Origin of the sequence: Streptomyces megasporus (assembly GCF_000718985.1) — a bacterium.
Lineage (GTDB): Bacteria > Actinomycetota > Actinomycetes > Streptomycetales > Streptomycetaceae > Streptomyces > Streptomyces megasporus.
This window is the reverse complement of the sequence record NZ_JODL01000016.1, coordinates 114,319-170,933: the sequence shown is the minus strand read 5'-3', so window position 1 is coordinate 170,933 and position 56,615 is coordinate 114,319. Positions and strand designations below refer to the sequence as shown.

The window sequence follows — 56,615 nt, the reverse complement described above, 5'->3', positions numbered from 1 at the left end:
CGCGGTCACCGCCAGGAGCACCGCGGCGACGACCGTCGCGCCCCGCCGGCCGAACCGTCCGAACCGGCCCATCGATTCCGCCCCCACCCGTGCCTCCCCGTGTGCCGCCCGCGTCGGACCCTCCCGGACCGTTCCGGACCGTCCGGGACGGAGCCATGGTGGTGGACGGGGGAGCGGTTGTCGACGGGGTGCGCGACGTTCAGTCGGCCTCGATGCCGTCCGTGCCGCCGCTCGCTTCCCCGCCGTTCGCCCCGCCGCCCGCGCCGGACCGGCGGGCGAGGAACGTCTCCAGTCCGTCGAGCAGCCGTTCCAGGCCGAACTCGAAGAGTCTCTCGCCGGGGACGGCGAAGGTGTCCTCGGCGAGGGCCGCGACGTGCGGGTAGGCGCCGCTGAGCATCGCCTTCTCCAGCATGGGCCCGTGCGCGGCCCAGAATTCCTCGTCGCTGATGCCGGTCTGCCGGGCGGCCTGGGCGGCGTTGACATGGGTGCGGGCGCAGCCGGCGACGTAGCCGTCGACGGCGGCGACGAACCCGATCCGCTCGTGGTCGGTGATGTCCAGGTCGGCCAGGCCGGAGAGGGCGTAGTCGAAGCCGGCCACGGCGGCGGGTCCGAGCACGGGCCGGGCCAGGTTCACCTGGAGCAGCCAGGGGTGGTCCAGGTACATCCGCCACGTGCCGAGGGCGACGTACCGCAGGACCGTGCGCCAGTTGGCTCCCTCGGGCGCGTCGGTGCCGTCCGTCATGCCGTAGGCGCGGTCGATCATCAGCTCCAGCAGTTCGGCCTTGCCCGGCACGTAGCGGTAGAGCGACATCGTGCCGACCCTCAGTTCGGCGGCGACGCGGCGCATGGACAACGCCTCGATCCCCTCGGCGTCGGCGATCCGGACGCCCGCGGCGACGATGCGCTCCAGCGTCAGGGCCGGCTTGGGGCCGCGGGTGGGGCGCTCGCGTCGCCCCCACAGGAGTTCGAGGCTGCGCCGCAGGTAGTCGCCGCTTCTTTCGGTGCTCATCGCACCCGATCCTACGGGTGGGCGAAAAAACCGGGTACACCGTACGCGCAATCGAGTACGGTGTACCCGGTTCGGAGGGAGGCACCATGACGACACCCCACGGCGCCGGAAGCGCCGAGTACGCCGTGCTGGCGGAAGGGCTGGTCAAGCGGTACGGCGACAAGCACGCCCTGGACGGCTTCGACCTCGCCGTCCGGCGGGGCACCGTGCACGGCCTGCTCGGCCCCAACGGCGCGGGCAAGACCACCGCCGTGCGCATCCTGGCCACGCTCGTCCGCCTCGACGGCGGGCGCGCCACCGTGGCCGGTCACGACGTGGTCCGCGAGCCCGGCCGGGTGCGCCGCGGGATCGGGCTGGTCGGCCAGTACGCGGCGGTCGACGAGATCCTCACCGGCCGGCAGAACCTGGAGATGTTCGGCCGACTGTTCCACCTCGGCACCCGCCGCGCCCGCCGGCGCGCCGACGAACTGCTGGAGCGCTTCGGCCTGACGGACGCCGGCGACAAGCAGCTCAAGACCTACAGCGGCGGCATGCGGCGGCGGCTCGACCTGGCCGCGGGCATGATCCTCGCACCCGACGTGCTCTTCCTGGACGAGCCCACCACCGGCCTGGACCCGCGCAGCCGCAACGAGGTGTGGGAGGCGGTGCGCTCCCTGGTCGCGGGCGGCACCACGGTGCTGCTCACCACGCAGTACCTGGACGAGGCCGACAAGCTCGCCGACCGCATCACCGTCCTCGACCGGGGCGTGCGCATCGCCGACGACACCCCGGCCGGGCTGAAGGGCTCCATCGGCGGCGACCGCGTCGAGGTCGTGCTCCGCGACGCGGCCGACATCCCCACCGCCGTCCGCGTCCTCGCCACGGTCGCGGACGGCGCCGAACCCCACACCGACCCCGAGGAGCGCCGGGTGCACGCGCCGGTCACCGACCGGGTGGCCGCGCTCACCGAGGTGGCCCGGACCCTCCAGGACGAGGGCGTCGGGGTGGAGGACATCGGGCTGCGCCGCCCCACCCTGGACGAGGTCTTCCTGCACCTGACCGGCCACCGCGCGGACCGGGACGGGACGGAGGGCGCGACCGGGGGGAACGAGAGGAACGGGCGGACCGGAGAACACGAGAAGACGGAGAAGAAGGAGACCGCAGCGTGAGCGCCGCACCCGACACCACCCCCGCCCCCGTCCTCCCCGACGGGGACGGACGGCGCCTGTACTGGGCGGTCGCGGACTGCTGGACGATCGTCCGCCGCGACCTCCTCCACCTCGTCAAGCAGCCGTCCATCGTCGCCTGGCAGCTCGGCTTCCCGATCGTCTCGGTGCTGCTGTTCGTCTACGTCTTCGGCAGCGCCATGGACGTGGGCACGGCGGACTACGAGGCGTACGCGCTGCCCGGCATGTTCACCATGACGATGGCCTTCGGCTTCATGAACACCGCCATGGCCGTCGTCATCGACAAGGACCGCGGGGTCACCGACCGGTTCCGGTCCATGCCGATGTCCCCCTCCGCGGTGGTCACCGGCCGCGGCGTCTCCGACGTGCTCCACGCCGCGCTGGACCTGGTGGTGCTGGTCCTGATCGCCCTGGCCGTCGGCTGGCGCTCGGACGGCGGGGTGCTCGCGACCCTCTGGGCCTTCGTGCTGCTGCTCCTGCTGCGCTCCGCGCTGATCTGGGTCGGGGTGTTCCTCGGGCTGCTCGTCCCCAACCAGGAGGCGGCGGGGAACCTGTTCGCCGTGGCCTTCCCCTTCGGGATGATCTCCAGCGTCTTCACGCCGCCCTCGATGATGCCGGACTGGCTGGGCGCCATCGCGATGTGGAACCCGGTCTCCTCCACCGCCGACGCGATCCGGGAGCTGTTCGGCAACCCGGTGGCGAGCGGCGGGAGTTGGATCGAGGAGAACGCGGCGCTGATGGCGGTGGTCTGGCCGCTGGTCATCACGGCCGTCTTCCTGCCCCTGGCGGTGCGCCGCTTCCAGCGGCTGTCGCGCTGAGCCGGCGGCGGTCACGCGCGGTGGTGTGCTCAGAGCCGCTCGACGACGTAGTCCACGCACGCCGTCAGCGCCTCGACGTCCGCCGGCTCGACGGCCGGGAACATCGCGACCCGGAGCTGGTTGCGGCCCAGCTTGCGGTACGGCTCGGTGTCCACGATGCCGTTGGCGCGCAGCGTCTTGGCGATCGCGGCGGCGTCCACGCCGTCGGCGAAGTCGATCGTGCCGACGACCTGCGAGCGCTTCTCGGGGTCGGTCACGAAGGGGGTGGCGAACTCGGACTTCTCCGCCCAGCCGTACAGCCGCGAGGAGGAGTCGGCGGTGCGGGCGGCGGCCCACTCCAGACCGCCCTGGCCGTTGATCCACTCCAACTGGTCGGCCAGGAGGAAGAGCGTGGCCAGGGCCGGGGTGTTGTACGTCTGGTTCTTGCGGGAGTTGTCGATCGCGGTCGGCAGGTCGAAGAACGCCGGGATGTGCCGGTCGCTCGCGGCGATCCGCTCGGCCCGCTCCAGCGCGGCCGGGGAGAACACGCCGATCCACAGGCCGCCGTCCGCGGCGAACGACTTCTGCGGGGCGAAGTAGTAGACGTCCGTCTCGGCGATGTCCACCGGCAGGCCGCCCGCGCCCGAGGTGGCGTCCACCACGACCAGGGCGCCCTCGTCGGCGCCCGCGACCCGCCTGAGCGGCATGGCGACACCGGTGGAGGTCTCGTTGTGGGTGAGGGCGTACACGTCCACCCCGGCCTCGGCGTTCGGCAGCGGGTGCGTGCCGGGGTCGGAGGAGATCACGGACGGCTCGGCCAGCCACGGCGCGAGCTTGGCGGCCTTGGCGAACTTCGAGGAGAACTCGCCGAAGGACAGGTGCTGGGACTTGGACTCGATCAGGCCGTGGGTGGCGATGTCCCAGAAGGCGGTGGAACCACCGTTGCCCAGGACCACCTCGTAGCCCTCCGGGAGACCGAAGAGGTCCTTCACGCCCTCGCGCACCCGGCCGACCAGGTTCTTCACCGGAGCCTGGCGGTGTGAGGTGCCCATCAGGGACGTACCGGTGGCGGCCAGGGCGCTCAGCGCCTCGGGGCGCACCTTGGACGGGCCCGAACCGAATCGTCCGTCGGCGGGCTTGATGTCTGCGGGAATCTGGAGATCGGCCACGGAAACGAGAGTAGACCGTCGCCGCCGCCCGTTCCGGCCGGCGTCCACCCCGCGAGACACGCCGGCGAAGGGGCAGGCTGGTGCCATGGGTGACATGACGGAGGAGACGGTGGGGAAGGCGGTCGGGGCGGCCGAGGCGCGCGAGGTGGCGCGGGCGCTGCGGGCCGTCGTGCGCGGAGACGTCGCCGACGACCCCGCGAGCCGTGCCCTGATGACGATGGACGCCTCCAACTACCGGCGGGTTCCGCCGGCCGTCGTCGCGCCGCGCGACGCGGACGACGTGGCGGCGGCGCTGGCGGTGTGCCGGGAGGCGGGGGTGCCGGTGGTGCCGCGCGGCGGGGGCACCTCGATCGCCGGGCAGGCGACGGGCACGGGGGTGGTGCTGGACTTCACCCGCCACATGGCCGCGATCGAGTCGATCGACCCCACCACCCGTACGGCCGTCGTCCAGCCGGGGGTGGTCCTGGACGACCTGTGCCGGGCGGCCGGCGTCCACGGGCTGACGTTCGGCCCCGACCCCTCCACCCACAGCCGCTGCACGCTCGGCGGGATGATCGGCAACAACTCCTGCGGTTCCCACTCGGTGGCCTGGGGCACCACCGCCGACAACGTCCTCGCCTTGGACGTGCTCACTTACGGCGGGGAGCGCGCCCGGCTCGCGCCCGGTGGGGACGGCGTGCCCGAGCGGCTGCGCGCCGGGGCGCGGGCGCTGGTGGCGGGGGAGCTCGCCCGGCTGCGCACCGGCTTCCCCGAACTGCCGCGCCGCATCTCCGGCTACGCCCTGGACGCGCTGCTGCCGGAGCGCGGGGAGGACTGGGCGCGGGCCTTCACCGGCAGCGAGGGCACGCTCGGGGTGGTCACGTCCGCCACCGTGAGGCTGGTCGAGCGGCCCGGCGCGCGGGTGCTGGCGGTGCTCGGCTACGCGGACGAGAGCGCCGCCGCCGACGCCGCCGCCACCCTCCTGCCCCACCACCCGCTGACCGTGGAGGGCATGGCGAGCGACCTGGTCCCCGAGGCCGAGCGCGCCGCGCTGCCCCGAGGCGAGGCGTGGCTGTTCGTCGAGGTCGGCGGCGCGAATCGGGCCGAGGCGCGGGGAGCCGCCGAACGGCTGTGCCGGGCGGCGGCCGGCGACGCCACGGGCCACGTCCTGGTCACCGACCCCGACGGGGTGCGCGCCCTGTGGCGGGTGCGCGAGGACGCCGCCGGCACCGCCACCCGCCTGCCCGACGGCAGCGAGGCGTGGCCGGGCTGGGAGGACTGTGCCGTGCCGCCCGTCAACCTCGGCGCCTACCTGCGGGACTTCCGCGCCCTGCTGACCGAGCACGGGCTGCGCGGACTGCCCTACGGCCACTTCGGCGACGGCTGTGTCCACGTCCGTATCGACTTCGACCTGATCCACGAGGAGGGCATCGCCCGCTTCCGCCGCTTCTCCACCGACCTCGCCGACCTGGTGGTGGCGCACGGCGGATCGCTGTCGGGCGAGCACGGCGACGGGCAGGCGCGCGCCGAGCTGCTGCCGAGGATGTACGGGCCCGAGCTGGTGGGGCTGTTCGCCCGCTTCAAGGACCTGTGGGACCCCACAGGCGGCCTCAACCCCGGCATGCTCGTCCGCCCCCACCGCCTGGACGAGAATCTGCGCTTCGCGCCGCTGCCCCGCGAGCCGCTCCCCGTCGTCTTCGGCTACCCCGACGACGGCGGGGACTTCTCGGCGGCGGTGCGGCGGTGCGTGGGCGTCGCCAAGTGCCGCAACCCGTCGGGGAGCGCGGGCGTGATGTGCCCCTCGTACCGGGCGACGGGGGAGGAGATGCACTCCACCCGCGGCCGGGCGCGGCTGCTCCACGAGATGCTGGCGGGCGAGGTGGTCACCGACGGGTGGCGCTCGAAGGAGGTGCTCCAGGCGCTGGACCTGTGCCTGTCCTGCAAGGGGTGCCGCCGGGACTGCCCGGTCGGGGTGGACATGGCCACCTACAAGGCCGAGTTCCTCCACCACCACTACGCGGGCCGCCGCCGGCCGGCGGCCCACTACTCGATGGGCCTGCTGCCGCTGTGGCTGCGCGTGGTGGCCGCCACCCGCACCGCCCCGCTGGTCAACGCCCTGGCCCGCACCCCGCTCGCGGCCCTGGGCAAGCGACTGGGCGGCATCGCGCCGGAGCGGGACGTCCCGCCGCTGCCGCGCACTCCGTTCGTCCGCTGGTGGCGTCGGCACCGACGGGGACGGGCGGGCGCGGGCCGGCGGCGCGTCGTGCTGTGGCCGGACACCTTCACCAACCACCTCTCGCCCGAGGCGGGCACCGCCGCCGTCCGCGTCCTGGAGGCCGCCGGACTGGAGGTCGTCCTCCCGCCGGGCGCGGGCCGGGTCTGCTGCGGCCTGACCTGGATCTCCACCGGGCAGCTCGACGGCGCCCGCCGCGTGCTGCGCCGCACCCTGGACCGGCTGGAGCCGGTCCTGGACGCGGGCCTGCCGGTGGTCGTCCTGGAGCCGCCGTGCGCGGCGGCGCTGCGCACCGACGCGGTCGAGCTGCTGCCGGACGACCCGCGCGCGAGGCGACTGGCGGCGTCCGTCCGCACCTTCGCGCAGGTGTTGGAGGAGTGCGCCCCCGACTGGACCCCGCCGCGTGTCGACCGTCCGGTGGCCGGCCAGACCCACTGCCACCAGCACGCCGTCCTGGGCGACGCGGCGGAACGGCGACTGCGGGAGAAGACCGGGCTGACGGGCGGGTTGAGCGACGGGTGCTGCGGGCTGGCGGGCAACTTCGGCTTCGAGAAGGGGCACTACGAGGTCTCCGTCGCCTGCGCCGAGGAGAAGCTGCTGCCCTCGGTCCGCGCCGCCGCCCCCGGAACCGTGCTGCTGGCCGACGGCTACTCCTGCCGCACCCAGCTCGCCCAGCTCGGCGGCGTGCGCGCCCGTCACCTGGCGGAGGTCCTGGCGGAGGCGTTGGAGGACGCCGCCGAGTGAGGGCGGTCGAGGAGACGAGTGGTGCCTGGGACAAAAGTTACGGATGCGTAACCCCTTGAGGGGTTACCGCTGGTAATCAATACTCCTACTCTCGGGTCACTTTCCCCCACACGCCGGTTTCCCCAGGCCGGCGACCCACAGAGGAGAGAGGGCCCATGGGACACCCTCACAGGCACCTGCGCACGTCCGCCGCCTTCGTCGCCTCGGCCGCGGTGGTGGCCGGGACCGTCGTCGGCCCGGCCACCACCGCCCACGCCGCGTCCGGCTCGACGACCGTCCGGTTCGTCGACATCCCCGGCGACGGCGGCACGAAGCTCGCCGCCAACGTCGTCGCCCCCGCCGACGTCCCGGCGGACGGGAGTCGCTATCCGCTCGTCGTCCTCCCCACCAGTTGGTCCATGCCGCAGATCGAGTACCTCGCCCAGGCGAAGAAGCTCGCCGCGTCCGGTTACGTCGTGCTCGGCTACAACTCGCGCGGCTTCTGGCAGTCCGGCGGCGAGATCGAGGTCGCTGGCCCGCCCGACATCGCCGACGCGTCGAGGGTCATCGACTGGGCGCTGGCCAACACCCCCGCCGACCCCGAGCGCGTCGGCATGGCCGGCGTCTCCTACGGCGCCGGCATCAGCCTGCTGGCCTCCGCGTTCGACGACCGGATCAAGGCCGTGGTCGCGATGAGCGGCTGGGCGGACCTCGTCGACTCCATCTACAGCGGTCGCACCCAGCACACCCAGGCAGCCGCGTTCCTCACCGGCGCCGGCTACCTCACCGGCCGCCCCGGCGACGAGTTCGAGGAGATCATCACCGGCTTCCTCGGCTCCGACCTGGAGAAGGAACAGAACATGATCGACTGGGGGAAGAAGCGCTCCGCCTCCGTCCACGTCGATCGGATCAACGCGAACGGCGCCGCGATCATGCTGGGCAACGCCTGGGGCGACTCCATCTTCCCGCCCAACCAGTACGTCGACTTCTACGAGAAGCTGACCGGCCCCAAGCGGCTGGAGTTCCGGGCCGGCGACCACGCCACCCCGGAGATCGGCGGCCTGCTGGGGCTGCCCAACGACGTGTGGAACAACGCCGAACGCTGGCTCGACCACCACCTCAAGGGCGAGGACAACGGCATCGACGAGGAGGACCCCGTCGTGTTCGGCGTCCGCGGCGGGGGCGAGGAGAGCCACGCGAGCTGGAAGGACGCGACGTCCGGCACGGAGCGGATCGCCCTGAACGACACCGAGCGCGTCCTGACGGGCGTCGACTCGGGAGCCAACGGCGGAATCGTCATGCTCTCCGGCCTCCTCGACCAACTCGTCGAACTCCCGCCGACGGTGTCCGTCCCGCTGCTGCCCGACTGGTACTCCGCCGTCTGGACGTCGGAGCGGTACACCGAGAAACGGCGGATACGCGGCACCGTGAAGCTGCGCACCACGGTGACGAGCAACCGCTCCAGCGGCACCTTCGTCGCCCACCTGTACGACGTGAACGCGCTGGGCGTCGGCAGGTTGGTCACCCACGCGCCGTTCAGCTTCCACGACAGGACGCCGGGCGAGGCGTTCGACGTGGACCTGGAGCTGTTCTCCACGGCCTACGACGTGCCGGCCGGGCACCGGCTCGCCCTGGTGATCGACACCGTCGACCCCCTCTACGCCGAGCACAACCCGTTCGGCGCGAAGCTCACCTTCTCCTCACCCGGCGGGAAGTCCTCCCACGTCGAGATCCCGGTGCGCGACTGACCCGCCGGCCGACCCGGCGTCACCGACGGCCGGCCGCGCCCCGTCCCCGACGGAGCGCGGCCGGCCGCGACCGTGCGCGGCCTGCGACTACGCTCCCGTGCCACGGGCGCCGCCGAGCCGGCCCCGAAGCGGCGCCCGCGCCGCCCGCGTGCCTCGCGCACCCGACCGACGACCGCCCGACAGGAGCGACAGGAGACCGACCATGGCCCGTGTCACCGTCACCGACGACACCCTCACCGTCGAGATGGAGGGGCTCGACAAGCTCTGGGCGTTCAAGGGCCGCCTGCGGATACCTCTCGCCAACGTCCGCGGAGCCGCCCGCGACCCCGGCATCGTCCACGAGTACAAGGGCATACGCGCACCCGGCACCCACATACCCGGCGTCATCGTCGCGGGCACCTACCACCGCGGCGGCGAGCGCGTCTTCTGGGACGTGAAGAACCCCGACAAGGCCGTCGTCATCGAGCTCGCCGACGAGCGGTACGCCCGCCTCGTGGTGGAGGTCGACGACCCCCGCGCCACCGTCGACCTCATCCGGCGCGCCGGACGGCCGAGGTGACGGTCGGAGTGACGGGGCGCCCTGTCGGGCTCCGGTGACGGACGCGGAACGCCACGGCCCCGGCGCGGTGAACCCCGCGCCGGGGCCGTGGCGTCGTCCGAGGGGGCTCAGCGGCGGGCTATCTCGTCGTAGCCCTCGATCTCACGCGGGTCGCGCGAGCCGGGGCCGACGTAGCGGGCGGAGGGACGCACCAGCCGCCCGGTGCGCTTCTGCTCCAGGATGTGCGCCGACCAGCCGGCGGTGCGGGCACAGGTGAACATCGAGGTGAACATGTGCGCCGGGACCTCGGCGAAGTCCAGCACGATGGCCGCCCAGAACTCCACGTTGGTGGCCAACACCCGGTCCGGACGACGGTTGTGGAGCTCCTCCAGCGCCGCCTTCTCCAGCGCCTCGGCGACCTCGTAGCGCGGCGCGCCCAACTCCTTGGCGGTACGGCGCAGCACGCGCGCCCGCGGGTCCTCGGCGCGGTAGACGCGGTGACCGAAGCCCATCAGGCGCTCGCCCCTGTCCAAGGTCCGCTTGACGTACGCCTCGGCGTCCCCGGTCCGCTCGATCTCCTCGATCATGCCCAGCACGCGGGAGGGCGCGCCACCGTGCAGCGGTCCGGACATCGCGCCGACCGCGCCCGACAGCGCCGCCGCCACGTCCGCGCCGGTGGAGGCGATGACGCGGGCGGTGAAGGTGGAGGCGTTCATGCCGTGCTCGGCGGCCGACGTCCAGTAGGCGTCCACGGCCGCGACGTGCTTGGGATCGGGCTCGCCCCGCCAGCGGCGCATGAAGCGCTCCACGACGGTCTCGGCCTTGTCGATCTCCTTCTGCGGGACCATCGGCAGGCCCTGCCCGCGCGCCGACTGGGCCACGTAGGACAGCGCCATCACCGCGGCCCGCGCCAGGTCCTCGCGGGCCTGCTCCTCGTCGATGTCGAGCAGCGGTTTCAGGCCCCACACGGGCGCGAGCATCGCCAGCGCGGACTGCACGTCCACCCGGACGTCGCCGGAGTGCACCGGGATGGGGAAGGGCTCGGCCGGGGGCAGGCCGGGGTTGAAGCTGCCGTCCACCAGCAGACCCCACACGTTGCCGAAGGAGACGTGGCCCACCAGGTCCTCGATGTCCACGCCCCGGTAGCGAAGGGCGCCGCCCTCCTTGTCCGGTTCGGCGATCTCCGTCTCGAACGCGACGATTCCCTCGAGCCCGGGTACGAAGTCGGACATCAGGCGGCTCCTCGTGTGTGGTTCGGCGGGAGGGCGACGGCGGGGGAGACCCGTGGGGCCGGTCGGCTCTCGGAGGTCCACCGGTGCGGCTCCGCCGTCGTGGGGCCGGCGGGCCGGGCCGGTGCCCGGTCATGCCCGCGCTGCTGGTGGTCACCGACAGCGGCTCTTCGGACACGATAGCCCGCGATGTGCGAAGGCCACAGTCGTCCGACCGGTCATTCTGTCCGGATTCCTCAGGTGCGGGGAAGAGTGAGATGCGGCACACTTCGCCGCTCCCGTCGCCAGGTGTACGCGCGGTGGAGAACGGGCAGGCTCGTCCGTCCGCGCCGACACCGTGTGACGGTCATGCTGCAAGATGAACGCGTGCCTCAAGCCGACGACGCAGCCCGTGAAGCCCTCGCCCACCGCCCGCACCTGGACCCCGCCTCGATGCGGGCCCACTACCGCGCGGAGGGGCTCCGCGAGGAGGACCTCGCCGACGACCCGTACGAGCAGTTCCTGCGCTGGTTCGAGGACGCGGTGACCGCCGGACTGCACGAGCCCAACGCGATGGTCGTCTCCACGGCGGACGACCGCGGACGACCCAGCTCCCGCACGGTCCTGCTCAAGCAGTTCGACGAACGCGGCTTCGTGTTCTACACCAACTACGGCTCCCGCAAGGGGCGCGAGATCGAGGCGAACCCGTACGTCTCGCTGCTCTTCCCCTGGCACTCCGTCGCCCGCCAGGTGATCGTCTCGGGCACGGCGGAGCGCACCGGCCGGGATGAGACGGCGGCCTACTTCCGCACCCGCCCGCACGGTTCGAAGCTGGGCGCGTGGGCCAGCGAACAGTCCTCGAAGGTGGCCTCCAGGGAGGAGCTGGACCGCACGTACGCGGCCCTGGCGGCCCGCTACCCGGAGACGGAGGGCGTCCCGGTCCCGCCGCAGTGGGGCGGCTACCGGGTCCGGGCGGAGACGGTGGAGTTCTGGCAGGGCCGCGAGAACCGCCTCCACGACCGGCTGCGCTACGTCAGGACGGACACCGGCTGGACGGTCGAACGCCTCTGCCCCTGAGCTTCGGCCCCGATGTCCCTGGGGTTCGGCCCCGAAGGGCGCGTTCCGACGCGGTGCGCCGGAACGCGGACAACCCGCGGGCCTGGCCCCGGTCGCGCGATGCGCGACGGAGGTCGGTCGGACGTACCGACAGCCCGCGGGTCGGGTGACTGCTTGGGATTGGCCGGCGGTGCCGGCGTCACGCTGTGACGTACGGCCCCTAGGCCGCAGCCACCTCACGCGTCCGGTAACAACTCATTTGCCGAACCACCTCCCTTCTCGTGTACCTCGCACGTTAAGACCCGGTACCGGGCAACGGCAAGCGAATTTCGGGGGTACAACGATTTTCCCGAACCGCGTGTGGGCTGCGTCACGTTCGAGTTGAATGATCGGGAGTGCAGGTGCGCGCAGCGTCCAGTCGGGGGTGTCAGGTGACCGCTCAGTCCGAGACCCACTTCGAACACGGCGCCGGTGACGGAGGAGACGTCCGCGGTGGCTCCACCGGGCCGGCCCCGACGGTCCCGGACTCCCGGGGCGCCGGGGGCCTCGAGGACGAGCTGCTGCTCGCGTCCCTGCTGGACGGCATGGACGCGGCCTTGTGCGCCTTCGACGCCGAGGGCGTCGTGACCCACTGGAACCGCGAGGCCGAACGCATCCTGGGCTGGACGAGACAGGAGGCCATCGGCCGCCGGGGGCTGGCGGGCTGGGCGGTGCGCGCGGCCGACGCCGAGGACGTCCAGGCGCGGCTGCTCGGCGCGCTGACCGCGCCCGGCCGGCAGGTCCACGAGTTCGCGCTGCTGCGCAAGGACGGCGGGCGGGTGCTGGTGCGCACCCAGTCCTCCGGGGTGCGCGGCGCGGACGGCGGGCCCATCGGCGTCTACTGCGCGTTCAGCGAGGCGCGCACGCAGATCGACCTGGAGCGGTCGATCGCCCTGAGCGAGGCGCTGTTCGAGGACGCCTCGTGGGGCGTGGTCCTGGTCGACGCCGATCTGCGTCCGGCCGTCGCCAACGCCCACGCCGCCCGCGCGCTGCGCGTCGGCCGCACGTCGATGCTGGGGCGACCGCTGGGCGAGCTGGTGGGGGAGGGCGTGGAGGAGCTGGAGAGCGCGCTCCAGCACGTGCTGGCGGAGGGCCCGGCGCAGGGCCCGGCGGAGCTGTGGGTGACGTTGCGCAAAGACCCCGACCGGGCGGACCGGGGCTCCCTGGGCGGCGGCGCGGGTGGCGGTGCGGGCGGCGGGGACGCGCGCCGCTGCTGGCGCAGCGGCTTCCTGCGGCTGGTCTCCCCGATGGCGGAGGAGGCGCCGGTGCCGCTGGGCGTGGCGTGGTTCTTCCAGGACGTCACCGACACCCGGCGGGCCGAGCAGGACGCGGCGCGGTTCCGCTTCCGCGGCAACCAGCTCCACCGGGCGGCCCGGGCCGCGGCCGAGTGCGAGGACCCGATGGAGGCGGCGGCGGTCCACCTGGACTTCGCGCTGGCGGGCTTCGCCGACCACGCGCTGCTGGACCTGGCGGCCGGCGACTCCCCGGTCCGGCTGATCCGCACCGCCGAGGCCCCGGCGCCGGGCACGGCGGCGACGGGCGTCCCGGTGTGCTACCCGCGGGAGCATCCGGCACTCCAGGCGTACGAGCGCTGCGGTCCGGTCCGCACGAGCGTGGGCGGCGCGGCGGTGTCGGGGTGGGCGCGGGCCCGCAAATGGCCGGAGGGCACGGTGCACGGGCTGTGCGTGGTCCTGCGCAGCCGGGGACGGTCCCTGGGCGTGCTCACGTTCCTGCGGGGCCCGAGCCGTCGCGCGTTCGACCGCTCGGACGTCACCTGTGCGGAGGCCGTCGCGGACCGCGTGGCCGCCGCGGTCGACCTCGCCCGCGTCCTGGCCTGAGCCCGCCGGGCGCTCGGGCCGGGGCGTCGGCCGCGGGCCGTCCGGTCCGTTCAGCGGTAGAAGATGCGGTCCGCGTGCTCCTTCAGCACGCGGTCGTTCCACTCGTGCCCGCCGTCCACGTTGCCCGAGCGCAGCAGGGGCGGGGCGACGCCGCGGGCGGCCAGCTCGCCGGCCGCGGAGGCGACGACGGCCTGCATGATCGCGCTCGTCACGACCGTCGAGGCGGGGGCGAAGGGGGCGTCGACGCCGTCCACCGTCAGCTCCGCGTCGCCCACCGCGATCTTGCTGTCGACGACGACGTCGCAGTGGTCCTTCAGGAACGTGCCCGAGGCGTTCCGCGGCGTGGTGGCCTCCGCGTACGCCACGGAGGTCACGCCGATCACCTTCAGGCCGAGCTCACGGGCGCGGGAGGCCATCTCCACGGGCAGCGTGTTGCGGCCGGACAGGGAGATCACCACCAGGACGTCGCTGGCCCGCGTCGGGCCCGTCTCCAGCACGGCGGACGCCAGGCCCGCCACCCGCTCCAGCGCGCTGCCCAGCGTCGCGGGCACGACGTCCACGCCGACGGCGCCCGGCACGGGCAGGAGGTTCATCACGGCGAGCCCGCCCGCCCGGTAGACCACGTCCTGGGCGGGCAGCGAGGAGTGCCCCGCGCCGAAGGCGAAGACGCGACCGCCGGCGGTGAAGGCGTCCGCGATCAGCTTCCCGGCCGCCGCGATGGTGTCGGACTCCTCCTCCCGCACCCGTGCCAGCAGGCCGATGGCCGCGTCGATGAAGCGTTCCGCCGGTCCGTTCCCGCCCATGTCCGTACGGCCTCCCGTCGTCGCGACACGCTCCGTCGGACGTCCCGTACCCCTCCGGGACGCCGTGTGACACCGCGATCACGGTGAGGTTCGGACCGCGTCCCTGTCAAGCGGGTGCGACGGATCGGGCGGTGCTCGACGGGCCGGACCCGGTTGTCCGCCGTATGCGTCAGAATTGAACGTCAGGGCCACCGCACGAACTGACGAGGGGCGCGCATGTCCGGACTCATCGACACCACGGAGATGTATCTCCGCACCATCCTGGAGCTGGAGGAGGAGGGTGTGGTCCCCATGCGTGCCCGGATCGCCGAGCGGCTCGACCAGAGCGGCCCGACGGTGAGCCAGACGGTCGCGCGCATGGAACGCGACGGGCTGCTGACCGTGGCCGGGGACCGACACCTGGAGCTCACCGAGGAGGGGCGGCGGCTGGCGACGCGCGTGATGCGCAAGCACCGGCTGGCCGAGTGCCTGCTCGTCGACGTGATCGGCCTGGAGTGGGAGCAGGTGCACGCGGAGGCGTGCCGCTGGGAGCACGTGATGAGCGAGGCGGTCGAGCGCCGCGTCCTGGAGCTGCTGCGGCACCCCACCGAGTCTCCGTACGGCAACCCGATCCCGGGCCTGGAGGAGCTGGGCGAGACGTCGGAGGCTCCCCCGTTCCTGAGCGACGACATGGTGAGCCTGGCCGAGCTGGACGCGGGCGACGGCGGCAAGACGGTCGTGGTGCGCCGCATCGGCGAGCCGATCCAGACGGACGCCCAGCTCATGTACACGCTGCGCCGCGCCGGCGTGCAGCCCGGCGCGGTGGTCAGCGTGACGGCGGGCGCGGGCGGCGGCGTACAGGTCGGCAGCAGCGGCGAGACGGCCGAGCTGACCCCCGCGGTGGCCTCGCACGTGTTCGTGGCCAAGCGCTGACGGACGGCGGAGGGGCGCCGTGGAGGACGACGGGTCCTCCGCGGCGCCCCGATCCGTCTCCCGCCGCGCCGGGCCGTGGTGGATTCGTCCCCACCGGAGTTGCCGGAACCTGAGCGGCGAGGGCCGCGCCGTGACACGCTTTCGGAGAGGCGTGCGCGGAGGAGGGGAGGGGCCGGTCCATGGGGTCGTGGCGACACCGAAGTCCCGGTGCCGTGTGGCACCGGGACCTCGCCTCCCCGTGTCCCCCCTTTTCCCGCCCCTCTTTCCCCCCTCTGTTTCCCGCTGCCCCCCGGTGCGTCCCTGGGCCCCGAACTCCCAGGGTCGCTCCCCGCGGACCCTTGTCCCCGAGCGGTCCGCCTCCCGGTAGCTGTCTCCCCCCGGCCCGAGCGGCCGACACTCGCCGTGTGTCACTCAAAAGAGGGGTGTTGCACGTCAGAGAGGCTTGTTCGAATGGAAGTTCGATAATGTGAGCGCCGGCACGGGGATGAGCGGACAGGAGGGATGGGGGTGCCAGGACGCATGGTTCGACGCATCAATGTCAGGGGAGCGGGCGGTCTGCGGCTCGCTGCCTGGGAGTTCGCCGACCCGCCCAAGGGCGCGCAGGCGGGGGGCGACCGACCGGCGCCGGGCGTGCTGCTGTTGCACGGGCTGATGGGCCGTGCCTCGCACTGGGCGACCACCGCCCGCTGGCTCTCCGAGCGCTACCGCGCCGTCGGCCTCGACCAACGCGGGCACGGCCGCAGCGACAAACCCACCGACGGGCCGTTCGACCGCGAGGCCTACGTGGCGGACGCCGAGGCCGTGATCGAGCGGCTCGGCCTGGCTCCGGTGGCGCTCGTGGGGCACGCCATGGGCGCGCTCACCGCCTGGCAACTCGCCGCCAAACGCCCCGATCTGGTCCGTGCCGTGGTGATCTGCGACATGCGGGCCTCGGCGCTGGGCACGCGTTCCCAGCGGGAGTGGGAGCAGTGGCTCGCGACGTGGCCGGTGCCCTTCGCCACCCTCGCCGACGTCCGCAGGTGGTTCGGGGAGGAGGATCCGTTCCTGGAGCGCCCCTACCCCTCGCGCGGCGACTTCTTCGCCGAGGTGATGGCCGAGCGCATGGACGGCTGGCGGCCGGTGTTCTCCCGCCGCCAGATATTGATGATCCGTCAGTCCTGGGTCCACGAGGCGCACTGGGAGGAGCTGGCCCTGGTCCGCTGCCCGGCCCTGGTGGTCCGCGGCATCGACGGCGAGCTGGGCCGGGCGGAGGCGCAGGAGATGGTCCGCGTGCTGCCCCAGGGCGTCTACGCCGAGGTGGACGGCGCGGGGCACCTCGTCCACCACGACCGGCCCGAGGAGTGGCGGCGGATCGTCGAGCCCTTCCTCCAGGGCGCGCTCTCGGCCTGACGGCCCGCCCACCGAAGGCGCGGGCCGCCGGGGGAGCCGGAGGGGAGAGCGGCCGACCGGTCGGGTCGGCCGCCGTGCTCGACGTCCTCCGTGCGCCCTCCGCGGGTCTCGGGATGGGGCAGGTCAGTCTCCGCGCGCCGCGGCGGCGTCCCGGCCGCAGGCGTACGCCAGCGGCGCGATGATCTCCTCGACGTCGGGGAGCCAGCGGTTGGCGTCCGTCGGCTGCCTCGCCCACAGCACCGGGCCGCGCGTGCCCATCCGGCTCGGCGGCGCGGCCACCCAGCCGCCCTCGCCCAGCGCGGTCAGCCCGAGCCCGTTCGGCGACCACCCCAACTTCCGCACGAGATCGGAGAGCTTGGCGGCGCCGCCCGGCAGGACGAAGAAGAGCATCCGCCCATCCGGTGTGCCGATGACCGGGCCGAGTTCCACCTCCATGCGTTCCATCCGCGCCAACGCCAGGAAGCCGGTGGTTTCCGGCACCTCGATGACGTCGAAGGTCCGCCCCGTCGGCAGCAGCACCGAGGCGTCCGGACGGTCGGACCACAGGCGGCGCACCACCGTCACGCTGCCCGTCGCCTGTTCCGCCCAGTCCGCATGGACGGGATGGGCGCCGGGCGCCTCGCAATCGGCCGCTCCACAGGAGCAGCGCGGTACACCTCTCGAGAAATCCAGCCACGCGCCGGGGAACACGTCCCAGTGCCGCTCCTCCGCATAACGCATCGCGTGCTCGACCATCGGGCCGGTCGGCGATCCGTCGTGCCGTTCGGGGAGTTGCGGTTCCGCCGTGACGGACGTTGTCGCTGTTGTGATGTTCATGGCCTCCTCCACGACCATCACAACTTTACCCGTGACCAAGGGTTACGGCTTGGTCATGGATTCATGGGGGAGCACCGCCCCCGCACGCGGGGCGCACAGGTGCACGGACGGGGGCGCGCGCATGAACGGGCCGCTGTGGATGGGTAGTTCACTGTGCGGCGCCGTGCCGGAAATCTTGGCATATGCGCTCGGCGGGCAGGTGCGGCGCGCGGGGAGCGTCCGCGCACTCCCGACCGTCTTGACCATCCCGATCCGTCCGGAGCCACGAGCGCTCCGGGACACGGGCCACCAGCAGGAGGGGGACCGCATGGCCGCCAGGCCGTTGGTCGCACGGCAGCCGAACGAACGGTTGCAGGCGCTCATCCAGGAGGCGGGCTGTTCCAACGCCGGACTGGCCCGCCGCGTCAACATGTGCGGCGCCGAGCACGGGCTCGACCTGCGTTACGACAAGACGTCCGTCGCCCGCTGGCTGCGCGGCCAGCAGCCGCGCGGCCGGGCGCCCGCCATCATCGCCGAGGCACTGGGCCGCAAGCTCGGCCGGACCGTCACGGTCGAGGAGATCGGCATGGCCGGCGGCAGGAACGCGGCGGCCGGCGTCGGACTGCGGTTCGCGTCCACCGTCTCGGGCGCCGTCGAGCAGGCGAGCGAGCTGTGGCGCAGCGACGTGGGACGCCGCGATCTCCTCGCCGCCCAACCGACGATGTTCTCCGCCCTGGTCGAGCCCAGCCGCGACTGGCTCATCACACCCCCGGACCCGAAGGTGGCGCGCGCCTCCGGGCCGCGGGTGGGGGCCTCGGACGTCGCGGCCGTGCGGGAGACCACCGCGGCCCTGTCGGAGCTGGACCACCGCTTCGGCAGCGGCCATGTGCGGCCGGTCGTCGTCCACTACCTCAACAGCGTGGTCTCCGGGCTGCTGACGGGCTCCTACCCGGAGTCGGTGGGGCGGGAGTTGTTCGGCGCGGTCGCGCGACTCACCGAACTGGCGGGCTACATGGCCGTGGACACCGGGCAACCGGGGCTGGCGCAGCGGTACTACATCCAGGCGCTGCGGCTGGCCCAGGCCGCGGACGACCGGGCGTACGGCGGGTACGTCCTGGCCGCGGGCATGAGCCACCTGGCCGCCGCCCTCGGCACCCCGAGAGAGATAGCCCAGCTCGCCCGGGCCGCGCAGGAGGGCGCGCGGGGACGGGTGACCCCGCGGGCGCAGGCGATGTTCCACGCGGCGGAGGCCCGCGGCCACGCGCTGATGGGCGACGCCCGCGCCTGCCAACTCGCCGCCGGACGGGCCCTGGCCGCGTTCGACCGGGCCGAGTCGGCCACGGACGCGGGCGACGACCCGGAGTGGATCTCCCACTTCGACGCCGCCTATCTGGCCGACGAACTCGCCCACTGCCACCGCGACCTGGACCAGCCCATCCCCGCCCAGCGCCGTGCCGAGGAGGCCCTGGCGGGCCTTCCGGAGCGACGGACGCGGCGGCGCGCGATCGACCTGCTGCTGCTGGCCACGGCACGGTTGCGACAGCGCGAGGTCGAACACGCCTGCCACACGGGCGCGCAGGCGGTCGAACTCCTGGGGGGCCTGCGCTCCCGGCGGGGCGCGGAGTACCTGGACGACTTCCGAGGCCTCCTGGAGCCCTACCGGGAGGAGCGGGCGGTCCGGGAGTTCACGGAGCGGTTGGAGGCGGAACCCGTCCCCGGCTGAGGAGAAACGGCATTGTGAGGAGTTTCGTCCCGGCTGTGAGCGGGAATGCTCGGCCGTCACTTCCGGGGGCGTGGTCGGGCGCCCGAGCGACCCGGTAGCGTGAGCCGACGATCGTGACAGTCAGGCGAACGAGGAGTCCCGGTGACGACGCACAGCCGACAGGGCGACGAGGCGCGTGAGGGTGTTGTCCTGCCGTCGAACGGTGATCCGTGGACCCCCGGCCACGGCGACTCCCAGGCGGCCCCGCCGGCAGGGCAGCCCTGGGGACAGCCGTGGGGTCCCCAGTCGTCGGCCGGGGCGCAACCGTTCCCGCAGCCGTACGGGCCGCCTCAGCAGACGCCCGGACAGCAGGTGCCCGGACAGCCGGGGACTCCTCCGCCCATGCCGCCGCACACGGCCCCTCCCATGCCGCCGCACACGGCCCCTCCCATGCCGCCGCCCGCGGCCCCGCCCGTGTCGCCGTCCATGCCGTCCATGCCGCCGCCCATGCCCCCGCAGGCGCCGCCCCAGCCGCCGGCGGGCGCGGTGCCCGGAGCGGCCGACGAGACCCAACTGCTGCCGCCGATGACCGCGGCCACGCCCGCGGGGGGCGAGCAGGACGACGCCACCCGCGTCATACGTCCCGTCCCCGGCACCCCGGAGCGGGACGTCGAGAGCACGACGGTGCTCCGCAGGCCCCTGCCCCCGGAGGGGGCTTCCGCGCCCGCCGCCCCACGGCACGCGGTGCCGCCACCGCCCGCCGGCGCTCCGTACGGGATACGGCCCGGCGCTCCGGGAGACCGTCCCCCGCACGCGGACTTCGACGGCCTGTTCCGCTCCTCCGACTCCCGGCCCGGCGCGCAGCCCGCCGACGCCACCCAGCAACTGCCGCCCATCGACCCGGCCGCCCCGCCCCCGCCGGGACCGTCCCACGGCGGTGGATACGGCGGTGGGTACGGCGGCGGGGGCGACGGATACGAGCCCCGCGGCCGTTCCTCCTCCGGCGGGCGGCGCGGCCTGCCGCGCGTCGCGGTCGCCGGGATCGTGGTCGCGGGCTGCGCCGTGGCCGGGCTGGCCGCCGGAGCGGCACTGAGCAGCGACGGCGGTCAGGACGACAAGCCGCAGCGGGCGGAGGCGTCGCCCTCGGCCGTGGCGGAGGAGCCGGCGCCCCCGTCCCCCACCGTCGACCCGGCCGAGGAACAGGCCAAGGAACTGGACAAGCTGCTCGCCGACAGCAACAACAGCCGCAACACGGTCATCAGCTCGGTCGAGAACATCAAGAAGTGCAAGGACCTCGACAAGGCCGCCGCCGACCTGCGCGACGCCGCCCGTCAGCGCAACGATCTGGTGACCCGACTGGGCAAGCTGGAGATCGACGCGCTGCCCAACCACCAGGCGCTGGCCGACGCCCTCACCAGGGCGTGGAAGGCGTCGGCCGCGGCGGACGACCACTACGCGGCGTGGGCCGACCAGGTCGCGGGCAAGAAGGGCTGCCGCAAGGGCCAGGCGCGCGTCACCGACCGGACGGCCCAGGGCAACCGCGCCAGTGGCGAGGCCACGGCGGCCAAGAAGGAGGCGGCCGGACTGTGGAATCCGACCGCCCGCGAGTACGGCCTGCCCGAGCGCCAGTTCAGCCAGTTGTAGACCGGCCGCGACCGCCTCGGGCGGCTTCGGGTCCGCGGTCGTTCGTGGGGCCGCGAGACCGGAGTTCGAAAAGGACCTCGGAGGAACGCCGAAGGGCCCCGGAGCGACTTCGAAGGAACCATCGGAGGGAAAGCGGCGGGAAAGCGGCGAAGGGGGCCGCGCTCGGGTTTACTCGGGCGCGGCCTCCAGGGTCTTCCGCACGTCGACGAAGCCCTTCCGGACCGGGGTCAACGTGCCCTTCTCCACTCGCTGGAAGGTCACCATCGAGTTCACCAGCCGCGGATGGTCGCGGACGGCCAGCATGTCGTCGTAGCCCCAGCTCAGCTCGGGCGTGAGCCCGCCGGTGTCCACCGGTGGCATGGTCTCCAGGGCGCGCTGCACGGACCGGGCCGTGACCGCGCCGTCCACGTGCTCCAGCGCGGCGCGCAGCACGGTGTAGGCGATCCACGTCGTCTGGACGCCCGGGTCGGCCGGGTCGATCCGGTTGTCGCCGAAGGCGTGCTCGCGGACGACCGCCTTCATCCGGGCCCAGCGCGGGTCGGTGGAGACCGGGTACCAGCCGGTGGCGTACGCGCCCTCCCACTGGCTGTTCGGGCCGCCGGTGCGGTCCACGAGGGACTGCCGCACGCTGCCGAGCACCGAGGCGATCCGCACCCGCGGGCCCTCCTCGCCCAGCCGCCGGAAGGAGTCGAAGAAGGTGTCGGTGCGGCCGCCGAGCACGGCGGTGACGCAGACGTCGGAGGGGGCCCGGTCGGAGGCCGTGACGACTCCCTCCCCGTCGGCGTCCAGGCCCACGCCCTTCAGCGCCTGCCTGGCGTGGTGGGTGTAGTCGGAGGAGTCCTCCGGCGCGCGGATGTCCGCGGCCTCACCGCGTCCCCCCGCGGCGAGACCGGCGTTCAGCAGATCGGGGAGCTGGTCGCCGGCGACGGTGTCGGGACGGACGAGGGAGACCCGCTCGCACCGCGCGGCGAGCTGGTGCCCGTTCCCGGCGAGCAGCGTGGCCTGACCGCCGTTGACGGGGTACGACAGCGGACTGGTGAACTCCTCGTCCGTGATGCCGTATCCGCCGATGTAGGGGATGCCGGCCGACTCCAGGGCCGCCATGAACGTGCGGCCGTGCTGGCTGTAGGAGCCGACGACCGCGACCGCCCCCTCGGTGCGGGCCCGGTTGGCGCACCGGGCGGCGCGCACCGAGTCGTTGTGGTCGTTGCAGGTGAGAACGCGGAGCTTGCGTCCGTTGATGCCTCCGGTGGCGTTCACCCAGCGTGCGTACGCCTCCGCCATGGCGGGCATGCCCGGCATGTTGGTGGCCTTGGTGTCCTGCGGAGCCCAGGTCATCACGGTCACGGTGCCGTCGTCGGCTCTCGCGTCACCGGGCAGCACGCCACAGCCGGTGAGCAGCGACGCGCACCCCCCCAGGGCGGCGGCGAGGGTGATCGTGGTCCTGGCGGAACGTTTGCGACGCCTTGCGGTCATGGGTCCACATGATTCCGCTCCGGCTGTAACGGCCGAGTGATGAAAGTCGAACGGAGGGCGATCGAGGGGTGAACAGCGGGGGCCGTGATGATCGCTTTCCGGGTGGAACGTACGATCGATGACCGTGCACGCACAGGAGAGGTCTTCACGTCGAGGCGGTCGTTCCATCACCATGGACGGCATGCCGAGCAAAGACATGCCCTGGTGGCGCTGGCGCAGCAACGTGCGCTCCGCGCTGCACATGCTCTCCGATCCCGTGTTCCAGCAGGAGTGCTGGTTGGCGGGCCGCCCAGGGTACGGCGACGTCACGGACGCCGTCTACCGCCTGGTCGAGGACACCTGGCTGGACAACTGGTCGGCGGACAAGTACATAGGCACGATCTTCCGCGACGCCCAGGAGGCGGCGCTCGTCGACGTGGCGGTGCTGCGCGTCCTGCGGATCATGCACCAGGTCGGCGCGGACGCCCCGGTCACGGCGTACATGGAGCACCACGGTTGGCCGGAGGCTGTCCGCGCGGCCCGCGACGCCCACGTCCTGCTGGCGACGAACGACGGGGACAACCCCGACAATCCGCCTCATTCCCTCGATGTGCTGGCGGCCATGCTGGGAGCCGCCTGACCACCCGTTCTGAACGTCCCGCCGGTGTGCCACGCTTGTCCGCATGAGTCAGCCGCAGTCCACCCCGGTGTCAGGCCAGTCCGAGCGCTCCGAGGAGCGCGAACAGTACGTCCTGACGCTCTCGTGCCCGGACAAACAGGGCATCGTGCACGCCGTTTCCAGCTACCTCTTCATGACCGGCTGCAACATCGAGGACAGCAGGCAGTTCGGTGACCACGACACCGGGCTGTTCTTCATGCGGGTGCACTTCAGCGCCGAGAGGCCGGTGACCCTGGAGAAACTGCGGGCGAGCTTCGCGGCGGTGGGCGACTCCTTCGCCATGGACTGGCAGATCCACCGCGCGGGCGACAGGATGCGCGTGATCCTGATGGTCAGCAAATTCGGCCACTGCCTGAACGACCTGCTGTTCCGCACCCGGATCGGCGCCCTGCCGGTGGAGATCGTGGCCGTGGTCTCCAACCACACGGATTTCGAGGAACTGGTCGCCTCCTACAACATCCCCTTCCACCACATCCCGGTCACCCAGGACACCAAGCCCGAGGCGGAGGCGCGGCTGCTGAAGCTGGTGCGGGACGAGGACGTGGAGCTGGTGGTGCTGGCCCGCTACATGCAGGTGCTCTCGGACGACCTGTGCAAGGAGCTGTCGGGCCGGATCATCAACATCCACCACTCGTTCCTGCCGAGCTTCAAGGGCGCCCGGCCCTATCACCAGGCCCACGCGCGCGGTGTGAAGCTGATCGGCGCCACGGCGCACTACGTCACCGCCGAACTGGACGAGGGGCCGATCATCGAGCAGGAGGTGGAGCGGGTGGGCCACGAGGTCACGCCCGAGCAGCTCGTGGCGGTCGGCCGCGACGTCGAGTGCCAGGCGCTGGCCCGCGCGGTGAAGTGGCACAGCGAGCACCGCGTCCTGCTCAACGGCCGCCGCACGGTGGTCTTCGCCTGAGACCCGAGGCCGGACTCCGGGGCTCCGCGGCGCGACGGTGACTCGGCGGCGCGGCGGGGCCCCCGGGCCGGCTCACATCCGGGAGAGGGAGGCCACGGCCCACAGGACGTCGTGGATCGCCTCCCGGTCGCCCTCCCGGCCCGCGGCCACCTCCGGCGGAGGGACGTGCCCCGCCGCCAGCAGGCAGAACTCGGTGTCCTCCATCGCCAGGTGGGCGACCGTCGCCTCGGGGACGGCCAGGGCCGCCGGGGAGTCCAGGGGGATGTACCAGTCGCCGCCGCCGCTGCCCTCGATCTCCAACCGGAGGGTGCGGCCCGGCGCCCCCGCCGCCGTCAGCCGGCGCGGTGGGGCGGCCAGCCCGGCACGGCGGCGTTCCGCGATGGCCGAGGGCAGGCGCCGGACGACGAAGTCCACCATCGGGCCGAGGTGTTCGGGCGCGGGCGGCCCGTACGGGTAGTCGATGGCCGCCGCGATGTCCCCCGCGTGGACCCAGCACGCGAACGCCCGGCCGACCAGCGCGTCGCGCACCGGCCGCCGGACGTCGTCGAAGCTCACCGGGACGTCGGCCACCTCCGACGCCCGGAGGGTCACCGCGCTCGCGATGCTCCTGGTCTGGGTGCGCCACTTGTTCCGCACGAACGGCGGTCCGTGCCGGCGGCAGCGCTCGATCGCGGCCTCCGTGCGTTCGGCCACCGTGCGCGGGGCGCCGGGGCCGAGCGGGTCCGGAAGGCCGAGCGTGGTGGCCACGAGGCCGTCCACCGAGCCGAGGTGGGCCAGCACCCCGCAGAGCGTGAGCGTGCGCTCGCCCTCCGTCCAGCGCAGCCGCACCGGGGTGTTCCACTCCGCGTCGCCCATGTCGCGCAGCAGGGCGTCCAGCCGCGCGGTCTCCGCGTCGTACGGCGCCGCCCACCGGGGCAGGGGGAGTTCGGCCGGGCGGCGGCGCAGGCACTCCCGGAGCACGCGCGAGCGCAGCAGGGGATCGAGGTCGAGGGTCTCCTCGCGGTGCATCAGGCTCACGGCCTCGCGCAGCCGCAGCGCCTCGTCGGCGCAGGGCGCGCAGTGGGCCAGGTGCGCCTCGACGGCGGCGGTCTCCTCGGGCGAGCAGGCCGACAGGGCCCACGCGCCGAGCAGGGACTTCAGCGCGAAGTGGTCGTACCAGGGCGGAATGCCCTCGCCGAGGGACGGTGCACCGTCCTCACCGGCCGGCCCGCCGTCCGTCGGCCCGCTCTCGGGGAGGCTCACGAGGCCCTGCCGGCGCCGGGGTCCGTGACCGTGCGCGTCACGGCCGTGGACAGCAACTGCAGGCCCAGGCGCAGCCTCCGCCGCGCCTCGTCCTCGCTCACGCCCAGCTCGGCGGCGGTGGCGCGGTAGTCCCGACGGCGGACGTAGGCCAGTTCCAGGGCGCTTCGCAGCGAGGCGGGCATGGCGGTGGCCATCAGGTCCGCGCGGGCGGCCGCCGCCGCGTCGCGGACCCGCTCCTCCAGCCTCTCGCACGACTCACCGCACGAGATGCGCTCGCACAGGTGCCGCACGGACTGTCGGTGGGTGAGTTCGGCGAGCCAGGAGCGGAGCGACCCCGCTTCGGCTCGTACGCCAAGGGGTGTTCCCACGCCTCGGCGAAGACCTCCCCCATGACGCGGTCCGCGGCCTCCTCCTCGTCGAGGAAGCGGAGGGCGAGGCCGTGCACCATCGAGGCGTACCTGTCGTACAGTTCGCCCAGCGCGGGCTCCTCGCCCCGCGCCAGCCGCCGCCACAGCTCGTGGTCCTGGTGAGACTGTGGCTCGGCGGGTGTTCCGTTCGGTGTCTCGTCCGGCATGTCCCACCCCCAGTCCTCCCGCTCGTCTCGAATGTAGTGGCAGGGGCCGGCGGGATTCCCTCTTTTACGACAACGTTCCCGGTGGCGGTCGCACACGGTGGCGAACCCGTCGCTTCGAGTGCCTTGTGTGGAGTGGTCGGGTTCGTTCCTGTCCGGTTCTGGCGCTGTGTTATGCGGGTGTGACCGGAAGTGGGGAGAGGGTGAGACCTGATTCGACATAGGGTCGAGGTCTGCAACTGTTCGAGAGGAGGCCGGCGGGGACGGCCGGCGTGGGAGAGGACGGGAAGAGATCGTTCCGGTCGGTGTCGGCGGACGAAGGGACTACAGGCACGTGTCGTTGAAGGTGATCGTGGAGGAGCGGGGGGAGTGGACGGTCCTGCGGGTGTCGGGTGAGCTGGATCTCATGACCTCCCCGGGGGTGCGCCAGCGGGTGCACGACGCCGTGGCCGACGGCCGCCGGAACCTCGTGCTCGACCTCTCCCAAGTGCTGTTCTGCGACTCCAGCGGTGTCGGCGTCCTCATAGCCTCACGCCGTCTGATGCGCTCGTGCGCGGGCCGTCTGCGGCTGATCCTCCCCGCCCAGGGCGCGGTGGAGGGCTCCCACGTCAACCGCGTCCTCGCGGCGCTCGGCGTCCGGCGTCTCTTCGACTGCTATCCGGACCTCGACGCCGCCACGGACGACGCCGCGAGCCCCCTCAGCGCCTGAGCGGGGCCGCCGGCCCCGCTCAGGCGGTCGCGCGCCGCCCGAGCGCCCGCGCCCGACGGCTCGCCCACGTACCGGGCCGCCACCGAGGCGGCGGCTCCGACGTCCTCGGGCGCCCGTTTCGAGGCGATCCGGCGGGCGTCCGACTCCTCCCGGTCCAGGCGGGTGTCGTGGAGTTCGGTCACCGTCTCAGGGCGGACCGCGCCTCGTCCTCCACATCGGAGTCGCGGGTGAGGAGGCGCACGCGGAACAGCGACTCGTGCGCCTCCGAGCGCAGTCGGTGGATCTCCCGGGCGAGGGACGGCATGTCCTCCTCGTCGGGCCGCTCGTGCACCGCGAATCACCGGTGCGCCGGCGTGCGCCGGTGGTTGTGGAGGGCGCCCGCGTACAGGCAGTACGCGTCGATCCCCTCCTGTCGCAGTCTCTCCCGGCGCGCGATTTCCTCGCCGTAGGCGGTGGTGCGGCGCCGGAGGACGTGGGTGATGCCCGCACCCATCGGGGTTCCGAGGACGGCGATGACCGCCGCCATCGCTTCCATGGCTCCGGTCGATCACGAAAAGGCCCGAGAAGAACGGTTGTTGACGCACTCGGGTCCGGGCGTTCGACTCCTCGGCGGGAGCGTCGCACAGTATGCGGTACCGCTACTCCTTTGCGCCGGAATATGCCCGAAGCGCTTGTTGTCGCAACCGCGGGTCCATCAGGCTGTGCTGCACCGGGGGAACGGACGGTGGTCTCGCATCGGCGCGCGGCCATGTTGCTCCCGGGCAGGATGGTGTGAAGGGTGCAGATGCTTCAGGCGCAGATGGAGGTCGGAACCGATCCCACGGAGGTGGGAAGAGCCCGCCGGTGGGCCCGCTCGCGCCTCACGGCGCTCGGCGCGGGAGCGGACGAGTCTCTGGAGGAGACCCTGGTCCTGCTGGTCTCCGAACTGGTCACCAACGCCGTTGTCCACACCGGCCGTCCCGCCCTGCTGCGCATAGTCCTCTCCGGTTGCCTGGTGACGGGCGGCGGAACGGTGCGCGTCGAGGTCTTCGACACCAGCAGCAGACCGCCGAGACGGAGACGGGTCGAGGACGAGGAGCCCGGCGGGCGCGGCCTGGAACTGATCTGTGCGCTCGCCGACCGCTGGGGTTGGCGTCAAGAGGGCGTCGGCAAGCGGATCTGGTGCGAACTGGACCGCGGACACGGCGCGGTCCCGGCGGGCACGGGCGTCGCCGACGCCGGGGACGTCGGGCGGAACCCGTCTCCCGGGACGCCGCCGGCCGGCGCCCTCGACGACCGGGCACGCGACCGGGCGGTTCACACCTGACGTCCGCCCCCGGCCTCGGTGTGGGAGGCTTCCGAATCCCACCGGGTGTTGACGGAACGTGCCTGTTTGATCACGCTTGGGGCAGCGCCCCCGTCGCGAGGGGACGTCGAAGCGCCTCGGGCGCCTCGGCGAGTACGGGGCGCGGTCCGGCGCCGTCGGCTCCCAGGGGAGCGACAGGGCCCGAGCGCCGGAGCCGGATGGCGGTCCGCCGTGCCGTGCTCGGGGCGCGCACGCGCGGACCGCCGGCCGACCGACACCCGACCGGCACCGTCCCCGCGCTGCCCGTACCGTCCTCGCGGCGGACGCTCAGCCGGTCGTCGTGCGGGCGACGGCCCGGGCGATCCGCCGCGCGTCGATGGCCAGTTCGCGCAGTGTGCCGCTGATCGGGTTGGTGTAGCCGATGAAGTGCAGGCCCGCGGCGGTGCGCAGTTCGCGGGGGCCGTGGACGAGGGGCGCGCCGCGTTCGTCCAGCACGCCGAGGTGGCCGACCACGTCCTCCAGTCCGCGCCGGTAGCCGGTGGCGGCTATGACGACGTCGGGGGTGATCGCGGTGCCGTCGCCGAGGACGACCCTGGACCCGTCGAAGGACTCCACCGCCGCGACCGGCTCTATCCGGCCCTTGCGCACCGCCTTGACGAAGCCCGTGTCCAGGACGGGGATCGCGCCCTGCCGCACGCGCGTGTACAGCCCGGTCTCCGGACGCGGCAGGCCGTGCGCCGACAGGTCCGGGATCGTCACCTTCGTCAATCCCCGGGCCATGCCGTCCACCAGGCGCACCGGCAGCCGTCGCACCGCGACGGCGTTGGCCTGGGCGGACCGGCCCAGCGTGGAGCGGCGGAGGATGTGGGGCGGGGTGCGGACCGCGAGCCGCACCCGCGCCGCGCCGCCCTCGGCCAGGTCCAGGGCGATCTCCGTGCCCGTGTTGCCGGTGCCGACGACCAACACGTCCTTGCCCGCGTACGGTTCGGCGTGGCGGTAGTCGCGGGCGTGCAGCAGCTCGCCCTCGTAGGCGTCGCGGCCCGGCCAGTCGGGCACGCGCGGGGTGTGGTTGTTCCCGGTGGCCACCACGACCACCGGGGAGGTCAGTTCCCGGCCGCCGTTGGCCCGCAGCACCCAACTCCCGTCGTCGGCCCGGTCGATCCGGGCGACCTCCACGCCCGTGGCCACCTCCAACCGGTGCCGGCGCGTGTACTCCTCCAGGTAGCGCACCAGGTCGTCGCGGCGCACCCAGCGTCCGTACGAGCGCGGGATCGTCAGCCCGGGGAGCGAGGAGCGGCGGCGCGTGGTGTGCAACCGGAGCCGGTCGTAGTGGCCGCGCCAGGAGGCCCCGACGGCGTCCGACCTCTCCAGCACGACCGAGCGGATGCCGCGCCTTCGCAGGGCCGCCGCGGTGGCCAGTCCTCCCGGCCCCGCTCCGATGATGTGCACGGGTCTGCTGTTGTCGGACATGGGCATGGCGATAGAGCCTATCCCCATTCCTCCTCCGTGCGTCGGTCGCCCCGGAACGGGACGGCGACGGCGGGGGTGGTGGGGCCCGGCTCGGGGCCGGCCGCGCGGGGGCGGTTCCGCGCACGACCGGGGGCCGTCGGGATCGCCGGAGCCGACGGCCCCCGACCGCCGTGCGGGGAGGTGCCGCCACCCGCGTCGACGCCGGTCACCGGGCGTCGGTCGCCGTGTGTCCGGTGACCGGAGGCGCGGGACCGACGCTCCGGGCCCGGACACCCGGGACCGTCACCGCCGGACCGGTGTGCGCGGCACCCGGTGAGATCGGTCGGATGCCGGGCCGTGGTCGCCGATCAGGGCGGCGGCGTGCCGCTCGCCGGACGGGGTCGCGTGCCGACCGGCGGGCGGGCCGTGCGTACGTTCTACAGCAGGACGCGCACGGCCGGTGACACCTGTGGGACAGCGGCACTAAGGTGCCGCGCCATGAGGCGTGACGGAGGCGGGACGGCTGCCGAGGAGCCGTGTCCCGATGCCCTGGCGGCCGGGTTGTCCGCGTTCGGCGTGGACGACGAGGCCGTCGCCCTGTACGTGGCGCTGCTGGCGGGCGCGGACGCGCCCTCGGCGTCCGCCGCCGCGCGGCGGACCCTGCTCTCGCTCGGCCTGGCGACCGAGGTGCCGGACTCCGAATCCCCCGCGGAACCCCCCGCCGAGACCCCCGCCGAAGGTCCCGGCGACGCCGCGACCGTCCTGGTGCCCGTACCGCCCGCCTCCGCGCTGGAGCTGCTCACCCGCCGGGAGACGCTCCGGCTGGAGGAGGCCCGCTCGGCGGTCACCCGCGCCTACGAGCTGTACCGGCGCCGCACTCCGTCGGCCGTGGGCGACCGCGTCGCCGAGGAACTCACCGGCGACGACATGGAACGAGTGCTGGGCGAGACGCTGGGCGGGGCGCGGCAGGAGGTGCTGCGCTTCGACTCGCCGCCGTACTTCTGGGACATCGGACGCGGAGCCAAGGACGAGATCGCGCAGCTTCGCCGAGGGGTGCGGTACCGGGTGGTGTACACGCGGGCGTCGCTGGCCCACCCCGGCTACCTCACCGAGAACGTCCAACCCTGCGTGGACGCGGGCGAGGAGGCCCGCGTGGTCTCCGAACTGCCGGTGAAGCTGATGGTGGTGGACGGCCGGATCGGCTTCGTGTCGATGTCCATCGCGGACGTGGACGTCGGCCGCGGCACGCTGGTCGTCCGGCCGAGCGCGTTACTGGCCGCGCTGCGCGCGCTGTTCGAGACGTACTGGGACCGGGCCCTGCCCGTCCACCCCGAGAGCGGGACCGCGACGGGCGGAGCGCGTCCCGGCCCGGCCGAGCGCCGCATCCTGGCGATGCTCGTCGCGGGGGTCCCCGACAGCCGGATCATCCGTGAACTGGGCGTCAGCCGCCGGACGTTCTTCCGCCGCATGGAGCTGCTGATGGCGCAGGCCGGCGCGGCCAGCCGTTTCCAGTTGGCGCTCCAGGCGCAGCGCCGGGGCTGGCTGTGACGGCTCCGAGCGCGCGTCCGGAGCGCGTGTCCGAAGTGCGCGCCGGCACGGAAGTGCGACGAGGCACCGATGTGCCATGGCACCCCGGTGCCCCGCGAACGCCCGCCATCGACTAGAACCGTGAGCACTTTCCAGGCAGGCCCCCCAGCGAAGAGAGACCCACACGGTGAAGAGATCGAGAAGACCCCGCATAGCCATGGGCGCCGCCGTCGCGGCGCTCGCCCTCGTCGGCGCCACGGTCGCGACGGCGTCGGCCGCCACCCCCGGACCGGACGCCGCGCCCCTGGGCGTCATCCGGGGCGCCGAGGCGCCGAACGCGCTGGACGGCCGGTACATCGTGGTGCTGAAGGACTCCGGCGCCGCCGCCCGCACGCTCAAGGCCCCGGGCGATGTGAGGGAACGGGCCCGGGAGCTGACCGACACCTTCGGCGGCGAGGCCGTCCGCACCTACGCCTCGGCCCTCAAGGGCTTCTCGCTGAAGGCCACCGAGAAGCAGGCCCGGCGTCTGGCGGCCCACCCGGCGGTCGCGTACGTCGAGGCCAACCGTATCGAGCGCGGCGACGCCACACAGACCGACCCGGCCTGGGGCCTGGACCGCGTCGACCAGCGTGACCTGCCGCTGGACGCCGGCTACACCTACGACACCACGGCCCCGAACGTCACCGCGTACATCGTGGACTCCGGCGTCAACATCGCCCACCGGGACTTCGAGGGACGCGCCTCCCACGGCTGGAACTTCGTCGACGGCACCAAGACGGCCTCCGACTGTCATGGACACGGCACGCACGTGGCGGGCATCGTGGGCGGCGAGACGCACGGCGTCGCCAAGGACGTGAAGCTGGTCGCGGTGAAGGTGCTCGACTGTGCGAACTCGGGCACCACCGAGGGCGTCCTGGCCGGCTACGACTGGGTCGTCAAGAACGCCGTCAAGCCCGCCGTCGCCAACGTCAGCATCGGCGGCAGCGCGAGCGACGCCAAGGACGCGGCGGTGCGGAGGATGGTCCAGGCGGGCATCACCGTCTCGGTCTCGGCGGGCAACAAGGGCACCGACGCGTGCACGCAGTCGCCCGCCCGCGAGCCGTCCGTGATCACGGTCGCGGCGACGGCGGTGGACGACTCCAGGCCGAGTTGGTCCAACCACGGCACCTGTGTGGACCTGTTCGCACCGGGCGCGTCCATCCCGTCGGTCGGGATCGACTCGACGACGGCGACGAGGACGATGAGCGGCACGTCGATGTCGGCGCCGCACGTGACGGGCGCCGCGGCGCTCTACGTCTCGAAGCACCCGACCGCCACTCCCGCGCAGGTGACCCGGGCGCTGCTGGACACGGCGAGCGCCGACCGTGTGACGGGTCCGGGGGAGGGCTCGCCGAACAAGCTGCTCCACAGCCGGTTCTGAACCCGTCGGCCCCGGGGCCGGGCCCGACGCCATCGGCGCCCCGGACGGCCGGTGACAGGAGCCGGCCGTCCGGGGCGCCGGGCGGAACGCGAGGGACGGAAGCGGGGGGGCGGGACGCGAAAGTCGGACGCAGGGTCGGACGCGGGGGTCGGACGGGACGAGGGAAGACGACAGGAACGACGGAACGTCGACGGCCGGAAGACCGCGAGGGAGAGGGCGAGCGGCGCCCTACCGAGTGGGCTTGCGGCCCGTGACGCCGAGGTAGAGCAGGTAGGCGAGGTTGGGTTTCAGGTCGGCCCGCTTGGCGCCCCAGCTCTGGACGGCCTTCTGCTGCCCGGCCACCGCGGCGAGCATCGACACCAGGGAGCCGGCGACGGCGGCCGGACTGACGGCCCGGTCCCCCTTGCCCCTGGACTGGAGCTTCTCGATGGAGTCGGTCAAGGGGCCGATGACGTTGCCCAGGACCCTCGCGCGGATCTTGGAGAACCGCTTGTCGCCCTCCGCGGCGCCCAGGTCCACCACACGCAGGATCGCGTCGTTCCGCTGCCAGAAGGAGAGGAAGCCGTCCACCAGCTCCTCCGCCGTCTGCCAGCCGGCCTTGCCGCTCCAGGGGCGGTCGGTGGCCAGGTCGGACAGGGAGGAACCCTCCTTCGCCATCCCCTCGGCCAGCTCCAGGACGGCGCCCTCCACATCGGGAAAGTACTGGTAGAAGGTGGCGGGGGAGGTCCCCGCGCGCCGTGCGACGTCGATGACCCTGACGTCGCGGTACGGCGACGAGCCGAGCATCTCGTCGAGGCAATCGAGCAACTTCTGTCGCGTCTCCTGGCCGCGTCGCCCGGCCACCCGACCGTCAACAGTTCGTACTTGTCCTGTCATGTCGTCAGCTTACCGAGGGATGATCGGCACGCGATTCGACTGACCCCAAATGGGGTGTGCTACTGCATAAAGGGTGATACACGGATAGCGTTCCGGTATCGGGACAGGACTGTACGGAAGGGAACCGGACGATGGCCGACGCCGGAGCCGCGTTCGCGGAGGGCACGCCCTGCTGGACCGACGCGATGCTGCCCGACCTGGAGGCGGGCAAGCGTTTCTACGGTGAGCTGTTCGGTTGGACCTACGGCGACCCCGCACCGCCCGAACGGGGGTCCTACACGGTGGCCCGCCTCGACGGCCGACGGGTCGCCGCGCTGTCGCACAAGCCGGACGGACGGCTGCCGACGGTGTGGACGATCTACTTCGCCACCCCCGATGCGGAGGCGACCGCCGAACGCATCCGCGCGGCGGGCGGGCAGCTCGTGACGGAACCGGCCCCGGTGGGCAGGGCCGGGGTCATGGCGACGGCCGTCGACCCGGGCGGCGCGGCCTTCGGCCTGTGGCAGCGGGGCGCGCTGACCGGCTTCGAGGTGACGCGCAGGCCCGGCTCCTACGTGTGGACCGAGGTCTGCACCCGGGAGAAGGCGGCCGTGGACGTCTTCTACGCGCGGGTCTTCGGCTTCGGCATGTACGCGGCCGGCGGCGGGGGCGCCGGGGCGGCCCCGGAGGTTCCCGAGGAGGCGGAGGAGAGCGCGAGGGAGGGAGCGGGGGAAGGCACGGGGGAGAGCGCGGGGGAGGACGCCTCGGACATCGCGGTCTGGGTCCCCGCCGGGGCGCCGCTCGACGACGAGCACGCCATCGGCGGACGTACCATGATCGACGAGACGTACCCGGTGGAGATGCCGGCCCACTTCCTCGTCCACTTCGCGGTCGCCGACTGCGACGCGGCGGTCCGCACGACCACGCGCCTGGGCGGCAGGGCGGTCGAAGGCCCCCAGGACACGCCTTTCGGGCGCTACGCCGTCCTCCTGGACAACCAGGGCGCGCGCTTCGGAGTACTCGACACCTCCACGGTCTCCTGAGGGGTGCGGGAGGCCGGACGGCGGCCTCCGCCGGCCCCGGTTCGGGCGACTCACCGCCCCCCGGTTCGCAACCGCGAGCCACGCCAGGAAGAATCGGCACTCGGACCGCGGGGACCGGTACGGCGGTGAGAAGCTGCACGGGGCGGCGTTCGTCGACCCCGACGGGGAGGTGGCAGGCAAGTGGTGGAGCAGCTTACGCAGCACGATCCGCGGCGGATCGGCCCGTTCGAGGTGCTCGGCCGACTCGGCGCCGGAGGCATGGGGCTGGTCTACCTCGCCCGCTCGGCGTCCGGGCGGCGCGTGGCGATCAAGACGGTGCGCTCCGAACTCGCCGAGGACCAACTGTTCCGCGTCCGCTTCACCCGCGAGGTGGAGGCGGCCCGCGCCGTCAGCGGCTTCTACACGGCCGCCGTGGTGGACGCCGACCCGCGTGCCGCGGTGCCGTGGCTGGCGACGGCGTACGTGCCCGCGCCCTCCCTGGAGGAGATAGTCAACGAGTGCGGGCCGCTCCCGGCGCAGGCCGTCCGCTGGCTGGCCGCCGGGGTCGCCGAGGCGCTCCAGTCCATCCACGGGGCGGGCCTGGTCCACCGCGACCTGAAGCCCTCCAACGTGCTGGTGGTGGAGGACGGCCCGCGGGTGATCGACTTCGGCATCGCCTCCGGGGTGTCCAACACCCGACTGACGATGACCAACGTGGCCGTCGGCACCCCCTCCTACATGTCGCCCGAGCAGGCGCGGGACTCACGCAGTGTGACGGGCGCCAGCGACGTCTTCTCCCTCGGCTCGACCCTGGTGTTCGCCGCCACCGGCCACCCTCCCTACCACGGCGCCAACCCGGTCGAGACGGTCTTCATGCTGCTCCGCGAGGGCCCCGACCTGGAAGGGCTGCCCGACGAGCTGCGGCCGCTCATCGAGTCCTGCATGCGGATGGAGCCCGAGCAGCGGCCCACCCCGGCGGACCTCCAGGCCCAGCTCGCCCCGCACCTGTTCTCCTCGGGCGGGGACGACAGCGGCACGGCCTCGGCGTGGTTGCCGGCCGGCGCCGTGGAACTGATCGAACGGCACCGGGGCGGCCGGTCGAGACCCGTCCGCCCGCCCGCGCCGAACCCCGAGCCCCGGCCGGAGCCGGAGCCGCGTCCCGAACCCCACCCGGAACCCCACCCCGAACGCCATGCTGAACACGGCCACCGGCAGCCGGAGCACTCGCCCGCACCGGCCGTGGCGAGCGCGGGGCCCGCTCCCGACTGGCGCCCCCCGGTCGCCGATCCGCGCGGCGGGGGAGCGTCCGCCGTGGTGGCCGCCCCGCCCCGCACCGTGCCCCCGCCGCCACCTCACGCCCCGGCGTACGCCCCCCACGACGGACCCGTGCGGCTGCCGGGCGCCCAGGTGCCGATCGGTCCCGGCCCGCGGCGCGCGCTGGGCCGGCGGCCCGAGGTCGGCGGCGCCACGTCGTGGGTGCTGCGCGCGTCGGGCGGTGGTCCCGGCACGGCCGGCACGGCCGGCCTCGGCGCGACCGCGGCCCACCCGCCGCCCCGGGAGGACACCGCCGCGCCGGCGCGCTGGCGGCCGTGGCGCTTTAGGATGTCCAACGACGTGTGGGGCACGCCGATCGTCGCGGACGGCCTGCTCTACGTCACCTCCTTCGAGGTCCACGCGCTGGACGTGGCGACCGGCCGGCGGCAGTTCAAGACCCGCGAGGTGGCGTGGTCGATGACCGTCGACAACGGTCGGGTGCACGCCTCCGACGGCCCCAGCCTCTACGCGCTGGACGCCAGGGACGGCTCCGAGCGCTGGCGGCTGCCGGCGGAGGGCTGGGTGTACGCGCTGCGGGCCGACCGCGGCACGGTCGTCACGGCCACCCGGGGCGGAGGCGTCCAGGCGTGGGAGGCCGCGACCGGCGAGCGCCTGTGGGAGCTGTCGGGCGCGCAGACGGACTTCGAGACCCCCGAGGGCGGCCCGGTGATCCGGGCGGGCACGGTCTACGTCTGGGGCGACGGACGGCTGTACGCCCTGGACGCGCGCTCGGGCGCCGAGCGGTGGTCGTACCCGGTCGGGGACACCTCGGTGACCGGCGGGGTCGCGGTGCGGCTGCTGCCCGCCGACGACGGGGCGGTGTACGTGAGCGCGGGCTCGCGGGTCTTCGCGCTGGACGCGGCCGCCGGCACGGAGCGGTGGCGCTTCGACGCGCCCGCCGCGTTCCTGTGCCCGCCCACGTTCGTCCCGGGCGCGGCGATCGCGGGCGGCGGCGTCTACCTGGCGGACTACCTGGGCACGGTGTACGCGCTGGACGCGGCCAACGGCCACGACCGCTGGCGGATCGCCACGGAGGCCCGCCAGTCCACCGAGCCGGTGGTGGTGGCCGACGGGCTGGTCCACCTCGGCAGCGGCGGCGCGCTCTACACGCTGGACGCGGTCAGCGGCACCCCGCGCTGGCGCTTCGCGACGGGCGGCGAGATCACCGGGGCCCCGGTCGTGGCGGACGGCCGCGTCCACTTCGGCTCGGCGGACCACTGCCTGTACACGCTGGACGCGGTCGGGGGCCGGCTCCGCTGGAAACTCGCCACGGACGGCGAGATCACCGGTTCCCCGGTGGTGACGGGCGGAGTGGTCTACGCGTGCAGCCGGGACCGCTGCGTGTACGCCCTGGACGCGGCGAAGGGAACCGGACAGGCCCGTTCCTGACGTCCTGCCATATGGACCCGGCGCATGGCAGCCGGGGACGTACTGGTAAGAAGTCCGGGTGCTCGCGGTGGACACGTCACATCGGAAACGCGGGCGCGTACGGTAGGTGATCGGGGGAGTTCGGTGTGAAGCGTCATCTGAAGCTGATAGCCGTCGTCACCGTCGTGGTGATGGCCCTGTCCGGGTTCAACCTCGCCCGCAGCGGCGGGGGCAAGGGCGGCGGGAGCAGGAGCGGCGGCGGCAGTGGCGGCGGGGGGTGCGGCAAGGACAAGTCCAGCAGCTCGCGCTACAACGGCGGCTACCGGTACAACTCCACCACCGGCGGCAGCGGTTCCTCCGGCTCCGGTTCCTCCTCCAGGAGCCGCGAGCCGGACGCCAGGATCGTCAGTTGTGCCGCCACGGGCGGGAAGACGGTGGTCGAGCTGGTCTCCCGGGGCAGGACGGAGACGTTCACGGTCCACGTCGACTTCCTCGACGATTCCGGGGAGGTCGTGGACACCGGCTCCAGGCGCGTGAGTCTGAAGTCCGGTGCCACCAAGCGCGTCGAGCTGGAGCCGGACCGGGTACCGGTGCACCGGGTGGACGCCTGCCGCATCGACGACGTCGTCTGAGTCGACGCGGGCGGGACGCCGCGGGACGGGAACGACACGTCGAGGGGTGGGGCCGGAGAACCGGCCCCACCCCTCGACGTGTCCGTCCGACCGCCTCAGGAGGCGTGGGTGTCCCTCTCGGGACTCGACGCCCGGTCGTCCGACCAGGGGGCGGAAGCGTGATCATCGGCCTGCGGCGCGACCGACGCGTGGGTGTCCGCCACGGCCGGCGCGGCCACGCCGCTCACCATGGCCGCGGCGATGGCGAAGGCCGCGAGGATCCTCTTGGGACGAGGCATGTTCGACTCCTCTGTGCGGAACGGTGTTCCCGTGCCTGGGTAACTTAGCGACGGGTGGACGAGCGTTCGATCTTCGGGCGGGAACTTCAGGCTGGAAACAGTCGAAGACTGGCGGTTTTGCGCACTCGGGGCAGCGATCACCGGGAATGGCACAGGGACCAGCATGACGGCCCCCCTCTGCCGCCTTGCCGGCCCCTGTACTCCCCCGAGGAAACGTGGTCCGGTCGGATTTACCTGGCGCCCTCGCCCGAGGCGTGGCTGTCGCCCTTGCTGGGCCCGCCGCCGGGCTTGTAGGTCTTCGCCTCGTCCGCAGCGGCGCCGTCCTGCCCCCCGCCCGAGGCGTGGCTGTCCTGGGTCTGGAAGTCGTTGTCGGTGGTCATCGGAAGTTGGACTCCTTGCTGTGGTGGCGAATCGGTCCGGTCCGTCCGGCGGCTCCCCCGTGGGCCGCCGGACGGGTGCCCGGGGTCGTCCCCCCTGTCCCGAGGATCGGGACGTCCGCCCCGGTCGATCCGTCTGCCCCCCGATGCGACGGATCGGCTTGTACAAGCATGGTGGGCGTCGATAAACAATCGATGAACGCCCTCGGTCTGCCCTCGATCCGCTCCCCGCCCCACCCTCCGACCCGCCCCGACACGTGCCCGACACGTGCTCGACGCGGTCGCCGCGGGGCTCGTCACGCGGCGATGACGGGCGAGAGGAGTTCTCGGACCTCCACCGCCTCGGGCGACTCCAGGGCGTCGAAGATCTTCAGCGCGTCCTGCCAGCAGGCGCGGGCGCGGTCCGTCTGCCCCAGTGCGTCGAGGGCCCGCCCCAGGACCGTCAGCACGGTTCCGCGCCGCCACTCGCCTCCGATGCCGCGCAGGGCGAGGGCCTGCTCGGCGTGGGTCGCGGCCTGCGCGGGGCGCCCCGCCTGGAGGTGGGCCTCGGCCAGCCGGAAGTGGGTGACGCCCTCCCACAGCGGCTGGCGGCTCTCGTGGAAGGCGGTGAGGGCCCGGGCGAGCTGGTCGAGGGCCTCGGCGGTGCGCCCGGCACCGGTCAGCGCCATCCCCAGCGCGTAACGAGCGTTGGCCAGCCGCCTGTTGAGCCCCATCTCCGTGTAGATCCCCACGCCCTGTTCCGCGAGCTTGATCGCACTGGCCTTGCGGCCCAGCGCGAGATGGATCCGGGAGAGGTTGCACAGGGCGCTCGCCTCGCCGACGCGGTTGCCGTCGGCGCGGAACGCGGCGATGGCCTGGTTCAGCAGGGCGTCGCCCTTCTCCTGTCGGTTCCGGTAGATGGCGATGATGCCGCGCTCGTTCGGCGCGTGGCAGCTCGGCACGGGATCGCCCGTCGTCAGCGCGAGCACCATGGCCCGCTGGGCCTCCTGGTCGGCCTGCTCGAAGCGTCCCGAGACGCTGTAGGCGTGGGTGAGGTTCAGCCGGGCGCGGCCTTCGGCCCAGGCGTCCCCGGCCGCCCGCGCGGCCTCGCAGACGGCGAGGGCGGCCCGTTCGTAACGCGGCGAGTTGACCCCGGACTCGGCCAGGTCGCGGGTGGCCAGCAACAGGTCGGTCGCGCGGCGCAGCGTGGCGCCGCCGGCCGACTGCTCCACGCAGGCCAGCAGGCAGTCGGCCTCGGCGAACAGCCAGTCCAGCGCGGCGGCGCGGTCGGCGAAGACCAGACCGGGGTGCTCGGTGGCCGCCAGGTGCTCCGCCGTGCGGTCGCCGGGGCGCTCCAGGGCGAACACCCCGGTCGCGGTGGCGAGGTGGAAGTCCAGCAGCCGGGAGAGGGCCGCCTCCCGGACGGTCGGGGACTCGTCGCGCTCGGCACAGGTGCGGGCGTAGAGCCGCACCAGGTCGTGGAAGCGGTAGCGGCCCGGCGCCGCGGACTCCAGCAGGGAGATGTCGACCAGGGACTCCAGCAGGTCCTCGGTCTCCTCCGGAGGACGGTCCAGCAGGGCGGCGGCGGCGTGCACGGAGATGTCCGGGCCGTCGGCCAGGCTCAGCAGGCGGAAGGCGCGGGCCTGGCCGGGCTCCAACTGGCCGTAGCCCAGCTCGAAGGTGGCCTTGACCGCCTGGTCGCCGGCCTGGAGCTCGTCCAGCCGGCGGCGTTCGTCGGCGAGCTTGCGGGCCAGCACCGAGACCGTCCAGGTGCGGCGGGCGGCCAACCGGGAGGCGGCGATGCGGATGGCCAGCGGCAGGAAGCCGCAGGCGGCGACCACGTCCATGGCGGCCTCGCGCTCCGCGTGGACCCGCTCCTCGCCGAGGATCTTCGTGAACAGCGTCATGGCCTCCTCGGGGCTCATGACGTCCAGGTCCACCAGGTGCGCGCCGGCCAGGTCCACCATCCGCACCCGGCTGGTGATCAGCGCGGCGCAGCCCTCGGTGCCGGGCAGCAGGGGACGGACCTGGGCGGCGTCGCGGGCGTTGTCCAGCAGGGTCAGGATGCGGCGGCCGGCCAGCAGCGAGCGGTAGAGCGCGGCCCGCTCCTCCAGCCCCTCGGGGATCGCGGAGTCGGGGGTGCCCAGGGCGCGCAGGAAGGCGCCGAGGACGGTCTCCGGCTCGGCCGGGGACCGCCCGGCGCCCTGGAGGTCGACGTAGAGCTGGCCGTCGGGGAACCGGTCACGGGCGGCGTGGGCGACGTGGATGGCCAGGGTGGTCTTGCCGACCCCGCCGATGCCCGCGACCGCCGAGACGGCCATGATCCTGGACTCGGCGGTGACCAACTGGTCGCCCAACTCGGTCACGAAGGCGGCCCGGCCGGTGAAGTCCGGCACGGTGGCCGGGAGTTGGGCGGGACGCACGAAGGTGACCCCGCCCTGGGGCGCTGACTCCTCGGCAGGCCGGGCGAGTTCCTCGTCGGCCTGGAGGATGCGCTGCTGGAGCTCCGCCAGCTCCGGGCGGGGGTCCACGCCCAGCTCCTCGGCGAGCAGCCGGCGGGTGTCGGCGTAGACGGCCAGCGCCTCGGCCTGCCGGCCGCTGCGGTACAGCGCCAGCATCAGCAGCTCCCGCAGCCGTTCGCGCAACGGGTGCTCGACGGTCAGGGCGGTCAGCTCGCCGACGGCCTCCGCGTGGAAGCCCAGCCGCAGGTCGAGGTCGAGACGGTGCTCCAGCAGGGACAGCCGCCACTCCTCCAGCCGGGTCCGCTGGTTCTCGGCGTACGGCCCCGGCACCGAGGCGAGCGTCTCGCCGTCCCACCGGGCCAGTGCCGCGTCGTACAGCCCCCGCGCCCGGTGGTGGTCGCCCTCCGCGGCGGCCTTCTCCGCCTCGGCGACGCACGCGCCGGCCGCGTCCACGTCCAGTTCGGTGTCCGGCCCCAGCCGGATCGCGTAGCCGCCGGACTCGCTGATCAGAGCCTCGGAGCCCAGCACCTTGCGCAGCCGCGAGGCGTAGGTGCGCAGCGCGGCCAGGGCCCGCTGCGGCGGTTCCTCGCCCCACAGCGCGCCCACCAGCTCCTGTGCGGTGGCCGTCTGCCCGCCGCGCAACAGCAGGGCCGCCAGCAGGGCGCGCTGCTGCGGGGAGCCGACGCCCACGGCCTCGCCGTCGCGCCAGGCGCGCACGGGCCCCAGCACGGCGAAACGCAGCCGGTGGTGGCGGTTGTCCGACTGCTGTCGCTCGCGTCCCGTGTGCCCCTCGCCGTCCATGGTGCCCCCTGCGAAGTGTGTCGACCCGCAGCGGTCAGTGTGCCTTGCCGAAGGTCGATACGTCAGCCGTGCCCCTGTCTCTCCCCACAGTCATCGCAAACCCGCGACAGAACCGATAAGTCGGCGCTCCGGCGAATCGGTTCACGCCTGACACGCCGTCAAACGGCCTGCCGTCGGATGCCGTTCGTGGTTACGGAAGCGTAGGTTAACGCGGATCGAGCCACAGCGGGTTCGTCATCGCCGCCATCGGTCCCGGCAGGTCCGGGGAGGCGCCCTCCGGTCGGGGCCGGCGCACCTCGGCGCGGACGTACGCCGCCAGTGACGCGGTGGTGCGCCAGACGACGGCACCGGCACCGGAGGCGGGCAGCCGCGCCGAGCGCATCTCGCCCTGGTCGGTCATCAGCCGCACCGTGCCGTCCGGCACGCCGGAGACCTCCAGCCGCACGGTCACCTCCGCGTCCGGCGCCACGCGCAGCCGGCCGCCGATCCCGGCGTGCTCGCCCCGTGGACCGGCGGCCGACAGCGCCAACCCGATCCCCGAGGACTCCGCCAGCCAACTTCGGCCCGCCCGGATGCCCTCCAGCACGGCCCGGCGCGACAGGTCCTCGGCGTGGACGACCGTCTGCGGCCATCCGACGACCTGTGGCTCGCGGTGCGCGTCGCTGTTGCCCATCGCCGGTATCCACCGGCCCTCCCCGCCGTCCGCGCGCTCCCGGCAGGCCGCTACCAGCATGTTGTCCCAGGTGGCCAGCGCGAGTTCGTCGTCGGCCGTCCACGGCCCGTTCCACACCTCGACCGCGTCCGCGCCCGCGTGGCCGAACTTCCACTGACAGCCCACGAAGGGACAGTTGGGGTGGGCCGGCACCACCAGTCCACCCGCCCGGTGGACGATCCGCACGTACCGCTCGTAGGCGTCGTCGCGCGCCCGGTAGCGCCAGTCGACGAAGGTGCCCGGATCGGTGCCGATCGCCAGGTAGTGGCCGTTGCGGGTGGTCACCTCCTCGCCGCACAGGATCAGCAGGTCGTCGCCCCACAACCCCTCCCAGGCGCCGTGCGCGGACGTGGTGTTGTGCTCGGTCGTGGCGATGAAGTCCAGCCCGGCCTCCCGCGCCGCCACCGCCACCTCCTCCGGGGTGCGCAGGCCGTCGGAGTGCACGGTGTGCAGGTGGCAGTCGCCCCGATACCAGGCGTGCCCCCGGCCCTTCGCCCGCTGCGGCGGATGGACCGGCTTCGGCGTACGGCCCCGCTCGCCGAACCGCAGCGTGACGGTGACCTCGTACTCCATGCCCTGCGGGGCGACGGTGTACGGCCCCAGGACCACGTGCCAGGTGCCGGGCCGCACCGGGCCGGCCAGGTATCCCGGAGTCGCCCTCTCCGCGCTGATGGCGAACTCGGTGCGGAACCCGCCCGACCACCCCCGGAACCCCCGCCCCGGCTGTGCCGTGCCGCGTTCGTCGAAGATGCCGATGTCCAGGGCGTTGCCGGGGGTGCCGGGGGGCACGGCGGGCTTGTCGTAGGAGTACGAGACGGCCACCTCCCGCACCCCGCGCGGCACCTCGACCGGCAGGTACACGAAGTCCGGGGCGCCCGTGGGCAGATGCCCGCGGACCGTCCTCGTCCGCGCCCCCCTTCGCTCCCGCGCGCCGTCGTCCGCCGCGTGCGCGAAGGACACCGCCGGGAGCGTGAGCGTGCCCGCCGCCCCCGCGGCGGCGGACAACCTCAACACGTCGCGCCGATCCATGCCGAACTCCGCCCTGTCGTGTCGGATGTGGTGCGCGTCACTGTTCTACGCGCGCCCGACGGTCGGGGAAAGCCCTGTGGACAACCCGGCCGACAGCACATGACGCGCCGCCACGCCCCCGGCGCACCCCCCCCGCGCCACCGGGCGGAGGCCGCGCCACGGTCGGCCGCGACGGCCGACCACGCGACGTGCGAGGCCGGCGCGTCCGCGCGGTGCGAGAGTGCCCGCACCGGCGGTCCGGGGCCGGGCGGAAGGCGCTCGTATGCTCGGGGCATGACTTCGAGCACCACACCACCGGCACCCACCGCCACCGCCATGCGCCGCGCACTCAGACGAGCGCGGGACGGTGTCGCGCTCGACGTCACCGAGGCCGCCGTGCTGCTCCAGGCCCGCGGCGACGACCTCGCCGACCTGATGGCCTCCGCCGCACGGGTGCGGGACGCGGGACTGGAGGCGGCGGACCGCCCCGGAGTGATCACCTACTCGCGCAAGGTCTTCATCCCCCTCACCCGGCTGTGCCGCGACCGCTGCCACTACTGCACCTTCGTCACCGTGCCCGGCAAGCTGCGCCGGGAAGGCCGGGGGGCGTACCTGTCCCCGGACGAGGTGCTGGACATCGCCCGCCGGGGCGCCGAGATGGGCTGCAAGGAGGCGCTGTTCACCCTCGGCGACCGGCCCGAGGACCGCTGGCCCGAGGCGCGCGAGTGGCTGGACGCCCACGGCTACGACGACACCCTCGCCTACGTCCGCGCCATGGCGATCCGGGTGCTGGAGGAGACCGGCCTGCTGCCGCACCTCAACCCCGGTGTGCTGTCCTGGACGGACCTCCAGCGGCTGAAGCCGGTCGCCCCGAGCATGGGCATGATGCTGGAGACCACCGCCACCCGGCTGTGGTCCGAGCCCGGCGGCCCGCACCACGGCTCGCCCGACAAGGAGCCGGCCGTGCGGCTGCGGGTGCTGGAGGACGCGGGCCGCAGCAACGTGCCGTTCACCACCGGCGTCCTCATCGGCATCGGCGAGACGTACCAGGAGCGGGCGGAGTCGCTGTTCGCCATCCGCCGCGTCCAACGGGCGTACCGCGGCATCCAGGAAGTCATCGTGCAGAACTTCCGCGCCAAGCCCGACACGGCCATGCGCGGCATGCCCGACGCCGAACTGGACGAACTGGCCGCCGCCGTCGCCGTCGCCCGGCACGTCCTCGGCCCCTCCGCCCGCATCCAGGCGCCGCCGAACCTGGTGGGCGAGGGGGAGTACGCGCTGATGATCGACGCCGGGATCGACGACTGGGGCGGGGTCTCCCCGCTCACCCCCGACCACGTCAACCCCGAACGCCCCTGGCCGCAGATCGACGAACTCGCCGAACGCACCCGAGCCGCCGGTTTCGAGCTCCGCGAACGCCTCACCATCTACCCGGAGTTCGTCCGGCGCGGCGAGCCCTGGCTCGACCCCCGGCTGCTGCCGCACGTGTCCGCGCTGGCCGACCCGGTCACGGGCCTGGCCCGCGAGGACACCGCCCCCACCGGGCGCCCCTGGCAGGAGCCCGACGAGGTCTTCACCGCCGGCACCGGCCGCACCGACCTGCACCGCGCCATCGACACCGAGGGCCGCGCCACCGACCGGCGAGCGGACTTCGACGAGGTGTACGGGGACTGGGAGGCGCTGCGCGAGAGCGCCGCGCCCGGCATGGTCCCCGGACCCACCCCGTCCGAGGGCGGGCGAGGAGGGGGCGTGGACGCCGACGTGCGCGCCGCCCTCGCCACCGCGGCCGACGACCCCACCCGCCTCACCGACGACCAGGCCCTGGCCCTGCTGCACGCCGACGGTCCGGCCCTGGACGCGCTCTGCCGGATCGCGGACGACGTGCGCCGTGACACCGTCGGCGACGACGTGACGTACATCGTCACGCGCAACATCAACTTCACCAACGTCTGCTACACCGGCTGCCGCTTCTGCGCCTTCGCCCAGCGCCGCACCGACGCCGACGCCTACACCCTCTCCCTGGAACAGGTCGCCGACCGCGCGCGGCAGGCGTGGGACGTCGGCGCGGTCGAGGTGTGCATGCAGGGCGGCATCCACCCGGACCTGCCCGGCACCGCCTACTTCGACATCGCCCGGGCGGTGAAGGAACGCGTGCCGGACATCCACGTGCACGCCTTCTCCCCGATGGAGGTCGTCAACGGCGCGACCCGCACCGGCATGTCGATCCGGGACTGGTTGACGGCCGCCAAGGAGGCCGGGCTCGACACCATCCCCGGCACGGCGGCCGAGATCCTCGACGACGAGGTCCGCTGGGTGCTCACCAAGGGGAAGCTGCCCACCGCCACCTGGGTCGAGGTGATCACCACCGCCCACGAACTGGGCATCCGCTCCTCGTCCACGATGATGTACGGCCACGTGGACCAGCCGCGGCACTGGCTCGGCCACCTGCGCCTCCTGTCCCGCGTCCAGCGGGAGACGGGCGGCTTCACGGAGTTCGTCACGCTGCCGTTCGTCCACACCAACGCACCGGTCTACCTCGCGGGCATCGCCCGCCCCGGGCCGACCATGCGCGACAACCGCGCGGTGACCGCGATGGCCCGCCTGCTGCTGCACCCGCACATCCCCAACATCCAGACGAGCTGGGTGAAGTTGGGAGCCGAGGGCGCCGCCGAGATGCTCCGCTCGGGCGCCAACGACCTGGGCGGCACGCTGATGGAGGAGACGATCTCCCGCATGGCGGGCTCCTCCTACGGCTCCTACCGCTCCGTGCGGGACCTCGTCGCCATCGCCGAGGCCGCCGGCCGTCCGGCCCGCCCCCGCACCACCACCTACGGCGAGGTGCCGGAGGAACGCGTACGGACCGCCCTGGCCTCCGACGGACACCTTCCCGAGCTGCTGCCGGTGCTCGACGACCTCGACGGCTGAGCCGGGCGAGGGGCCGGCCTCCCGCTTTGGCCCCTCGCCCGATCCCCGCTTCCGATCGCGTCCTCCGAGCGGCGTATCGGTGTCCCCACGGCGTATGCCCGGTGACGGGCCGATTTCCGCCGGTTGCCGGCGGACGGCGGTCGATTACAGTGCGAACCGAGGTGGATGAGGAGCACCGGACGTGGAGGGGACGGCACAGTGACCGCGACATCGGGCGTCGGCATATGGGGCCGCGCCGAGCAGCAGGACTTCCGCGGCCGGGTGCGCGGCTGCCTGCTCGGCGGCGCCATCGGCGACGCGCTCGGCGCGGGTGTCGAGTTCGACTCGCTCGAGGCCATCCGCGGCGCCCACGGGCCCCAGGGGGTGACCGACTACGTGCCCGCCTACGGGCGGCGCGGCGCCGTCACCGACGACACCCAGATGACCCTGTTCACCGTCGACGGGCTCATCCGCGCCCATGTACGACGCGACACCGGCGCCTGGCACCCGCCCACCGACGTGCACGCCGCGTACCGCCGCTGGGCCGCCACCCAGCGGGACTGGGGGCCGGACGAGCGCAGGAAGGAGGACGGCTGGCTGGCCCGCCAGGAGTGGCTGTACTCCCAGCGCGCCCCCGGCCGCGCCTGCCTGACCGGGCTCGCCGACGACCGGATGGGCACGCTGGAGGCACCGAAGAACCCCGACTCCAAGGGCTGCGGCACCGTCATGCGCTCCGCACCCTTCGGGCTGCTCGTCGGCTGGGAGCCGCAACTGGTCTTCCAACTCGCCGTCGAGTGCGCCGTCCAGACCCACGGCCACCCCACCGGCTACCTGGCGGCGGGCGCCTTCGCCGTCATCGTCCACGCCGTCACCCGCGGCGAGAGCCTGGACGCCGCCGTACAGCGTTCCCTGGTCCACCTGGCGGCCCACCCCGGACACGAGGAGACCAGCGAGGCGCTCAAACAGGCCCTCGGAACCGTGCGTCAAGGGCTGCCGACGGCGGAGCGCGTGGAGTCGCTGGGGGAGGGCTGGACGGCCGAGGAGGCACTGGCCATCGGGGTGTACTGCGCCCTGGTCGCCGAGGACGTGCGGCACGGCCTGCTGCTCGCCGTGAACCACGGCGGGGACTCCGACTCCACCGGATCGATCTGCGGCAACCTCCTGGGCGCCCTGCACGGGGAGACGGCCCTGCCGGCCGACTGGGTCGTCGAGGTGGAGGGGCGCGCCACGATCCTGGAACTGGCCGACGACTTCGCCATGGAGATGACCCAGGGGCCCGCCCTCCACAGCCCGGCCACCCCGGCCGGTTCGCCGGGTTGGCTGACCCGCTACCCGCGGACCTGAGACGCCGTCCGACACACCACGCGCACCGCCCCGGGCCTGTGCCGTTCCGGAAGCGGGACGGCACGGACCCGGGAAAGGTCGGCCCCCTCGGCCGGGACGGCGAACCAGACGAGAGGGCTCCGATCGGTGGTGCGCTGCGACGCGGGCGGTGCGGCACGGTACGCGGGGTGAGGGCGTCCGTGCGCCGCCGCGCGCCTTGTCGAGGACGATCAGCCGTGGGTGAGCGTGCCCCGGCCGACGGCGTCCACGAAGGCGTTCCACGAGTGCGGGACGAAGGCCAGCGACGGCCCCTGCGGAACCTTGGAGTCGCGCACGGCGATCGCCCGCGGCTCCGGCGACTTCACCTCGACGCACGCACCGTTGCCCGCGGAGTAGCTGGACTTGGTCCAGTCGTCGGTCCTGCCCTGTCGGATTGCCATGGTCTGCTCCGGTTTCTTCCAGAAGACGGAAAGTGCGGAAAGTGCCGGGTGGGCCCGGCGTGCGGCCGACGGTACTCCCCAACTCGCCCCGCCAAAGCCACCTTTCACTCGACCGGATGGCATATTCCGGACGCCCCTTCACATCGACACGCCCGAGGTGTAGCTTGCTGCGCCGTCTCCCCTCACGAGGTGCTCCTGAAGCGCCCCTGAAGTGCCCGTGAAGTGCGGTGTGCGGCTCCCCGGCCGCTTCCGCCGCCGAACCGGACGGCCCGCGGGCAGCCCGGCGACCTCCGTCGGAAGTCGGGGAGCCGGGGCCGGGAAGCCGGAAGCCGGGGACCGGCCTTCGGGAACGACCGACCGTCAGCCCTGGGTGTACTCCTTGGCGATGCCCTCGACGAACTCCCGCGTCTGCTCGGCGTTCAGCGCCTGCGCCCGCAGGTGTTCGTACATCACGCTGTACTTCTGCACGTCGGTGGCCTTCTCCAGATAGAGGTCGCTGGTGACGCCCTCCAGGTAGACCACCGTCGAGTCGGCCGCGTCCGGGAACTCCAGGATCGCGTACTGGCCGTTGACCCCCGGATGCGCTCCCATCGTGAAGGGCAGCGCCTGCACCGTCACATGGGGGAGCCGGGAGAACTCGATCAATCGCTCCAACTGCTCCCGCATGACCTGTTGTCCGCCGACCCGCCGGCGGAGCGCGGCCTCGTCGACCACCGCCCACAGCCGCAGCGGGTTCTTCGTGTCGTGAATGCGCTCCTGCCTGCGCATCCGCACCTTCACGCGCTTCTCGATGTCCGCCGCCGACGCCTCGGGCAGCGCGCCCGCGACGACGGCCTCCGCGTACGCCTGGGTCTGCAGCAGGCCGGGCACGACCTGCGGCTCGTACACCCGCAGGGACGCCGCGTCCGTCTCCAGACCGATGTACACGCTGTACGGGATGTCCCCGAACGCGTGCCACCAGCCCTGCTGTCTGGACTCCTTGGCCATCTGCATCAGGGACTCGACTATGCGGCGGTCCTCGACCTCGTACACTCCGCACAGGTCGCGGACGTCGCGCTGACTGATGCTGCGGCGACCGTTCTCCAACCTGCTGATCTTGGACTGGGAGACCAGCAGGCGCTCGGCGACCTCCTCGGCCGTCATGCCCTTCTGCTCGCGGAGCCGGCGCAGCTCCTGCCCCAGCCGGCGCCTCCTGACGGTGGGATTGACGTTGGACGCCACGGTGCGCACACCTCCGCTTGCCTTGTGATGACCACTGCTCATCAAGCAGGTTGCCACCAACCACGGTTCTCCCGCTGGGAAATGGCCACAGAGGGTGCGCGCACACACGCGCGGGGTGGCGAAACCGTTCTCCTCTGGAGGGAACGGGTCGCCACCCCGCGCTTCGCGGCTCCCGAACCGTGATCGGTCGGACCTGTGAAACCTGTGTGGGACGCGAACGTCAGCGAATGCCCGCGCGAGCCATGCCGCCCCTCCGTGCCTGTCCGGGGAGCGGCTGCGCCGCGGGCGACCGCGCCGCCTGCTTGCCGACCGCACCGCCCCTGGCCGGAGCGGCGCGACGCGGCTGAGCCGCCGCGCCGTTCTGCACGTCCATCACGGCGTGCGCGACGAGACCGCCCATCGGGTCGTGCCTGATCAGATCCCGCAGCCTGGAACGGGACGACCGTCCCTCGTTGCCGGGATAGAGGTGCTTGCCGAGGCCGATCGCGTGGGCCAGCGCGGCGAGCGCGGCGGTTCGCGGGTCCGGGGGAACACCGGTCCGGATCGCGCTGTCCAGTCGGGCCCTGATCTCCCGACTGACCGCCGTGTCCGTCGCCTGGTAGCGAGTGGTCGGCAACACCCCGCACATCTGGCTCGATACGGCGTGAACCATGCCGCAGCGCTCCAGATGCGTGAGATAGGTTTGGCGCAGCCCCAGTCTGGGCCCGCCGATCCAGTGGACCGCGCGTACCGGGCTGCCACGCCTGCGCAGCAGTTCCAGCGCGGAGTCCAGTGTCGGATCTCCGGTCGGCCGTGGCAGCACCACGGCTATGCGATCCCCGTCAGGGGCTATTCGTCCTGCGAGAGCCAGCTCCACGAGCTGGGCCCCGGCCAAGCCGAGGTCGAGCGACTGCGGCTGTGCCGTGGTACCCGTGGCCGGGTCCAAGGCCAGCAGCAGAAGCTCCTCCGGAAGTGTTCTACGGCTCCTGCCCATCCATGCCTCCCCGCGTGGATGCATGACAGGGTGACCCCTTTCACAGAGGTCTGTCGAGAGCGCCTGAGGGCTTTGTCATGGAACCGGTAGGTATGTCGTTACCGTCTGGCAATTTAGCGGGCCGTCGGAGCCCGTGAACAGGGCCGGAGAGCCGGGTCCGGACGGGTGTTCAGGACACTGTTTACTGATATGACGAGTGGCGGACACAAGTGGGAGGTATCGGTGGCGGGCAAGTCCCCCGACAGGTCGGAACAGCAGATGTCGTCGGGGGAGACGACGGGAAAGACGGAAACGGTTCCCGAACGCGTCGGCGATCCTCGCGTGGCGCTGCAGGAACCGCCCCGGAAGGGAGCGGGAGCCGACGGGGAGACGTCCGGGGAGGCCGACCGGAAGCCGCGGGAGGCGGCCGGGGAGGCCGACACCGGGGACGAGGAGAGAGAGCCCGCCGACGAGAGCCGGGACGGTGCGGACGAACCCGCGGACGACTCCCCTGAGCGGAACGACGCGACGGAGGGGCCCGGTTCGGAGGAGCCCGGTTCCGAGGAGTCCGGGGCGGCGGACGGCGCGGAGCCCGAGGCGCCCGAGGGCAAGGGCTCCGCGGACGAAGCGGAGAAGTCCGAGCCCGAGGTCGAGCCGGAGTCCGAGCGTCCGGTGGACCGGACGACGGCGGTCTTCCGCGTGCCGAAGGACGAGAGCGGGGACGCCGCGGAGGACGACGCCGAGAAGGGCACCGAGGAAGGGTCCGAGAAGGCCGGGAAGGCCGAGGCCGAGGCCGAGTCGGAGCCGGAGGGCCCGGTGGACCAGGCCACGGCGGTCTTCCGCGTACCCGAGGACGGCACCGGCACCAAGGGCGACGACGAGAAGGCCGAGGACGGGGACGCCAAGCCCGCCGAGGACACCAAGCCCACCAAGGACGCCGGGACCGGCAAGGACACCAAGCCCACCGAGGACGGCAAGGTGGTCGACCAGCCCACGGCGATGTTCCGGGCCGTGCGTCCCAAGGCCGACCCCGAACCTTCCGGGAAGGCCGCTGCCACCGCCGCCGCTGCCATCGGGGTGGCCGACAAGCCGACCACCGGTGAGGACGAGGCCGGAGAGCCGGAGGAGAGCGACGCGGAGCGGACGAGTCGCTTCGTGCCGCTGAGGTCCTCCGAATCCCCCGCCACGTCCGAGAGCCGGCCGCTGCCCGAGCTGCCGGAGACCGAGCGGACGAGGCAGCAGCCGCTGCCGCCGCACAAGCCCCTGGAACTGCTGGCCGAGCTGACGAACAAGCCCGCGCCGCCGCCCACCCCGCTGCGCACCGCCCTGCGACGGATCAAGATCTGGTCTCCGCTCGTCGTGCTGTTGGCGATCGTCCTCTCCGTCGTCCAGCTCCTGCGTCCGCTGCCCGAGCCGAAGCTGGTGCTGACCGCCCCCGCCACGTACTCCTTCGACGGTGACAAGCCGTCCCTGGCCTGGCCGCCGGAGGGCCAGGCCGTCGTGGAGGTCGAGGGACTCGGCTCCCTCGGCTCCTACGGGGAGCAGAAGCCGGTGCCGATCGCGAGCGTGGCGAAGACGATGACCGCCTACGTCATCCTGCGCGACCATCCGTTGAAGATGGGCGAGGAGGGCCCCCAGATACCCGTCGACCAGCGGGCCGAGGACGAGGCGTCCCTGCCGGGCGAGTCGACCGTGCCGGTCGAGAAGGGCGAGAAGATCACCCTCCGCGAGGCGCTCAACGCCCTGATGCTCGCGTCGGCGAACAACGTCGCGCGGCTGCTCGCCCGCTGGGACGCGGGTTCCGAGGAGGCGTTCGTGGAGAAGATGAACGCCGCCGCCAAGGAGCTCGGGATGAACGACACCACCTACACCGACCCCAGCGGCCTGGAGAAGGAGACGGTCAGCACGGCCGCCGACCAGGTGAAGCTGGGCAAGAAGGTGATGGACCACGAGGTCTTCCGGGAGATCGTCAACAAGCCCTCCTACGACGACCGCAACGGTGTCAACCACCGCAACTGGAACGGGCTGGTCCCCTACAACGGCGCCGTCGGCATCAAGACCGGCACCAGCACCGCGGCGGGCGGCAACCTGCTCTTCGCGGCCGAGAAGGAGATCGGCGGCACCACGCAACTGATCGTCGGCGCGGTGCTGGGGCAGTACCGCCCGGCGATCATCGACACGGTCATCGCCGAGAGCCGGGAGCTGATGATCTCCGTGCAGGAGGCCCTGGAGTCGGAGACGATCATCAAGAAGGGCGACGTGGTGGGCTATGTGGACGACGGCCTCGGCGGCCGGACCCAACTGGTCGCCACCGAGGACGTCACGGCGGTCGGCTGGCCCGGCATGGAGACCGAGCTGGCCCTGACCGACGGCGGCAAGGGCGTCCCGCACGAGGCCGCGGCGGGCGAGACCGTCGGCACGCTGACCGTCGGCAGCGGCCCGGGCCAGGTGAAGGTGCCGGTGGCGGTCCGGGGCGAACTGGCCGAGCCGGGCGTGGGGGCGAAGCTCACCCGCGTCCTGTGACCTCCGGTGCGGCGGTCGGCGCCCTCGCGTCGACCGCCGCCGGACCCGTCGGCGGACCGACCACCCGCACCGCGCACATACCCGCGCACATGACCGCGCCCGCACCGGCAATCCGTGGGACATGACGAAGACGTGGTGGGGCGTGCTGCGCGGCACGGTCAAGGAGTTCCTGGACGACGAGATCCCCGACCGGGCGGCGACCCTCACCTACTACGGTGTGCTGTCGATCTTCCCGGCCCTGCTGCTCCTGGTCTCCCTGCTCGGCGTCGTCGGGGAGAGGGCGACCGAGCACATCCTGGACAACCTCGAACGGCTCGCGCCCGGCCCGGCCCGCGAGATCCTCCGCAACGCCGTGGACGAACTCGAGCGGAGCACCGGCGGCGGCTTCCTGGCAGCCGTCAGCCTGCTGGCCGCCGTCTGGGCCTCGTCCGGCTACGTCGCGGCGTTCATCCGCACCGCCAACCACGTCTACGACATCCCCGAGGGCCGCCCGGTGTGGAAGCTCACCCCGCTGCGGATCGGCGTCACGCTGGTGCTGATGGTGCTGCTCGCGCTGAGCGCGGTGATCGTGGTGTTCACCGGCGGCGTGGCCGAGCAGGTCGGCGCGGCGATCGGCATGGGCGACCAGGCCCTGCTGGTGTGGTCGCTCGTCAAGTGGCCGGTGCTGGTGCTGCTGGTCGCGGCGATGGTCGGCATTCTCTACCGGACCGCGCCCAACGCCCGGCTCAGGGGCCTGCGCATGGCTCCCGGCAGCCTGCTGGCCGTCCTGCTGTGGGTGGTCGCCTCGGGCGGTTTCGCGCTCTACACCGCGAACTTCGACTCGTACAACAAGACCTACGGCACGCTCGCCGGGGTCGTCGTCTTCCTCGTCTGGCTGTGGCTGTCGAACCTGGTCATCCTCTTCGGCCTGGAACTGGACGCCGAACTGGCCCGCAGGAAGGCGTACGACAGCGGCCTCCCGCACGGTGAGGAGCCCTACGTGGAGCCGCGCGACACCACCAAATGGCCGCGCTCGCTCCGCCGGAGGCTCAGGAGGCGCGGACGGAGGCGGCCGGACGCGAGGGCTTCCTGACGCCCGGGAAGGTCCGGGGCCGGGGCCGCCGCGTCGGCGCCGAGAGCCAAGGCGTCGATTTCGCCCGGTGCCGCCGCCGGTACAGCACCAGGGCCGCCAGGGCGACGGCGAGGACGGCACCGCTCGCGGTGGCCGCTCGCTGCGCCCGTCCCGCCCGCATCGCCTCCCTGGCCTTCCGCTGGGCGCGGGCCCTGACGTCGGCCTTGGCGGCCAACTCCTCCAGGGTGTCCCCGAGTTCCTGGCGTGTGAGGTCGATCCGCGCGCGGAGCTCCGCCGGGGTCTCGGGGTCGGTGGGGATGCCGGGAATGTTCGGAACGCTCATCGCCGTACCCTCGTCCTGATCTCTTCCAGGTCGTCGTGCACACCGCGGATCGCCCGCTCCGGCTTCGCCGGCGTCGCCCTGCGGACCTCCTCCCGGCCCAGATAGGCCATCAGCCCGGCGACGACGAACAGCGCCGCCATGACCACCAGGGCGGACAGCCAGACCGGCCACACCACGGACAGGCCGGCGATCGCGGCCGTCACACCGGCCCCCACCGCGAAGAGCGTCATCATCGCGGCGCCGCCCAGCAGCCCGCCGCCCAGCCCGGCCCGCCTGCCCTTCTCGGCCATCTCCATCTTGGCGAGCTGCATCTCCTCCCGTACGAGCTGCGACACCTGCGCGGTGGCCAGTGCCACCAGCTCGCCGACGGAGCGCTCGCTCCCGGGCCTGTGTCCGTCCGTCCGCTGCATCGTGCTCATCGTCGTCGCGCTCCCCTCGTGGGCCGGTACTTCGAGTACCTCCGCTCACCGTCGGCTAACCACGAGTCACCCATTCGTCAGGTCGCCCGGGTGGGGCGGGCGTCCTCAGACCAGGGCCAGGGGCGTGCTCGGCGCGACGGTGCCGTCGGACTGAAGCAGGACGAGGTCGCCCACGGTCGCCTCGCCCGTCAGGCCGAATCCCGTGATGGGGAGGGTGCCGGGGAGCGGCACGGAGGCGATCGACGTGAGGTGGACCATGTCCTCGCTCGTCTTGACGGCCAGGACGCCCGAGACGTCGTGCGGGCCGAGCCGGTGCAGCACGTCCTCCAGCCGGTCGAGCAGCACGGCACAGACGATGACCAGGCGGTGGGGTTCGTTCCGGGGGAGCGCGGCGACCTGCCGCAGCGCCTCCGGCCGCCGGACGAGGCGCTCCACCTCGCGCATGACCGCGCCGCGGTCCTCGGTGCGGTCGTCCGAGGCGGCGATCACCTTGAGCAGCGGCCTGCCGTCGTCGAGTTGGTCCTGCCACTGCCGCAACATCAGGTCGACGATGAGGGAGTCCTCACGGGAGGGCCGGGCCACCCCGTCCGACGCGCCGATGTGCTCCAGCCAGCGGTTGACCTCGGCCCACCGCCAGACGAGTGACCGCCCGACCGTTCCCTCGGGCGCGGGGAAGGGCCGGCCGGCCACGGCGTGCCGCTCCCCGTTGACCCACTGGGCCACGTTCTGCCTGCTCCGGCCGGTGCGTTCGGCGATGTCGGCGATGCCCACGAGGTCCGGGTCCAGGCGGACCAGTCGCATGGTGGGCAGTGCGGCACGCAGCCGGGCCACGAGGCGGTGGGCGGCGTCGACGGGGTGGTCACCCGACTCGCTCACGGCGAGGAGCCGCCGGCCGCGCGTGGTGGCGAGCAGTCCGTCGAACTCGTCGAAGACCGTGCCGACCACGTGGTCGTCCTCGGCCGAGACGCCTTCGACCACGAACAGGAACTCGTACTCCATGGCTCCCACACCCCGCCGGTCGCCGCACGGACCGCTGAGCCAGAGGCCCGCCACCCCTGGGAAGCAGGGTTGCCGAACCACCACCCGTTGTCAATCGACAACGGCCCGCGCCGGTCGACTCCGGCGACTCCGGTGACTCCGGCGAAACGGCCGGCGGCACGGCTCGGCGGTCAGGAACCGGCCCCCCGCGGCGGCCTGCGCGGATCGTTCCCGGGCAGGGGGCAGCGCGCCGCCATGGCCGCCACCCGGCGCGCGTGGGCGACCGCGTTCCGGGGAGTCCCACCGACCGGGATGCTGGTGCACGCGCTGCCGCAGGGACACGCCAGGCGCCCCCAGTGGCCGGCCTTGTGGAGCGACCAACCCGCGGAGACCAGGCGTTCCAGGACCTCCCGGACCTCTTTCCTGGGATGAGCCGCCGGGGACAGTGCGCGGCCGACCATGCTGACCCCTCGACTTCCGTGCGCGGCGGGGACTCGATGCTCGCTCCCGCGACGGGCAACGCTACAGCGCGAGCCCGACGGCGTCCCCGACGTTCACCCGCACGGGGGAAGCGGGGGGTCGGCACCGCCGGGGCGTCGTGCGCGACGGCGGCGGCGACCCGGGCGGCGGCAAGGCCGGCTCCCCGTCCCCGCGAGCCCCTGACCAGAAGACGGTCTCGCCGGCCCCGAACGGTGGGCAGTACGCTCGGGGCTCCGGCGGCGGGCTCCGGCCGTCCCGTCGTCCCTCGGCCGCGCCCATCCGTATGGAACGGAGTCCGCCCATGGCCCCGACCGCCCGTTCCGCCCCGGCGACGGCACGGAACCACGCCGTGGTGATCGGCGCCGGCGTCGCGGGGCTGACGACGGCCCGCGCGCTCGGCGACACCTACGAGCGCGTGACCGTGATCGACCGGGACGCCTTCCCCGGCGTCCCGGCGCCCCGCCGAGGCGTACCGCAGAGCCGCCAGCTCCACGTGCTGCTCGCCCGCGGCGCTCTCGCCCTCGACGACCTGTTCCCCGGATTCCTGGACGAACTGGTCGCCGCCGGCGCCACGTTCGCCGACACCCAGGGCGACGCCCACTGGTACCTCGACGGCCACCGCGTGTACCGGGCGCCCTCCGGAGTGATCTCCTACGGCGCGAGCCGTCCGCTGATCGAACACCGGTTACGCGCGCGCGTCGCCGCACTCGCCAACGTGGAGATCGTGGAGTCGACCGAGGTGCTCGGGCCGGTCACCACACCGGACCGCGGCAGGGTCACGGGCGTCAGGGTCCGGCCGCGCGCCGCCGACACCGGGGAGACCACGCTCGACGCGGACCTGGTCGTCGACGCCTCGGGCCGGGGCTCACGGGCCCTGACCTGGCTGACGGAACTCGGTCGCCCCCGGCCGGAGAGGACGCGGGTGCGCGCCGACGTCGTCTATGTGACCCGCCGCTTCCGGCGCGAACCCCACCACCTCGACGGCCGGTCGGGCGTCGCCCTCGTGCCCTTCCCGGGGCTGCCGCGCGGCGGCGCCATCGTGTCGGAGGAGGGCGGCCGGTTCGCGGTCGTCCTCTTCGGGCTGCTGGGCGAGGAGCCCCCGACCGATCACGAGGGCATGTCGGCCTACGCCGAGAGCCTGCCCGGCCCCGACGTCGCCGAGGTGCTGCGCACGGCCGAGC

At 73.3% G+C, this 56,615-nt stretch carries 47 protein-coding genes and 1 pseudogene (2 of these 48 only partly in view); 25 read left to right on the top strand and 23 right to left on the bottom strand.

Annotated elements, in window-relative coordinates:
* Together IF47_RS0115580 and IF47_RS0115575 are read right to left on the bottom strand one after the other, a co-directional pair.
* Nucleotides 1-87 carry the 5' end (the start) of a hypothetical protein gene (locus IF47_RS0115580; RefSeq protein ID WP_157839981.1) on the bottom strand. The gene continues 492 nt to the left of window position 1, outside the view, so 87 of the gene's 579 nt are visible here — the first part of the coding sequence; it begins with the start codon at nucleotides 85-87; its stop codon lies off the left edge, out of view.
* Between the two features lie 112 nt (nucleotides 88-199).
* Nucleotides 200-1,009, bottom strand: a complete 810-nt coding sequence (locus IF47_RS0115575; protein WP_037732679.1) for a TetR/AcrR family transcriptional regulator — start codon at nucleotides 1,007-1,009, stop codon at nucleotides 200-202.
* An 86-nt stretch (nucleotides 1,010-1,095) separates the two neighbouring features.
* Between IF47_RS0115575 and IF47_RS0115570 the strand changes: the two genes are divergently transcribed.
* Together IF47_RS0115570 and IF47_RS0115565 are read left to right on the top strand one after the other, a co-directional pair.
* Entirely contained in the window at nucleotides 1,096-2,157 is a 1,062-nt protein-coding gene (locus IF47_RS0115570; protein ID WP_031509387.1) for a daunorubicin resistance protein DrrA family ABC transporter ATP-binding protein, read from the top strand.
* Nucleotides 2,154-2,993 (top strand): ABC transporter permease, encoded by an 840-nt coding sequence (locus IF47_RS0115565; RefSeq protein ID WP_031509386.1) that lies wholly within the window; start codon nucleotides 2,154-2,156, stop codon nucleotides 2,991-2,993. Before IF47_RS0115570 ends, IF47_RS0115565 begins: the two co-directional genes overlap by 4 nt.
* A gap of 29 nt (nucleotides 2,994-3,022) precedes the next feature.
* On the opposite strand, the gene serC is transcribed toward IF47_RS0115565, so the two are convergent.
* Nucleotides 3,023-4,141: a phosphoserine transaminase gene (gene serC / locus IF47_RS0115560; RefSeq protein WP_031509385.1), complete on the bottom strand. Its 1,119-nt coding sequence runs from the start codon at nucleotides 4,139-4,141 to the stop codon at nucleotides 3,023-3,025.
* A gap of 85 nt (nucleotides 4,142-4,226) precedes the next feature.
* Here serC and IF47_RS0115555 point away from each other — a divergent pair, with 85 nt between their 5' ends.
* The 3 genes from IF47_RS0115555 (at nucleotide 4,227) to IF47_RS0115545 (ending at nucleotide 9,383) form a co-directional block, all read left to right on the top strand.
* Nucleotides 4,227-7,097 carry an FAD-binding and (Fe-S)-binding domain-containing protein gene (locus IF47_RS0115555; RefSeq protein WP_051717743.1) on the top strand — a complete coding sequence of 957 codons (2,871 nt, stop codon included), beginning with the start codon at nucleotides 4,227-4,229 and terminating at the stop codon, nucleotides 7,095-7,097.
* A 155-nt stretch (nucleotides 7,098-7,252) separates the two neighbouring features.
* Nucleotides 7,253-8,824 (top strand): alpha/beta fold hydrolase, encoded by a 1,572-nt coding sequence (locus IF47_RS0115550; RefSeq protein WP_031509383.1) that lies wholly within the window; start codon nucleotides 7,253-7,255, stop codon nucleotides 8,822-8,824.
* Between the two features lie 202 nt (nucleotides 8,825-9,026).
* Nucleotides 9,027-9,383, top strand: a complete 357-nt coding sequence (locus IF47_RS0115545) for a hypothetical protein (RefSeq protein ID WP_031509382.1) — start codon at nucleotides 9,027-9,029, stop codon at nucleotides 9,381-9,383.
* 107 nt (nucleotides 9,384-9,490) lie between these two features.
* Here IF47_RS0115545 and IF47_RS0115540 read toward each other — a convergent pair whose 3' ends face one another.
* The gene (locus IF47_RS0115540) at nucleotides 9,491-10,594 is read right to left on the bottom strand and encodes a citrate synthase 2 (RefSeq protein ID WP_031509381.1); all 1,104 of its coding nucleotides are present in this window, start codon (nucleotides 10,592-10,594) and stop codon (nucleotides 9,491-9,493) included.
* A gap of 429 nt (nucleotides 10,595-11,023) precedes the next feature.
* Between IF47_RS0115540 and pdxH the strand changes: the two genes are divergently transcribed.
* Both pdxH and IF47_RS0115530 read left to right on the top strand, forming a co-directional pair.
* The gene (gene pdxH / locus IF47_RS0115535; RefSeq protein WP_031509380.1) at nucleotides 11,024-11,647 is read left to right on the top strand and encodes a pyridoxamine 5'-phosphate oxidase; all 624 of its coding nucleotides are present in this window, start codon (nucleotides 11,024-11,026) and stop codon (nucleotides 11,645-11,647) included.
* Between the two features lie 410 nt (nucleotides 11,648-12,057).
* Nucleotides 12,058-13,503, top strand: coding sequence for a PAS domain-containing protein (locus IF47_RS0115530; RefSeq protein ID WP_037732678.1), 1,446 nt, complete (start codon nucleotides 12,058-12,060; stop codon nucleotides 13,501-13,503).
* Nucleotides 13,504-13,553: 50 nt separating this feature from the next.
* Here the strand turns inward: IF47_RS0115530 and IF47_RS0115525 are convergent, their stop codons facing one another.
* Nucleotides 13,554-14,306, bottom strand: coding sequence for an SIS domain-containing protein (locus IF47_RS0115525; protein WP_031509378.1), 753 nt, complete (start codon nucleotides 14,304-14,306; stop codon nucleotides 13,554-13,556).
* Nucleotides 14,307-14,522: 216 nt separating this feature from the next.
* Here IF47_RS0115525 and IF47_RS0115520 point away from each other — a divergent pair, with 216 nt between their 5' ends.
* Both IF47_RS0115520 and IF47_RS0115515 read left to right on the top strand, forming a co-directional pair.
* A complete protein-coding gene (locus tag IF47_RS0115520) occupies nucleotides 14,523-15,218 on the top strand; it encodes an iron-dependent transcriptional repressor DtxR (RefSeq protein WP_031509377.1) in 696 nt (231 codons plus the stop codon).
* 519 nt (nucleotides 15,219-15,737) lie between these two features.
* The gene (locus tag IF47_RS0115515; protein WP_031509376.1) at nucleotides 15,738-16,607 is read left to right on the top strand and encodes an alpha/beta fold hydrolase; all 870 of its coding nucleotides are present in this window, start codon (nucleotides 15,738-15,740) and stop codon (nucleotides 16,605-16,607) included.
* A gap of 123 nt (nucleotides 16,608-16,730) precedes the next feature.
* Here the strand turns inward: IF47_RS0115515 and IF47_RS0115510 are convergent, their stop codons facing one another.
* A complete protein-coding gene (locus IF47_RS0115510; protein WP_245641131.1) occupies nucleotides 16,731-17,342 on the bottom strand; it encodes a bifunctional DNA primase/polymerase in 612 nt (203 codons plus the stop codon).
* Between the two features lie 388 nt (nucleotides 17,343-17,730).
* Here IF47_RS0115510 and IF47_RS0115505 point away from each other — a divergent pair, with 388 nt between their 5' ends.
* Nucleotides 17,731-19,125, top strand: coding sequence for an NsdA family TPR-like regulatory protein (locus IF47_RS0115505; protein ID WP_031509374.1), 1,395 nt, complete (start codon nucleotides 17,731-17,733; stop codon nucleotides 19,123-19,125).
* Nucleotides 19,126-19,599: 474 nt separating this feature from the next.
* Nucleotides 19,600-20,748, top strand: coding sequence for a hypothetical protein (locus IF47_RS0115500; protein ID WP_157839980.1), 1,149 nt, complete (start codon nucleotides 19,600-19,602; stop codon nucleotides 20,746-20,748).
* A gap of 168 nt (nucleotides 20,749-20,916) precedes the next feature.
* Here IF47_RS0115500 and IF47_RS0115495 read toward each other — a convergent pair whose 3' ends face one another.
* The gene (locus tag IF47_RS0115495) at nucleotides 20,917-22,224 is read right to left on the bottom strand and encodes an ABC transporter substrate-binding protein (protein ID WP_031509372.1); all 1,308 of its coding nucleotides are present in this window, start codon (nucleotides 22,222-22,224) and stop codon (nucleotides 20,917-20,919) included.
* 172 nt (nucleotides 22,225-22,396) lie between these two features.
* Here IF47_RS0115495 and IF47_RS0115490 point away from each other — a divergent pair, with 172 nt between their 5' ends.
* Complete coding sequence (locus tag IF47_RS0115490; RefSeq protein WP_031509371.1) at nucleotides 22,397-22,843, top strand: SCO4402 family protein; 447 nt, start codon at nucleotides 22,397-22,399, stop codon at nucleotides 22,841-22,843.
* A gap of 43 nt (nucleotides 22,844-22,886) precedes the next feature.
* Complete coding sequence (purU, locus tag IF47_RS0115485; protein ID WP_106982566.1) at nucleotides 22,887-23,789, top strand: formyltetrahydrofolate deformylase; 903 nt, start codon at nucleotides 22,887-22,889, stop codon at nucleotides 23,787-23,789.
* 72 nt (nucleotides 23,790-23,861) lie between these two features.
* On the opposite strand, the gene IF47_RS0115480 is transcribed toward purU, so the two are convergent.
* Both IF47_RS0115480 and IF47_RS27860 read right to left on the bottom strand, forming a co-directional pair.
* On the bottom strand, nucleotides 23,862-25,031 hold the full coding sequence (locus IF47_RS0115480) for a zf-HC2 domain-containing protein (RefSeq protein ID WP_051717737.1): 1,170 nt from the start codon (nucleotides 25,029-25,031) through the stop codon (nucleotides 23,862-23,864).
* A pseudogene (locus IF47_RS27860) lies at nucleotides 25,028-25,605 on the bottom strand (sigma factor). The gene IF47_RS0115480 and the pseudogene IF47_RS27860 overlap by 4 nt, the downstream one beginning before the upstream one ends.
* 331 nt (nucleotides 25,606-25,936) lie before the next feature.
* Here IF47_RS27860 and IF47_RS0115470 point away from each other — a divergent pair.
* Nucleotides 25,937-26,311: an STAS domain-containing protein gene (locus IF47_RS0115470; protein WP_031509368.1), complete on the top strand. Its 375-nt coding sequence runs from the start codon at nucleotides 25,937-25,939 to the stop codon at nucleotides 26,309-26,311.
* 178 nt (nucleotides 26,312-26,489) lie between these two features.
* Here IF47_RS0115470 and IF47_RS30735 read toward each other — a convergent pair whose 3' ends face one another.
* Both IF47_RS30735 and IF47_RS28770 read right to left on the bottom strand, forming a co-directional pair.
* Complete coding sequence (locus IF47_RS30735) at nucleotides 26,490-26,642, bottom strand: hypothetical protein (protein ID WP_157839979.1); 153 nt, start codon at nucleotides 26,640-26,642, stop codon at nucleotides 26,490-26,492.
* Nucleotides 26,643-26,648: 6 nt separating this feature from the next.
* A complete protein-coding gene (locus IF47_RS28770) occupies nucleotides 26,649-26,846 on the bottom strand; it encodes a hypothetical protein (RefSeq protein ID WP_157839978.1) in 198 nt (65 codons plus the stop codon).
* A gap of 243 nt (nucleotides 26,847-27,089) precedes the next feature.
* On the opposite strand from IF47_RS28770, the gene IF47_RS0115460 reads away from it, so the two are divergent.
* Nucleotides 27,090-27,617, top strand: coding sequence for an ATP-binding protein (locus IF47_RS0115460; RefSeq protein WP_078591857.1), 528 nt, complete (start codon nucleotides 27,090-27,092; stop codon nucleotides 27,615-27,617).
* Nucleotides 27,618-27,923: 306 nt separating this feature from the next.
* Here IF47_RS0115460 and IF47_RS0115455 read toward each other — a convergent pair whose 3' ends face one another.
* Nucleotides 27,924-29,066 (bottom strand): flavin-containing monooxygenase, encoded by a 1,143-nt coding sequence (locus tag IF47_RS0115455; protein ID WP_037732676.1) that lies wholly within the window; start codon nucleotides 29,064-29,066, stop codon nucleotides 27,924-27,926.
* A 477-nt stretch (nucleotides 29,067-29,543) separates the two neighbouring features.
* Here IF47_RS0115455 and IF47_RS0115450 point away from each other — a divergent pair, with 477 nt between their 5' ends.
* Together IF47_RS0115450 and IF47_RS0115445 are read left to right on the top strand one after the other, a co-directional pair.
* Complete coding sequence (locus tag IF47_RS0115450; RefSeq protein WP_157839977.1) at nucleotides 29,544-30,593, top strand: TrmB family transcriptional regulator; 1,050 nt, start codon at nucleotides 29,544-29,546, stop codon at nucleotides 30,591-30,593.
* A gap of 196 nt (nucleotides 30,594-30,789) precedes the next feature.
* Complete coding sequence (locus IF47_RS0115445) at nucleotides 30,790-31,992, top strand: S8 family peptidase (protein ID WP_031509364.1); 1,203 nt, start codon at nucleotides 30,790-30,792, stop codon at nucleotides 31,990-31,992.
* 228 nt (nucleotides 31,993-32,220) lie between these two features.
* Here IF47_RS0115445 and IF47_RS0115440 read toward each other — a convergent pair whose 3' ends face one another.
* The gene (locus IF47_RS0115440; RefSeq protein WP_031509363.1) at nucleotides 32,221-32,868 is read right to left on the bottom strand and encodes a TetR family transcriptional regulator; all 648 of its coding nucleotides are present in this window, start codon (nucleotides 32,866-32,868) and stop codon (nucleotides 32,221-32,223) included.
* A 131-nt stretch (nucleotides 32,869-32,999) separates the two neighbouring features.
* Here IF47_RS0115440 and IF47_RS0115435 point away from each other — a divergent pair, with 131 nt between their 5' ends.
* From IF47_RS0115435 to IF47_RS0115425, 3 genes are all read left to right on the top strand, one after another.
* Nucleotides 33,000-33,890, top strand: a complete 891-nt coding sequence (locus IF47_RS0115435) for a VOC family protein (protein WP_031509362.1) — start codon at nucleotides 33,000-33,002, stop codon at nucleotides 33,888-33,890.
* 180 nt (nucleotides 33,891-34,070) lie between these two features.
* Complete coding sequence (gene afsK, locus IF47_RS0115430; RefSeq protein ID WP_031509361.1) at nucleotides 34,071-36,572, top strand: protein serine/threonine kinase AfsK; 2,502 nt, start codon at nucleotides 34,071-34,073, stop codon at nucleotides 36,570-36,572.
* A 125-nt stretch (nucleotides 36,573-36,697) separates the two neighbouring features.
* A complete protein-coding gene (locus IF47_RS0115425) occupies nucleotides 36,698-37,183 on the top strand; it encodes a hypothetical protein (RefSeq protein WP_051717731.1) in 486 nt (161 codons plus the stop codon).
* 95 nt (nucleotides 37,184-37,278) lie between these two features.
* Here IF47_RS0115425 and IF47_RS0115420 read toward each other — a convergent pair whose 3' ends face one another.
* The 4 genes from IF47_RS0115420 to IF47_RS0115405 form a co-directional block, all read right to left on the bottom strand.
* Nucleotides 37,279-37,461, bottom strand: coding sequence for a hypothetical protein (locus IF47_RS0115420; protein ID WP_031509359.1), 183 nt, complete (start codon nucleotides 37,459-37,461; stop codon nucleotides 37,279-37,281).
* A gap of 230 nt (nucleotides 37,462-37,691) precedes the next feature.
* Nucleotides 37,692-37,841, bottom strand: a complete 150-nt coding sequence (locus IF47_RS30730; protein ID WP_157839976.1) for a hypothetical protein — start codon at nucleotides 37,839-37,841, stop codon at nucleotides 37,692-37,694.
* Nucleotides 37,842-38,134: 293 nt separating this feature from the next.
* Nucleotides 38,135-41,080: an SARP-family global regulator AfsR gene (gene afsR, locus IF47_RS0115410; protein WP_031509358.1), complete on the bottom strand. Its 2,946-nt coding sequence runs from the start codon at nucleotides 41,078-41,080 to the stop codon at nucleotides 38,135-38,137.
* Between the two features lie 205 nt (nucleotides 41,081-41,285).
* On the bottom strand, nucleotides 41,286-42,821 hold the full coding sequence (locus IF47_RS0115405) for a CehA/McbA family metallohydrolase (protein WP_031509356.1): 1,536 nt from the start codon (nucleotides 42,819-42,821) through the stop codon (nucleotides 41,286-41,288).
* Nucleotides 42,822-43,094: 273 nt separating this feature from the next.
* Between IF47_RS0115405 and IF47_RS0115400 the strand changes: the two genes are divergently transcribed.
* A complete protein-coding gene (locus IF47_RS0115400) occupies nucleotides 43,095-45,725 on the top strand; it encodes a bifunctional FO biosynthesis protein CofGH (protein ID WP_031509355.1) in 2,631 nt (876 codons plus the stop codon).
* A gap of 165 nt (nucleotides 45,726-45,890) precedes the next feature.
* Nucleotides 45,891-47,048: an ADP-ribosylglycohydrolase family protein gene (locus IF47_RS0115395; RefSeq protein ID WP_031509354.1), complete on the top strand. Its 1,158-nt coding sequence runs from the start codon at nucleotides 45,891-45,893 to the stop codon at nucleotides 47,046-47,048.
* A 209-nt stretch (nucleotides 47,049-47,257) separates the two neighbouring features.
* Here IF47_RS0115395 and IF47_RS0115390 read toward each other — a convergent pair whose 3' ends face one another.
* The 3 genes from IF47_RS0115390 to IF47_RS0115380 form a co-directional block, all read right to left on the bottom strand.
* A complete protein-coding gene (locus tag IF47_RS0115390) occupies nucleotides 47,258-47,467 on the bottom strand; it encodes a DUF397 domain-containing protein (protein ID WP_031509353.1) in 210 nt (69 codons plus the stop codon).
* 360 nt (nucleotides 47,468-47,827) lie between these two features.
* The gene (locus tag IF47_RS0115385) at nucleotides 47,828-48,688 is read right to left on the bottom strand and encodes a helix-turn-helix domain-containing protein (protein WP_031509352.1); all 861 of its coding nucleotides are present in this window, start codon (nucleotides 48,686-48,688) and stop codon (nucleotides 47,828-47,830) included.
* Nucleotides 48,689-48,908: 220 nt separating this feature from the next.
* Nucleotides 48,909-49,661: a GOLPH3/VPS74 family protein gene (locus IF47_RS0115380; protein ID WP_031509351.1), complete on the bottom strand. Its 753-nt coding sequence runs from the start codon at nucleotides 49,659-49,661 to the stop codon at nucleotides 48,909-48,911.
* Nucleotides 49,662-49,850: 189 nt separating this feature from the next.
* Between IF47_RS0115380 and IF47_RS0115375 the strand changes: the two genes are divergently transcribed.
* Both IF47_RS0115375 and IF47_RS0115370 read left to right on the top strand, forming a co-directional pair.
* Nucleotides 49,851-52,163 (top strand): D-alanyl-D-alanine carboxypeptidase, encoded by a 2,313-nt coding sequence (locus IF47_RS0115375; protein WP_245641125.1) that lies wholly within the window; start codon nucleotides 49,851-49,853, stop codon nucleotides 52,161-52,163.
* A 121-nt stretch (nucleotides 52,164-52,284) separates the two neighbouring features.
* Nucleotides 52,285-53,235, top strand: a complete 951-nt coding sequence (locus tag IF47_RS0115370; RefSeq protein WP_051717727.1) for a YihY/virulence factor BrkB family protein — start codon at nucleotides 52,285-52,287, stop codon at nucleotides 53,233-53,235.
* Here IF47_RS0115370 and IF47_RS0115365 read toward each other — a convergent pair.
* The 3 genes from IF47_RS0115365 to IF47_RS0115355 all read right to left on the bottom strand — a co-directional run bounded on the left by IF47_RS0115365 (nucleotide 53,192) and on the right by IF47_RS0115355 (nucleotide 54,975).
* Nucleotides 53,192-53,557 (bottom strand): DUF3618 domain-containing protein, encoded by a 366-nt coding sequence (locus tag IF47_RS0115365; RefSeq protein ID WP_037732670.1) that lies wholly within the window; start codon nucleotides 53,555-53,557, stop codon nucleotides 53,192-53,194. The two genes, IF47_RS0115370 and IF47_RS0115365, sit on opposite strands and share 44 nt — an antisense overlap.
* Complete coding sequence (locus tag IF47_RS0115360; RefSeq protein ID WP_078591856.1) at nucleotides 53,554-53,976, bottom strand: phage holin family protein; 423 nt, start codon at nucleotides 53,974-53,976, stop codon at nucleotides 53,554-53,556. Before IF47_RS0115360 ends, IF47_RS0115365 begins: the two co-directional genes overlap by 4 nt.
* A gap of 105 nt (nucleotides 53,977-54,081) precedes the next feature.
* Nucleotides 54,082-54,975, bottom strand: coding sequence for a helix-turn-helix transcriptional regulator (locus IF47_RS0115355; RefSeq protein WP_031509346.1), 894 nt, complete (start codon nucleotides 54,973-54,975; stop codon nucleotides 54,082-54,084).
* 760 nt (nucleotides 54,976-55,735) lie between these two features.
* On the opposite strand from IF47_RS0115355, the gene IF47_RS0115350 reads away from it, so the two are divergent.
* Nucleotides 55,736-56,615, top strand: partial view of an FAD-dependent oxidoreductase gene (locus IF47_RS0115350; protein ID WP_051717725.1) — the 5' portion only. Its footprint extends 512 nt past the window's final position; only the first 880 of its 1,392 coding nucleotides appear in the window; the start codon lies at nucleotides 55,736-55,738; the stop codon falls past the right edge of the window.

Bases quoted from the DNA above. Each gene is read 5' to 3' on its own strand.
- IF47_RS0115575 (WP_037732679.1), bottom strand. From the start codon at position 1,009: ATGAGCACCGAAAGAAGCGGCGACTACCTGCGGCGCAGCCTCGAACTC.
- IF47_RS0115570 (WP_031509387.1), top strand. From the start codon at position 1,096: ATGACGACACCCCACGGCGCCGGAAGCGCCGAGTACGCCGTGCTGGCG.
- IF47_RS0115555 (WP_051717743.1), top strand. From the start codon at position 4,227: ATGGGTGACATGACGGAGGAGACGGTGGGGAAGGCGGTCGGGGCGGCC.
- IF47_RS0115550 (WP_031509383.1), top strand. From the start codon at position 7,253: ATGGGACACCCTCACAGGCACCTGCGCACGTCCGCCGCCTTCGTCGCC.
- IF47_RS0115545 (WP_031509382.1), top strand. From the start codon at position 9,027: ATGGCCCGTGTCACCGTCACCGACGACACCCTCACCGTCGAGATGGAG.
- IF47_RS0115540 (WP_031509381.1), bottom strand. From the start codon at position 10,594: ATGTCCGACTTCGTACCCGGGCTCGAGGGAATCGTCGCGTTCGAGACG.
- pdxH (WP_031509380.1), top strand. From the start codon at position 11,024: ATGCGGGCCCACTACCGCGCGGAGGGGCTCCGCGAGGAGGACCTCGCC.
- IF47_RS0115525 (WP_031509378.1), bottom strand. From the start codon at position 14,306: ATGGGCGGGAACGGACCGGCGGAACGCTTCATCGACGCGGCCATCGGC.
- IF47_RS0115520 (WP_031509377.1), top strand. From the start codon at position 14,523: ATGTCCGGACTCATCGACACCACGGAGATGTATCTCCGCACCATCCTG.
- IF47_RS0115515 (WP_031509376.1), top strand. From the start codon at position 15,738: ATGGTTCGACGCATCAATGTCAGGGGAGCGGGCGGTCTGCGGCTCGCT.
- IF47_RS0115510 (WP_245641131.1), bottom strand. From the start codon at position 17,342: ATGGTCGAGCACGCGATGCGTTATGCGGAGGAGCGGCACTGGGACGTG.
- IF47_RS0115505 (WP_031509374.1), top strand. From the start codon at position 17,731: ATGGCCGCCAGGCCGTTGGTCGCACGGCAGCCGAACGAACGGTTGCAG.
- IF47_RS0115500 (WP_157839980.1), top strand. From the start codon at position 19,600: ATGCCGCCGCCCATGCCCCCGCAGGCGCCGCCCCAGCCGCCGGCGGGC.
- IF47_RS0115495 (WP_031509372.1), bottom strand. From the start codon at position 22,224: ATGACCGCAAGGCGTCGCAAACGTTCCGCCAGGACCACGATCACCCTC.
- IF47_RS0115490 (WP_031509371.1), top strand. From the start codon at position 22,397: ATGGACGGCATGCCGAGCAAAGACATGCCCTGGTGGCGCTGGCGCAGC.
- purU (WP_106982566.1), top strand. From the start codon at position 22,887: ATGAGTCAGCCGCAGTCCACCCCGGTGTCAGGCCAGTCCGAGCGCTCC.
- IF47_RS28770 (WP_157839978.1), bottom strand. From the start codon at position 26,846: ATGGAAGCGATGGCGGCGGTCATCGCCGTCCTCGGAACCCCGATGGGT.
- IF47_RS0115455 (WP_037732676.1), bottom strand. From the start codon at position 29,066: ATGTCCGACAACAGCAGACCCGTGCACATCATCGGAGCGGGGCCGGGA.
- IF47_RS0115450 (WP_157839977.1), top strand. From the start codon at position 29,544: ATGAGGCGTGACGGAGGCGGGACGGCTGCCGAGGAGCCGTGTCCCGAT.
- IF47_RS0115445 (WP_031509364.1), top strand. From the start codon at position 30,790: ATGGGCGCCGCCGTCGCGGCGCTCGCCCTCGTCGGCGCCACGGTCGCG.
- IF47_RS0115440 (WP_031509363.1), bottom strand. From the start codon at position 32,868: ATGACAGGACAAGTACGAACTGTTGACGGTCGGGTGGCCGGGCGACGC.
- IF47_RS0115435 (WP_031509362.1), top strand. From the start codon at position 33,000: ATGGCCGACGCCGGAGCCGCGTTCGCGGAGGGCACGCCCTGCTGGACC.
- IF47_RS0115420 (WP_031509359.1), bottom strand. From the start codon at position 37,461: ATGCCTCGTCCCAAGAGGATCCTCGCGGCCTTCGCCATCGCCGCGGCC.
- IF47_RS30730 (WP_157839976.1), bottom strand. From the start codon at position 37,841: ATGACCACCGACAACGACTTCCAGACCCAGGACAGCCACGCCTCGGGC.
- afsR (WP_031509358.1), bottom strand. From the start codon at position 41,080: ATGGACGGCGAGGGGCACACGGGACGCGAGCGACAGCAGTCGGACAAC.
- IF47_RS0115405 (WP_031509356.1), bottom strand. From the start codon at position 42,821: ATGGATCGGCGCGACGTGTTGAGGTTGTCCGCCGCCGCGGGGGCGGCG.
- IF47_RS0115400 (WP_031509355.1), top strand. From the start codon at position 43,095: ATGACTTCGAGCACCACACCACCGGCACCCACCGCCACCGCCATGCGC.
- IF47_RS0115395 (WP_031509354.1), top strand. From the start codon at position 45,891: ATGAGGAGCACCGGACGTGGAGGGGACGGCACAGTGACCGCGACATCG.
- IF47_RS0115390 (WP_031509353.1), bottom strand. From the start codon at position 47,467: ATGGCAATCCGACAGGGCAGGACCGACGACTGGACCAAGTCCAGCTAC.
- IF47_RS0115380 (WP_031509351.1), bottom strand. From the start codon at position 49,661: ATGGGCAGGAGCCGTAGAACACTTCCGGAGGAGCTTCTGCTGCTGGCC.
- IF47_RS0115375 (WP_245641125.1), top strand. From the start codon at position 49,851: ATGACGAGTGGCGGACACAAGTGGGAGGTATCGGTGGCGGGCAAGTCC.
- IF47_RS0115370 (WP_051717727.1), top strand. From the start codon at position 52,285: ATGACGAAGACGTGGTGGGGCGTGCTGCGCGGCACGGTCAAGGAGTTC.
- IF47_RS0115365 (WP_037732670.1), bottom strand. From the start codon at position 53,557: ATGAGCGTTCCGAACATTCCCGGCATCCCCACCGACCCCGAGACCCCG.
- IF47_RS0115360 (WP_078591856.1), bottom strand. From the start codon at position 53,976: ATGAGCACGATGCAGCGGACGGACGGACACAGGCCCGGGAGCGAGCGC.
- IF47_RS0115355 (WP_031509346.1), bottom strand. From the start codon at position 54,975: ATGGAGTACGAGTTCCTGTTCGTGGTCGAAGGCGTCTCGGCCGAGGAC.